Origin of the sequence: Dorea longicatena (assembly GCF_025150085.1) — a bacterium.
In the GTDB taxonomy this organism is placed as follows: domain Bacteria; phylum Bacillota; class Clostridia; order Lachnospirales; family Lachnospiraceae; genus Dorea_A; species Dorea_A longicatena.
Map to the genome: position 1 here is coordinate 1,987,742 of NZ_CP102280.1, position 57,671 is coordinate 2,045,412.

Annotated in this window: 51 protein-coding genes and 3 rRNA genes (2 of these 54 running past the window's edge); 3 read left to right on the forward strand and 51 right to left on the reverse strand. The window is 42.7% G+C overall.

All coding sequences use genetic code 11. The features are described 5' to 3' along the window. The 7 genes from NQ508_RS09485 to NQ508_RS14440 form a co-directional block, all read right to left on the reverse strand. Positions 1 to 599: the 5' portion of a Gfo/Idh/MocA family protein gene (locus NQ508_RS09485; protein ID WP_006429000.1), read on the reverse strand. Its footprint begins 376 nt before the window's first position; only the first 599 of its 975 coding nucleotides appear in the window; it begins with the start codon at positions 597 to 599; its stop codon lies off the left edge, out of view. Then, positions 586 to 1,155, reverse strand: coding sequence for an alpha/beta family hydrolase (locus tag NQ508_RS09490; protein WP_006429001.1), 570 nt, complete (start codon positions 1,153 to 1,155; stop codon positions 586 to 588). The genes NQ508_RS09485 and NQ508_RS09490 overlap by 14 nt, the downstream gene beginning before the upstream one ends. A 124-nt stretch (positions 1,156 to 1,279) precedes the next feature. Then, the gene (locus NQ508_RS09495) at positions 1,280 to 1,612 is read right to left on the reverse strand and encodes a 4Fe-4S cluster-binding domain-containing protein (RefSeq protein ID WP_044920791.1); all 333 of its coding nucleotides are present in this window, start codon (positions 1,610 to 1,612) and stop codon (positions 1,280 to 1,282) included. Between the two features lie 61 nt (positions 1,613 to 1,673). Beyond that, positions 1,674 to 2,132 (reverse strand): glycine radical domain-containing protein, encoded by a 459-nt coding sequence (locus tag NQ508_RS09500; protein WP_242654823.1) that lies wholly within the window; start codon positions 2,130 to 2,132, stop codon positions 1,674 to 1,676. After that, positions 2,048 to 2,317 carry a pyruvate formate lyase family protein gene (locus NQ508_RS09505; RefSeq protein ID WP_022415321.1) on the reverse strand — a complete coding sequence of 90 codons (270 nt, stop codon included), beginning with the start codon at positions 2,315 to 2,317 and terminating at the stop codon, positions 2,048 to 2,050. The genes NQ508_RS09500 and NQ508_RS09505 overlap by 85 nt, the downstream gene beginning before the upstream one ends. Positions 2,318 to 2,363: 46 nt before the next feature. After that, on the reverse strand, positions 2,364 to 2,510 hold the full coding sequence (locus NQ508_RS09510; RefSeq protein ID WP_259829111.1) for a helix-turn-helix transcriptional regulator: 147 nt from the start codon (positions 2,508 to 2,510) through the stop codon (positions 2,364 to 2,366). Further along, complete coding sequence (locus tag NQ508_RS14440; protein ID WP_006429008.1) at positions 2,511 to 2,630, reverse strand: helix-turn-helix transcriptional regulator; 120 nt, start codon at positions 2,628 to 2,630, stop codon at positions 2,511 to 2,513. A gap of 313 nt (positions 2,631 to 2,943) precedes the next feature. Between NQ508_RS14440 and NQ508_RS09515 the strand changes: the two genes are divergently transcribed. Beyond that, on the forward strand, positions 2,944 to 4,230 hold the full coding sequence (locus NQ508_RS09515) for an aspartate aminotransferase type Ic (protein WP_044920798.1): 1,287 nt from the start codon (positions 2,944 to 2,946) through the stop codon (positions 4,228 to 4,230). A 121-nt stretch (positions 4,231 to 4,351) separates the two neighbouring features. Here NQ508_RS09515 and NQ508_RS09520 read toward each other — a convergent pair whose 3' ends face one another. The 4 genes from NQ508_RS09520 to NQ508_RS09535 form a co-directional block, all read right to left on the reverse strand. Then, positions 4,352 to 5,089: a peptidylprolyl isomerase gene (locus NQ508_RS09520; protein WP_006429012.1), complete on the reverse strand. Its 738-nt coding sequence runs from the start codon at positions 5,087 to 5,089 to the stop codon at positions 4,352 to 4,354. Between the two features lie 215 nt (positions 5,090 to 5,304). Continuing rightward, positions 5,305 to 8,197, reverse strand: a 23S ribosomal RNA gene (locus NQ508_RS09525). A gap of 340 nt (positions 8,198 to 8,537) precedes the next feature. Next, a 5S ribosomal RNA gene (rrf, locus tag NQ508_RS09530) occupies positions 8,538 to 8,655 on the reverse strand. A 70-nt stretch (positions 8,656 to 8,725) separates the two neighbouring features. Continuing rightward, positions 8,726 to 10,257, reverse strand: a 16S ribosomal RNA gene (locus tag NQ508_RS09535). The 16S, 23S and 5S rRNA genes sit together here, the layout of an rRNA operon. Positions 10,258 to 10,939: 682 nt before the next feature. Between NQ508_RS09535 and NQ508_RS09540 the strand changes: the two genes are divergently transcribed. Further along, positions 10,940 to 12,121 carry an MFS transporter gene (locus NQ508_RS09540; RefSeq protein ID WP_006427987.1) on the forward strand — a complete coding sequence of 394 codons (1,182 nt, stop codon included), beginning with the start codon at positions 10,940 to 10,942 and terminating at the stop codon, positions 12,119 to 12,121. Positions 12,122 to 12,242: 121 nt separating this feature from the next. On the opposite strand, the gene radA is transcribed toward NQ508_RS09540, so the two are convergent. The 32 genes from radA to dapF form a co-directional block, all read right to left on the reverse strand. Then, positions 12,243 to 13,610: a DNA repair protein RadA gene (radA, locus tag NQ508_RS09545; protein ID WP_006427988.1), complete on the reverse strand. Its 1,368-nt coding sequence runs from the start codon at positions 13,608 to 13,610 to the stop codon at positions 12,243 to 12,245. Next, positions 13,610 to 14,023, reverse strand: a complete 414-nt coding sequence (locus tag NQ508_RS09550) for a hypothetical protein (protein ID WP_006427989.1) — start codon at positions 14,021 to 14,023, stop codon at positions 13,610 to 13,612. Before NQ508_RS09550 ends, radA begins: the two co-directional genes overlap by 1 nt. 56 nt (positions 14,024 to 14,079) lie before the next feature. Continuing rightward, positions 14,080 to 16,515, reverse strand: a complete 2,436-nt coding sequence (locus NQ508_RS09555) for an ATP-dependent Clp protease ATP-binding subunit (RefSeq protein ID WP_006427990.1) — start codon at positions 16,513 to 16,515, stop codon at positions 14,080 to 14,082. 20 nt (positions 16,516 to 16,535) lie between these two features. Further along, on the reverse strand, positions 16,536 to 16,907 hold the full coding sequence (locus NQ508_RS09560) for a GntR family transcriptional regulator (RefSeq protein ID WP_006427991.1): 372 nt from the start codon (positions 16,905 to 16,907) through the stop codon (positions 16,536 to 16,538). A gap of 148 nt (positions 16,908 to 17,055) precedes the next feature. Then, entirely contained in the window at positions 17,056 to 18,330 is a 1,275-nt protein-coding gene (purD, locus tag NQ508_RS09565; protein ID WP_006427992.1) for a phosphoribosylamine--glycine ligase, read from the reverse strand. Positions 18,331 to 18,354: 24 nt separating this feature from the next. Continuing rightward, entirely contained in the window at positions 18,355 to 18,981 is a 627-nt protein-coding gene (gene purN, locus NQ508_RS09570; RefSeq protein ID WP_006427993.1) for a phosphoribosylglycinamide formyltransferase, read from the reverse strand. Beyond that, positions 18,975 to 20,000, reverse strand: a complete 1,026-nt coding sequence (gene purM, locus NQ508_RS09575) for a phosphoribosylformylglycinamidine cyclo-ligase (protein ID WP_006427994.1) — start codon at positions 19,998 to 20,000, stop codon at positions 18,975 to 18,977. Before purM ends, purN begins: the two co-directional genes overlap by 7 nt. Before the next feature lie 48 nt (positions 20,001 to 20,048). Beyond that, positions 20,049 to 20,561 carry a 5-(carboxyamino)imidazole ribonucleotide mutase gene (purE, locus tag NQ508_RS09580; protein WP_044920249.1) on the reverse strand — a complete coding sequence of 171 codons (513 nt, stop codon included), beginning with the start codon at positions 20,559 to 20,561 and terminating at the stop codon, positions 20,049 to 20,051. A gap of 42 nt (positions 20,562 to 20,603) precedes the next feature. Further along, positions 20,604 to 22,646: an aminopeptidase gene (locus NQ508_RS09585; protein ID WP_006427996.1), complete on the reverse strand. Its 2,043-nt coding sequence runs from the start codon at positions 22,644 to 22,646 to the stop codon at positions 20,604 to 20,606. Continuing rightward, positions 22,647 to 23,039, reverse strand: a complete 393-nt coding sequence (locus NQ508_RS09590) for a DUF6142 family protein (protein WP_006427997.1) — start codon at positions 23,037 to 23,039, stop codon at positions 22,647 to 22,649. Next, positions 23,008 to 23,487 carry a VanZ family protein gene (locus NQ508_RS09595; RefSeq protein WP_022416275.1) on the reverse strand — a complete coding sequence of 160 codons (480 nt, stop codon included), beginning with the start codon at positions 23,485 to 23,487 and terminating at the stop codon, positions 23,008 to 23,010. Before NQ508_RS09595 ends, NQ508_RS09590 begins: the two co-directional genes overlap by 32 nt. Positions 23,488 to 23,517: 30 nt before the next feature. Further along, positions 23,518 to 23,670, reverse strand: coding sequence for a hypothetical protein (locus tag NQ508_RS09600; RefSeq protein ID WP_006427999.1), 153 nt, complete (start codon positions 23,668 to 23,670; stop codon positions 23,518 to 23,520). A 20-nt stretch (positions 23,671 to 23,690) separates the two neighbouring features. Next, entirely contained in the window at positions 23,691 to 24,371 is a 681-nt protein-coding gene (gene pyrE / locus NQ508_RS09605) for an orotate phosphoribosyltransferase (RefSeq protein ID WP_044920250.1), read from the reverse strand. 185 nt (positions 24,372 to 24,556) lie between these two features. Next, entirely contained in the window at positions 24,557 to 26,740 is a 2,184-nt protein-coding gene (locus tag NQ508_RS09610) for a YhgE/Pip family protein (protein ID WP_006428001.1), read from the reverse strand. Then, on the reverse strand, positions 26,737 to 29,289 hold the full coding sequence (locus tag NQ508_RS09615; RefSeq protein ID WP_044920252.1) for a YhgE/Pip domain-containing protein: 2,553 nt from the start codon (positions 29,287 to 29,289) through the stop codon (positions 26,737 to 26,739). The genes NQ508_RS09610 and NQ508_RS09615 overlap by 4 nt, the downstream gene beginning before the upstream one ends. Before the next feature lie 180 nt (positions 29,290 to 29,469). After that, positions 29,470 to 30,372 (reverse strand): dihydroorotate dehydrogenase, encoded by a 903-nt coding sequence (locus tag NQ508_RS09620; RefSeq protein WP_006428003.1) that lies wholly within the window; start codon positions 30,370 to 30,372, stop codon positions 29,470 to 29,472. Then, on the reverse strand, positions 30,372 to 31,154 hold the full coding sequence (locus NQ508_RS09625) for a dihydroorotate dehydrogenase electron transfer subunit (RefSeq protein WP_006428004.1): 783 nt from the start codon (positions 31,152 to 31,154) through the stop codon (positions 30,372 to 30,374). The genes NQ508_RS09620 and NQ508_RS09625 overlap by 1 nt, the downstream gene beginning before the upstream one ends. Positions 31,155 to 31,228: 74 nt before the next feature. Further along, positions 31,229 to 32,155, reverse strand: a complete 927-nt coding sequence (pyrF, locus tag NQ508_RS09630; protein WP_044920254.1) for an orotidine-5'-phosphate decarboxylase — start codon at positions 32,153 to 32,155, stop codon at positions 31,229 to 31,231. Between the two features lie 136 nt (positions 32,156 to 32,291). Continuing rightward, positions 32,292 to 33,467 (reverse strand): S41 family peptidase, encoded by a 1,176-nt coding sequence (locus tag NQ508_RS09635; RefSeq protein ID WP_006428006.1) that lies wholly within the window; start codon positions 33,465 to 33,467, stop codon positions 32,292 to 32,294. 33 nt (positions 33,468 to 33,500) lie between these two features. Then, positions 33,501 to 34,667 (reverse strand): murein hydrolase activator EnvC family protein, encoded by a 1,167-nt coding sequence (locus NQ508_RS09640; RefSeq protein ID WP_006428007.1) that lies wholly within the window; start codon positions 34,665 to 34,667, stop codon positions 33,501 to 33,503. 27 nt (positions 34,668 to 34,694) lie between these two features. After that, positions 34,695 to 35,603, reverse strand: a complete 909-nt coding sequence (gene ftsX, locus NQ508_RS09645; protein WP_006428008.1) for a permease-like cell division protein FtsX — start codon at positions 35,601 to 35,603, stop codon at positions 34,695 to 34,697. After that, positions 35,593 to 36,279: a cell division ATP-binding protein FtsE gene (gene ftsE / locus NQ508_RS09650; RefSeq protein WP_006428009.1), complete on the reverse strand. Its 687-nt coding sequence runs from the start codon at positions 36,277 to 36,279 to the stop codon at positions 35,593 to 35,595. Before ftsE ends, ftsX begins: the two co-directional genes overlap by 11 nt. Before the next feature lie 16 nt (positions 36,280 to 36,295). Then, complete coding sequence (locus NQ508_RS09655) at positions 36,296 to 37,384, reverse strand: PucR family transcriptional regulator (protein WP_006428010.1); 1,089 nt, start codon at positions 37,382 to 37,384, stop codon at positions 36,296 to 36,298. 213 nt (positions 37,385 to 37,597) lie between these two features. Then, positions 37,598 to 38,272 carry a WecB/TagA/CpsF family glycosyltransferase gene (locus tag NQ508_RS09660; RefSeq protein WP_006428011.1) on the reverse strand — a complete coding sequence of 225 codons (675 nt, stop codon included), beginning with the start codon at positions 38,270 to 38,272 and terminating at the stop codon, positions 37,598 to 37,600. Positions 38,273 to 38,357: 85 nt separating this feature from the next. Further along, on the reverse strand, positions 38,358 to 38,576 hold the full coding sequence (locus tag NQ508_RS09665; protein ID WP_006428012.1) for a small, acid-soluble spore protein, alpha/beta type: 219 nt from the start codon (positions 38,574 to 38,576) through the stop codon (positions 38,358 to 38,360). Positions 38,577 to 39,061: 485 nt separating this feature from the next. Further along, a complete protein-coding gene (locus NQ508_RS09670; protein WP_044920287.1) occupies positions 39,062 to 39,259 on the reverse strand; it encodes a PspC domain-containing protein in 198 nt (65 codons plus the stop codon). Positions 39,260 to 39,334: 75 nt separating this feature from the next. Continuing rightward, positions 39,335 to 40,294, reverse strand: a complete 960-nt coding sequence (locus NQ508_RS09675) for a DUF4097 family beta strand repeat-containing protein (protein ID WP_006428108.1) — start codon at positions 40,292 to 40,294, stop codon at positions 39,335 to 39,337. Between the two features lie 3 nt (positions 40,295 to 40,297). Further along, positions 40,298 to 41,086, reverse strand: coding sequence for a DUF1700 domain-containing protein (locus tag NQ508_RS09680; RefSeq protein WP_006428107.1), 789 nt, complete (start codon positions 41,084 to 41,086; stop codon positions 40,298 to 40,300). Then, on the reverse strand, positions 41,083 to 41,406 hold the full coding sequence (locus tag NQ508_RS09685; protein ID WP_006428106.1) for a PadR family transcriptional regulator: 324 nt from the start codon (positions 41,404 to 41,406) through the stop codon (positions 41,083 to 41,085). The genes NQ508_RS09680 and NQ508_RS09685 overlap by 4 nt, the downstream gene beginning before the upstream one ends. A 240-nt stretch (positions 41,407 to 41,646) precedes the next feature. Continuing rightward, complete coding sequence (gene addA, locus NQ508_RS09690; protein WP_006428105.1) at positions 41,647 to 45,312, reverse strand: helicase-exonuclease AddAB subunit AddA; 3,666 nt, start codon at positions 45,310 to 45,312, stop codon at positions 41,647 to 41,649. Between the two features lie 2 nt (positions 45,313 to 45,314). Further along, positions 45,315 to 48,653 carry a PD-(D/E)XK nuclease family protein gene (locus NQ508_RS09695; protein ID WP_006428104.1) on the reverse strand — a complete coding sequence of 1,113 codons (3,339 nt, stop codon included), beginning with the start codon at positions 48,651 to 48,653 and terminating at the stop codon, positions 45,315 to 45,317. Between the two features lie 60 nt (positions 48,654 to 48,713). Further along, positions 48,714 to 49,571: a diaminopimelate epimerase gene (gene dapF / locus NQ508_RS09700; RefSeq protein WP_006428103.1), complete on the reverse strand. Its 858-nt coding sequence runs from the start codon at positions 49,569 to 49,571 to the stop codon at positions 48,714 to 48,716. Positions 49,572 to 49,764: 193 nt separating this feature from the next. Between dapF and NQ508_RS09705 the strand changes: the two genes are divergently transcribed. Then, positions 49,765 to 50,604, forward strand: a complete 840-nt coding sequence (locus NQ508_RS09705) for an AraC family transcriptional regulator (RefSeq protein WP_006428102.1) — start codon at positions 49,765 to 49,767, stop codon at positions 50,602 to 50,604. On the opposite strand, the gene hflX is transcribed toward NQ508_RS09705, so the two are convergent. The 8 genes from hflX to NQ508_RS09745 all read right to left on the reverse strand — a co-directional run. Next, the gene (hflX, locus tag NQ508_RS09710) at positions 50,556 to 51,824 is read right to left on the reverse strand and encodes a GTPase HflX (RefSeq protein WP_006428101.1); all 1,269 of its coding nucleotides are present in this window, start codon (positions 51,822 to 51,824) and stop codon (positions 50,556 to 50,558) included. The two genes, NQ508_RS09705 and hflX, sit on opposite strands and share 49 nt — an antisense overlap. 31 nt (positions 51,825 to 51,855) lie before the next feature. After that, positions 51,856 to 52,377 carry a tetratricopeptide repeat protein gene (locus tag NQ508_RS09715; RefSeq protein WP_006428100.1) on the reverse strand — a complete coding sequence of 174 codons (522 nt, stop codon included), beginning with the start codon at positions 52,375 to 52,377 and terminating at the stop codon, positions 51,856 to 51,858. A gap of 22 nt (positions 52,378 to 52,399) precedes the next feature. Continuing rightward, positions 52,400 to 53,068, reverse strand: coding sequence for a uracil-DNA glycosylase (locus NQ508_RS09720; RefSeq protein WP_006428099.1), 669 nt, complete (start codon positions 53,066 to 53,068; stop codon positions 52,400 to 52,402). 39 nt (positions 53,069 to 53,107) lie between these two features. Further along, positions 53,108 to 53,869, reverse strand: coding sequence for an imidazole glycerol phosphate synthase subunit HisF (hisF, locus tag NQ508_RS09725; RefSeq protein WP_006428098.1), 762 nt, complete (start codon positions 53,867 to 53,869; stop codon positions 53,108 to 53,110). A gap of 13 nt (positions 53,870 to 53,882) precedes the next feature. Beyond that, positions 53,883 to 54,488, reverse strand: a complete 606-nt coding sequence (gene hisH / locus NQ508_RS09730) for an imidazole glycerol phosphate synthase subunit HisH (RefSeq protein ID WP_006428097.1) — start codon at positions 54,486 to 54,488, stop codon at positions 53,883 to 53,885. Between the two features lie 88 nt (positions 54,489 to 54,576). Continuing rightward, on the reverse strand, positions 54,577 to 56,082 hold the full coding sequence (locus NQ508_RS09735; RefSeq protein ID WP_006428096.1) for a sensor histidine kinase: 1,506 nt from the start codon (positions 56,080 to 56,082) through the stop codon (positions 54,577 to 54,579). Further along, a complete protein-coding gene (locus NQ508_RS09740) occupies positions 56,079 to 56,762 on the reverse strand; it encodes a response regulator transcription factor (RefSeq protein ID WP_006428095.1) in 684 nt (227 codons plus the stop codon). The genes NQ508_RS09735 and NQ508_RS09740 overlap by 4 nt, the downstream gene beginning before the upstream one ends. 206 nt (positions 56,763 to 56,968) lie before the next feature. Then, on the reverse strand, positions 56,969 to 57,671 hold the final stretch of the coding sequence (locus tag NQ508_RS09745) for a penicillin-binding Tp47 domain C-containing protein (RefSeq protein WP_049940526.1). The gene runs 3,125 nt beyond the window's last position; only the last 703 of its 3,828 coding nucleotides appear in the window; its start codon lies off the right edge, out of view — the gene reads right to left on this strand; its stop codon occupies positions 56,969 to 56,971.

The following is a 57,671-nucleotide window of genomic DNA, read 5'->3' on the forward strand; positions in this document are numbered from 1 at the left end:
ACCTGAGACAGTAACTGATCCGGCTTGGAATCCATAAACCAACGAATGAATGAAAGCGCATATACCCCGATGTCCAGCATTGCACCACCGGCAAGATTACGGTTAAAGAAGCGGTTATTCATATCATATTCTTTGAAGCTTCCAAAATTCATCGTGATAAGATTTACTTTTCCCAATACACCGGTCTCCAGAAGTTCTTTTAATTTTTTATAGATTGGCATATGATAAATTGTCATTGCTTCTCCGATGATGACATGTTTCTCTTCTGCCAGTGCTGCCATCTCATTCAATTCGTCACTGTTAAGTGTGATCGACTTTTCTACCAGAATATGTTTGCCATTCTCAATTGCCTGTCTCATGAATTTCTTATGTGTATTATGAGGAGTTGTGATATAGATAACATCTACTTCCGGATCTGTAAACATCTCATTGTAATCTGTATATACTTTACCGATGCCATACTTTTCACCAAATGCAACTGCTTTTTCATAGGTTCTGTTACCGACGGCATATATATTCTTTCCATTCTTCTTTAATGCGACGGCCATCTCATTTGCGATAACTCCTGTACCAAGTACTGCCCAGTTAATATCTTTCATATTTTGATTCCTCCATATATCTGCTTGTTTTTTCCATTACATCTTTCAAGATATCCAGATTGTCTCTGACACTTTTGGTCTCCAGTGAATGATTTGCACCTTCGTATATGTGTATCTTTACATTCTGTTTTTCCGAAAGATCTGCTACTTTCTTTACATCACTCCACGGATCACTGTTTCCGATAAAAGCAACTGCCGCTTCATGTCCAAATGCATAGGTCTCTTTTAATGGTGTATACAAAATATGCCGACATGGTATCCGTTGTGCCTTAGCATATGCTGAAGCAATGATTGTTCCGATGCTTTTCGAAATAAATAAAATCTGTTCGTACTGGTCAAACGCAATTTCTTTCAGACTGTTCTCCGCCTGTATATACAAAGAGTCAAATGCCTGCCGCATCTTCTCTTCATTCCCTCTTAGGTTCTTTCCATCATATGTGTAATTCAATGTTACAATCTTCTCATACCCATATTCCTGCACCAGTTTTCTGGAATAATACAATAATGGTTTATCACAATGATAACCTATTCCCGGAAAAAATACTGCCAGTTTCATTCATTCTTTCCTCCTTATTGTCGTCTGAAAATATCATAACATATATTCTCAAATCTGGTGAATATAAAATAAAGAGAAGGAATAGAATTTCTTCCCTTCTCTTTATTTTTACTCTTTCCAGTATTTATTCACCTTTTACTTTTACTGCAGCTTCCGGATCTTCCGCTCTGATAACTTCCGCCATTTTCTTTAGCATTTCCATATCCGGTATTTCCACATCTTTCAGCACTTCGCCTGAATGAAAGAAAAATATTTCATCTTTGCAGATTTCTTTTACGACTTCTTCCACTGTCATATCTTTTCCGTATCTTTTTTCTATCTCCATCCTCTGTGACTCCGGCGTAGAACACCATTTACAACGAAGTGGACATCCTTTAAGAAAAACTACGGTACGAAGTCCTTCTCTGTCATGAATGGAAGTCTTCTCTATCCGGAGCACTCTTCCTGTCTTTGACACTGTTTTCTCCTATCCGACACTGCAGCCGTATAACGATTCCTGTTCCGTCCGGGCAATGATCTCATCCTGTACATCCTTTCCAAGTTCCGTAAAATATGCCATATACCCTGCCACACGGATGAGGCATGATACCATTTTCACTGTTTAATATCTCCGGTTCAATCTTCATATTCAGGAAGGTTCCCTGCACGAATCTGTCATGCGGCAGATGTGATACAGATTTTAATACTGCACCCGGACCTTCGGTATCTGTTCCTCCATTCGGACTCACTCCATCCGCTAACGGCTTCCATGCATGTCTTCCGGATGGTAACGCTCCTACCTCCAGACCGACTGGTGTGTTACCAGATACCGGTAATATTCCCGGTGTCATCGTTCCAAATTTGCTTCTATAGCTTTCTATTTCATTCGCAATAAACGCAAACATTTCTCCTGCTATCTCATTCGTTGCTTCATTATCATTCCCGAACACCCCACGATCAATTCCTGATCCCAGATCTTTACCGTTTTCTCTCTGCATTGTCTGCGGAACGCCTTTGCTTTTCTGATACAAAGCGGCTCTCCGGCTGTTTCTTTAAAGCTTTCTGTCATAATTTTCGCATTTTCCAGATCCATCTCCGGTCTTGTATTCACTACCCTGTCTTTGATGAGCCGGATACGTTCCATGTATCTTTGTTCACTTTTTTCTTTCTTATCATCTTTCATAGTTTCTCGCTTTTTCTTGTGCAAAACAAAATGGATTATGAAAATCTTAACATTTTCCATATTCTCCAGGTGTAATTCCTTCGTATTTCCGGAAACACTGGATAAAATAGCTGGAATCACTGAATCCGGCCGCATATGCTACTTCTGTCACTGACATCTCCGTCCCCATCAGAAGCTCCTTACTCTTCTCTATTCAGTATTCCATCAGATACTGATTCGGTGTTGTACGTACCATATTCTGAAAGCATCTGCAACATTCACCTACACTGACCGATGCCGCTTCTGCAATATCCTTCAGGTGAATCTCTTCCATTTTTTATCTGTCTTATCTCTTAATCTATTCTATATATTTTGTCTATGCTATGCATTATGCTCCGGCTTTCCAGGCTTATTGTAGCATATCTTTTCTTCTTTCTGTATATACTACTTATATGCTTTCCCACTTGTCTGCTTTATCACAGTATATTTTTTGCATAAAATTTCCACAAGAATTTCATTTTATATGTCGTAAATTGCATATTTTTCCATAATTTCTCATTAATTTGCAAGAGCCCATTGACGAAACGTCAAATTCTGTTAAAATATTATAATATCGAGTGGTATATATGAAGATGGAGGATGGTATAGTGGTAGCATATGAAGAATTATCCAAAGAAGAATTATTGCAACTGAAGAGTGAACTGGAAGCTCAATTCGATGAAGTGAAAGCTAAGAATCTGAAGCTGGACATGTCCAGAGGTAAACCGTCTACAGAACAGCTGAACCTTTCCATGGATATGATGGATGTATTAAAAAGCGACTCTGATCTGGTATGTGAAGAAGGCGTCGACTGCCGTAACTACGGTGTTCTGGATGGTATTGCAGAAGCAAAACAGTTGCTTGCAGATATGATGGAAGTACCGAAAGACAATATCGTTATCTTCGGTAACTCCAGCCTGAACGTTATGTATGATACAATCGCACGCAGTATGACTCATGGTGTTATGGGAAGTACTCCATGGGCAAAGCTTGATAAAATAAAATTCTTATGTCCGGTTCCTGGATATGACAGACATTTTGCAATTACAGAATATTTTGGAATTGAAATGATCAATGTTCCAATGACACCAACCGGCCCGGATATGGATATGGTTGAAGAACTGGTAAGTACAGATCCTGCAATCAAAGGTATCTGGTGTGTTCCTAAATATTCGAATCCGCAAGGTATTACTTATTCGGATGAAACCGTTCATCGTTTTGCAAAACTGAATCCTGCAGCAGAAGATTTCCGTATCTTCTGGGATAATGCCTACGGTATTCATCATTTATATGAAGATAAACAAGACTATCTGATTGAGATCTTAATGGAATGCAAGAAAGAAGGACATCCTGATATGGTTTATAAGTTCTCTTCTACTTCCAAGATCAGTTTCCCTGGTTCCGGTATTGCTGCAATTGCTGCATCTGATGCCAACCTTGCAGATATCAGAAAGCAGATGCGTATTCAGACGATCGGCCACGACAAACTGAACCAGTTAAGACATGCAAGATATTTTGGAAATATTCACGGAATGGTTCAGCATATGAAGAAACATGCAGACATCCTTCGTCCAAAATTCGACATTGTCTTAAAGACACTGGATAAAGAACTCGGCGGACTTGGAATCGGTTCATGGCTGGCTCCGCGTGGCGGATATTTCATCTCTTTTGATTCTATGGATGGATGTGCAAAAGCAATCGTTGCAAAAGCTAAAGAAGCCGGACTTATCATGACTGGTGCAGGTGCAACTTTCCCTTACGGAAAAGATCCAAAAGACAGTAATATCCGTATTGCACCGTCTTATCCAACCGTAGAAGAACTTAAGGTAGCCACCAAAATCTTCGTTTTAAGCGTAAAACTTGTAAGTATTGATAAATTACTGCAAAGCAAATAAAAATAAGCTCAAATCGCCATCTAAGACGCAGCAGGGGCATGATCATTACAGATCATGCCCCATTTTTATATCTCTATATACATTTATTACGTCTTATCTTTATCGAACCGACTGATTACTATTACTCCATATATTTCTTCTTCAGTTCATCAACTTTAGCTCTGTAAGCTTCTTCCTGTTTTTTCTGAGACAGTTCTGCACGGATCTGGTCTTTTACTTCTTCCAGACTTGATTCTCCTGCTTCTTTCTTGTCCTCAACTTTGATCAGGTGATATCCAAACTGTGTCTTTACCGGACCTACAACATGTCCAACCTCTGCAGCAAATGCGGCATCTTCGAACTCTTTTACCATCTGTCCTCTTCCGAATTCTCCAAGGTCTCCCCCGTTTGCTCCCGACGGACATGTAGAAGATTCTTTTGCTACATCCTCAAATACCTTTTCTCCGCTTGTGATTGCATTCAGAAGCTCTGTACATTTCTCTTCATTATCTACTAAGATATGTTTTGCATGTACAGATGCACCCTTCGAATATTTCGATTTATTTGCTTCATAATATTCTTTGATTTCATCATCTGTTACGTTTACTGTTGCAAAAAGCTTTCTCATAGCCATCTGTGCAAGGATATCTTTTCTTGCATTTTCCATAACATTCTTGAATTCTTCTGTCTCGTCAATTTTCTCTTCTTCGCCGTATTTTGCAAATGCGTATACTGCGATCAGCTGTTCTTCACACTGCTTACGAAAATCCGGATGAGCCGCATATGCCTGCTGTTCTCTTGGAAGGCTGTGGATGAATGCCTCTACTTCTGCTTCTGTGATCTGATGTCCACCAACTGTGGCGATTATTTTCTGTTCCATAATGTACTCCTTTTCTATTCAACAATGGTTCAATTGTATCATCTATACTTCCTTTGGTCAAAAGATATTTGGTATTTTATATATTTTTTATTCTTTATACCTTTCATGCATTAAACAAAAAAACAACCAACATACCGTTGATTGCTTCTTATTTTTCATATACCTTCAAAACTGCATACAAGAAATATTTTCTTTCATCCTACCTATCACCTTGCTTGGTCATGCCCTCGACCGATTAGTATCAGTCAGCTCCATACATTACTGTACTTCCACCTCTGACCTATCTACCTCGTCGTCTTCAAGGGGTCTTACTACTTACGTAGGGATATCTCATCTTGAGGGGGGCTTCACGCTTAGATGCCTTCAGCGTTTATCCCGTCCCGGCTTGGCTACTCTGCCATGCACTTGGTATGCAACAGATACACCAGCGGCCAGTCCATCCCGGTCCTCTCGTACTAAGGACAGCTCCTCTCAAATATCCTACGCCCACGCCGGATAGGGACCGAACTGTCTCACGACGTTCTGAACCCAGCTCGCGTACCGCTTTAATGGGCGAACAGCCCAACCCTTGGGACCTACTTCAGCCCCAGGATGCGATGAGCCGACATCGAGGTGCCAAACCACTCCGTCGATGTGAACTCTTGGGAGTGATAAGCCTGTTATCCCCAGGGTAGCTTTTATCCGTTGAGCGATGGCAATCCCACTTTATACCACCGGATCACTAAGTCCTACTTTCGTACCTGCTCCACCCGTCGGTGTCGCAGTCAAGCTCCCTTCTGCCTTTGCACTCTTCGAATGGTTTCCGTCCATTCTGAGGGAACCTTTGAGCGCCTCCGATACCCTTTCGGAGGCGACCGCCCCAGTCAAACTCCCCACCTGACATTGTCCCCCGACCAGTTCATGGTCGCTGGTTAGAAATCCAATACTGCAAGGGTGGTATCCCAACAGCGGCTCCGTGACAACTGGCGTTATCACTTCCTAGCCTCCCACCTATCCTGTACATGCAATACCGAATCCCAGTATCAAGCTGGAGTAAAGCTCCATGGGGTCTTTCCGTCCTGGCGCAGGTAACCAGCATCTTCACTGGTATTTCAATTTCACCGGGTGCATTGTTGAGACAGTGCCCAAATCATTACGCCTTTCGTGCGGGTCGGAACTTACCCGACAAGGAATTTCGCTACCTTAGGACCGTTATAGTTACGGCCGCCGTTTACTGGGGCTTAAATTCAAAGCTTCGCGTTACCGCTAACCTCTCCTCTTAACCTTCCAGCACCGGGCAGGCGTCAGCCCATATACTTCACCTTACGGTTTTGCATAGACCTGTGTTTTTGCTAAACAGTTGCTTGGGCCAATTCTCTGCGGCCAGCTCTCGCTGGCACTCCTTCTCCCGAAGTTACGGAGTCATTTTGCCGAGTTCCTTAACAATGCTTCTCCCGTCGGCCTTAGGATTCTCTCCTCATCCACCTGTGTCGGTTTACGGTACGGGCTTAAGTAAAACAATAGCGGCTTTTCTTGACGCATGGCTCACACACTTCCCTACTCTTAATTCGGTCCGCATCACGTCTTCGGATTGTACAGCGGATTTGCCTACTGTACTCCTACCCCGCTTGCACCGGCTTTTCCATTTCCGGCTTGTGCTCTCCACACGTGTCCCCACAGTTCTGTTTACTTAAGGTACAGGAATTTCAACCTGTTGTCCATCGGTTACGTCTTTCGACCTGGCCTTAGGCCCCGACTTACCCAGAGCAGATCAGCTTTACTCTGGAAACCTTAGATATTCGGCCGGAAGGATTCTCACCTTCCTCTCGCTACTCATTCCGGCATTCTCTCTTCTATACAGTCCACAGCTCCTTATCGGTACTGCTTCGTCCCGTATACAATGCTCCTCTACCAATGTACTAGGTACATTCCTGAGCTTCGGCAGTGTGTTTCAGCCCCGGACATTTTCGGCGCAGGACCTCTCGACTAGTGAGCTATTACGCACTCTTTGAATGTATGGCTGCTTCTAAGCCAACATCCTAGTTGTCTTTGAAATCCCACATCCTTTTCCACTTAACACACATTTTGGGGCCTTAGCTGCAGGTCTGGGCTCTTTCCCTTTTGACTGTCCAACTTATCTCGTACAGTCTGACTCCCATACAACATCTACACGGCATTCGGAGTTTGATATTCTTCGGTAAGCTTTGACGCCCCCTAGGAAATTCAGTGCTCTACCTCCGCAAGACTTATATGAGGCTAGCCCTAAAGCTATTTCGAGGAGAACCAGCTATCTCCGGGTTCGATTGGAATTTCTCCCCTATCCACACCTCATCCCCACCCTTTTCAACGGATGTGGGTTCGGTCCTCCATTGCCTTTTACGGCAACTTCAACCTGGACATGGATAGATCACCCGGTTTCGGGTCTGCTCCGACTGACTCATTCGCCCTATTAAGACTTGGTTTCCCTTCGGCTCCACACCTTTGGTGCTTAACCTCGCCAGCCAGCGCAACTCGCCGGACCGTTCTACAAAAAGTACGCGGTTCCACATATAAAGTGGTTCCACAGCTTGTAAACATATGGTTTCAGGTTCTGTTTCACTCCCCTCCCGGGGTCCTTTTCACCGTTCCTTCACAGTACTATGCGCTATCGGTCACTAAGGAGTATTTAGCCTTACGGGGTGGTCCCCGCATGTTCAGTCAAGGTTCCACGTGTCTCGACCTACTCTGGATACCGCCATGTCAACTCATCTTTCGCTTACGGGGCTTTCACCCTCTCTGGCCGGCTTTCCCAAAACCGTTCTGCTAAATTTGTTGAATCAATTATGCGGTCCGAACCCCGGGATGCACGCACCCCGGTTTGGGCTCTTCCGTTTTCGCTCGCCGCTACTCACAGAATCACATGTTGTTTTCTCTTCCTCCGGCTACTTAGATGTTTCAGTTCACCGGGTTCCCCTCCTAACGTTATGTATTGGCGTTAGGATACTTGAGGTTTGCTCAAGTGGGTTTCCCCATTCAGAGATCTCCGGATCAAAGGATATTTGCTCCTCCCCGAAGCTTTTCGCAGCTTATCACGTCTTTCATCGGCTCTTAGTGCCAAGGCATCCACCATACGCTCTTTCTAGCATGACCAACTTGCTTTCATTCACGGGAATGAATGATCGCTACACCGATATAGCGTTATCGGCGTTGGCTTAAGGTCAATTTTATTTAAGTCTGTTTTCTTCAGACAGTAATTATTACTCTGTTTATAACAATTACCTCGGATGTCTTGATTAAGATATTTAAAAATCTTATCATTTCTATTTCTTATATGCAATTTTCAAGGTACATGGTGATGTATCACTCTTTCAAGCTTTACATCTATTCATTTTGACTGAAGTTTATCAGCCATCAGAACCTTAAACAATGTTTAAAACTCTGATCACTGGTAAAAACCAGTTTTATCTTATGTACTATTTCTCTTTTTTAGATTTGGCGGCCACCTACTCTCCCGCACCGTCTCCAGTGAAGTACCATCGGCCGCTTAGGTCTTAACCATCGTGTTCGGTATGGGAACGGGTGTTTCCCCTAAGCGCATCGCCACCAAAAATCATTATTAAGCTTTTGACAGCCTTAATAACTAAACAATAGATAACAACCCTTACTTTTATTCCTTAGAAAGGAGGTGATCCAGCCGCACCTTCCGATACGGCTACCTTGTTACGACTTCACCCCAGTTATCGGTCCCACCTTCGGCAGCTCCCTCCTTACGGTTGGGTCACTGACTTCGGGCGTTACTGACTCCCATGGTGTGACGGGCGGTGTGTACAAGACCCGGGAACGTATTCACCGCAGCATTCTGATCTGCGATTACTAGCGATTCCAGCTTCATGTAGTCGAGTTGCAGACTACAATCCGAACTGAGACGTTATTTTTGAGATTTGCTTACCCTCGCGAGTTCGCTTCTCTTTGTTTACGCCATTGTAGCACGTGTGTAGCCCTGGTCATAAGGGGCATGATGATTTGACGTCATCCCCACCTTCCTCCAGGTTATCCCTGGCAGTCTCTCCAGAGTGCCCAGCTTAACCTGCTGGCTACTGAAGATAGGGGTTGCGCTCGTTGCGGGACTTAACCCAACATCTCACGACACGAGCTGACGACAACCATGCACCACCTGTCACCGATGTTCCGAAGAAAAACTTCCATTACGAAGCGGTCATCGGGATGTCAAGATCAGGTAAGGTTCTTCGCGTTGCTTCGAATTAAACCACATGCTCCACCGCTTGTGCGGGTCCCCGTCAATTCCTTTGAGTTTCATTCTTGCGAACGTACTCCCCAGGTGGACTGCTTATTGCGTTAGCTGCGGCACCGAATGGCTTTGCCACCCGACACCTAGCAGTCATCGTTTACGGCGTGGACTACCAGGGTATCTAATCCTGTTTGCTCCCCACGCTTTCGAGCCTCAACGTCAGTCATCGTCCAGCAAGCCGCCTTCGCCACTGGTGTTCCTCCTAATATCTACGCATTTCACCGCTACACTAGGAATTCCACTTGCCTCTCCGACACTCTAGCTCAGCAGTTCCAAATGCAGTCCCGGGGTTGAGCCCCGGGCTTTCACATCTGGCTTGCCGTGCCGTCTACGCTCCCTTTACACCCAGTAAATCCGGATAACGCTTGCCCCCTACGTATTACCGCGGCTGCTGGCACGTAGTTAGCCGGGGCTTCTTAGTCAGGTACCGTCATTTTCTTCCCTGCTGATAGAAGTTTACATACCGAAATACTTCATCCTTCACGCGGCGTCGCTGCATCAGAGTTTCCTCCATTGTGCAATATTCCCCACTGCTGCCTCCCGTAGGAGTCTGGGCCGTGTCTCAGTCCCAATGTGGCCGGTCACCCTCTCAGGTCGGCTACTGATCGTCGGCTTGGTAGGCCGTTACCCCACCAACTACCTAATCAGACGCGGGTCCATCTCATACCACCGGAGTTTTTACCACTGTACCATGCGGTACCGTGGTCTTATGCGGTATTAGCAGTCATTTCTAACTGTTATCCCCCTGTATGAGGCAGGTTACCCACGCGTTACTCACCCGTCCGCCGCTCAGTCACAAAGGAAATCATCCGAAGAATCTTTCCAAAGCGCTTCGCTCGACTTGCATGTGTTAAGCACGCCGCCAGCGTTCATCCTGAGCCAGGATCAAACTCTCGTTAAAAATCTTTAATTCCGATTTGACTCGGACTTAAAATCAAGTTCGTTCCAGTTCAAGAAAACTACTAGCTTTCTTATCCCCTTTACTGTTTTAAGGTTCGACATTAAATGTCTGTTCTGAATAATTCTCTTTAGAATTTTCAGGGTTGTTGTCTATTGTTTAATTATCAAGGTTCTTTGTCTTTGCTGTTTGAAACAGCTTATTTAGATTATCATATTCATTGACGTTTGTCAAGAACTTTTTTAATCTTTTTTCGACCAGCTTTTCAGCTGTTCGACCGCTATCCTTTCGTCAAACATTCGTTTGTCTCAAGCGACAGCTTATTAAGAATATCATAATCAGTTGTGTTTGTCAACTGTTATTTTATTCTTTTTTTCAGGAGCAATTCCTGAAGATTTCTGATTACCATTCAGCATTACCTGCTGTTTTCCAATCAGTTAGCGCCGTCTTCTGCTTCGACTCTGTTACCTCACGGCCTTGTCTAACGCGACAGCTAGATTAATATACCACAAGGGGGTTTGAATTGTCAAGATTGTTTTTATATTTTCTGCAATTTAGATAATTCAGATAATTTACTTCTTTTTTCATATTTTCTTCTATATAAATTGCCCATCTCCATTTCTTGACACCGATCCTCTTTCCTTTTATGATTGTTCTTATATAAAATAAAAGGAGTTATTATTACATGTTTCACTTATTACTTTCCGTAATCTACTTGGCATTCATCAGCCTTGGTCTTCCGGACGCACTTTTAGGATCTGCATGGCCTTCTATGTATCCGGCCTTTCATGTACCTGTTTCTTATGCCGGAATCATTTCCATGATCATAGCAGCCGGTACAGTTATATCCAGTCTGCAAAGTGACAGACTTACCAAAAAACTTGGCACCGGTAAGATTACTGCCATCAGTGTAGCTACCACTGCTGTTGCTTTATTCGGATTCTCTGTCAGTCATTCTTTTATCGCATTGTGTCTGTGGGCAGTTCCTTACGGGTTGGGCGGTGGAAGTGTCGATGCAGCACTTAACAATTATGTTGCTCTTCATTACGAAAGCCGACATATGAGCTGGCTGCACTGTATGTGGGGTGTCGGTGCTTCTATCGGACCTTATATTATGGGATACGCCTTGTCTAATAAACAGGGATGGTCTATGGGATACCGTTATATTTCGATTTTCCAGATAGGACTTACTGCTATTTTGATCATCAGCCTTCCTCTTTGGAAACAATTTCATAAGAAAGAACATATCGGACAATCTGCTTCCGGCTCTGGCAATACTTTACCTGTCCTGACATTAAAGCAGATTTTTCAGATTCCAGGAGCCAGGGAAATTCTCTTTGCTTTCTTCTGTTACTCTGCAGTTGAGCAGACATCCTCTCTCTGGGCCAGCAGTTACCTCGTACTGCACCTTGGATATTCTTCCGAGAAAGCGGCCGGATTTGCCAGTCTCTTCTTTATTGGAATTACTGTGGGCAGAGGCATCAGCGGCTTCATTACGTTTAAATTAAATGATTCGCAGATGATCCATCTTGGTGAAGGTATTATACTGCTCGGTGTCCTTGCCATGCTTCTGCCACTCGGGAAAACAGTCGCTTTAGCCGGACTTATCCTCATCGGATTGGGATGTGCACCGATTTATCCATCCATTATCCACTCAACTCCCGCACATTTCGGAGCAGATAAGTCTCAGGCGATCATCGGAGTTCAGATGGCTTTCGCTTATATCGGCACCTGCCTGATGCCCCCACTTTTTGGTATCATTGCAAGATCCATAAGCATTACACTCTTTCCGGCTTATCTTGGACTCTTTTTATGCATTATGTTCTTCATGTATGAAACAGTTATCCGAAAAACACATACCGTATAATTTCCTCTCAACACAGAAAATCTGCTATTGCCAGCTTCTTCCGTACGCATGGCAATAAAAAAAGAACCGGCAGGGACACTAAAAAGCCACACAGCTTCATTCCCTCCGGTTCTAACCATACTTAAATATAATTCATCGCCTGATTCACACTATTGACCCCGATCACTTCTATTCCATCCACTTTTCCAATGGACTTCAATGCAACCGCTGGTACAATACAAGTCTTAAATCCAAGCTTTTTTGCTTCTGCAACTCTCTGCTCCGGCATGGTCACAGCCCTTACTTCCCCGCTCAATCCTACTTCCCCGAATACGATCGTATCTTCTGCGATCGGTTTATTCTTATAGCTGGAAGCAATGGCCATTACAATCCCAAGATCGGCCGCCGGTTCATTCATACGGATTCCACCGGCAATATTGACATAAGCATCATAATTGGATAACGGCAGACCCATCCTCTTTTCCAGAACTGCCATCAGCAGATTGACACGGTTATAATCCAGTCCCGCCGCAGTTCTTCTCGGCATTCCAAAATTACTCCGACAGATCAATGCCTGAATCTCCATCAGCATTGGTCTTGTACCTTCCATCGCACATGCCACCACAGATCCGGACGCATTCTCCGGCTTGCCGCTCAGCATGAATTCCGAAGGATTCTCCACTTCGCACAGTCCTTCTCTCCGCATCTCAAACACACCGATCTCATTTGTAGAACCAAAACGGTTCTTTACTCCACGTAAGATCCGGTATGATGCGTGTCTGTCACCCTCAAAATAAAGCACAGTATCCACCATATGCTCCAACACTCTCGGTCCCGCAACCGTTCCTTCCTTCGTCACATGTCCTACGATAAAAGTGGATATATTCAGTCCTTTTGCGAGCTGCATCAATACATTCGTGGATTCGCGCACCTGAGATACACTTCCCGGCGCAGACGATACCTCTTCGTTATACATCGTCTGAATCGAATCAATCACAACCACATCCGGTGTCTCTTTCTCAATCACACTTTGAATTGCTGCAAGATTCGTCTCACATAATAAAAAGAGGCTGTCTGCAAATTCTCCCATACGATTTGCACGCAGCTTGATCTGCTTCAGTGATTCCTCACCGGAAATGTAGAGCACCTTCTTCTGCTTGTCCGCCAGTTTCTGGCACACCTGAAGCAATAATGTGGACTTTCCGATTCCGGGATCCCCGCCTACTAATACGAGGGAACCTTGTACGATTCCCCCGCCTAATACTCTGTCTAATTCTTTTATTCCAGTTTTTGTTCGTTCTTCATCTGTCGTCGATACACTGGACAATGTCACAACCTGGCTCTTTGGCTTCGCCACGCTGCTTCCTCTGGATACACCACTTACCGGAGTACTCACCTTTTCCTCTACAAATGTATTCCATTCTTTACACATCGGGCACTGTCCGAGCCACTTGCTCTCCTCATGTCCACAATTCTGACAGAAATATATACTCTTCTTTGCTTTTGCCATTATTTTCTTACGACTTTGATCTCAATCTCTTTTCCAGCCTCTGCTTCTGCACTTACGCTGAGTTTTCCACTTAAGTTCGTTGTCATATCTCCGATATTCACATCATCCATGTATACAACGTATTCTGCATCTGCTTCCATTCCAAGTGTAAACTGAAAATCTGTCTCTCCACATACTTTAAACGAAACTACGTTCTCTGTTGCTTTGAAATTCTCTACTGCAGTTCCCGGTACGGATTCGTATACAAACATGCCGTTCTTTTCTAATTTTGTAATCTCTTTGAACGTCTTAACTTTGTAGATGTCCCCCTGAAAATCAAATCCGTCTAACTTAGTCTTGCTGTCTAATGTATAATCTCCAAAACTAAGTGTACCGTCTGTTTCAGCTCTTAAAAGCTCTTTCACTGCTGCCATTTTTTCGTCCTCCTAAGGTTCTTCTTTCGTTCATTCTATTATATAATAAAATATTTTTAATTTGTAGTCTTTGCCGTAAATTTAATTTCTTTTTTAGACATTCCGGCAACGACATCCATGTCTCTTCCGATTTCTCCGCTTAAGATTGCTTCAGCGAGTTTATCCTCTAACTGGTTCTGTACGGCACGTCGGAGTGGTCTTGCCCCGTACTTCTTATCCATGCCGGTCTCTACGATATGCTTCTTCACAGAATCACGGATTGTAAGATGGATTCCCAGCTGTTCTTTTGCGCGTTTAACCAGTTCTTTGCACATCAGACCGACAATCTTCTGCATCTGTTCTGTCGTTAGCGGATGGAACACAAGGATCTCATCAATACGGTTCAAAAATTCCGGACGGAAGATGAATTTGATCTCATTCATTACGTTATTCTTCATCCGTTTGTAATCTCCCGCCGCATCTTCTTTTGTATTGAATCCGAGTTTCTTCGGATCAATGATAGACTGCGCTCCTGCATTCGAAGTCATGATGATCACTGTATTGGAGAAATCTACTTTTCTTCCCTGTGAATCTGTGATATGCCCGTCATCTAACACCTGAAGAAGAATATTGAATACATCCGGATGTGCTTTTTCGATCTCGTCAAATAACACAACCGAATATGGATGTCTTCTCACCTGCTCACTGAGCTGGCCGCCGTCATCGTGTCCGACATATCCCGGAGGCGAACCGATCATCTTGGCCACACTGTGTTTCTCCATATATTCCGACATATCAACACGGATCATGGAATTCTCATCTCCAAAGAGTGCTTCCGCAAGTGCTTTGGAAAGTTCTGTCTTACCGACTCCGGTTGGTCCTAAGAACAGGAACGAACCGATCGGACGCTTCGGATCTTTCAAGCCGACTCTTCCACGCTTGATAGATTTGGCAACCGCTGTTACTGCTTCATCCTGACCAATCACACGCTTATGCAATGTCTGTTCCAGTTTATTTAACTTCGCACTTTCCGACTCTGCCAGACGGCTCACCGGAATTTTGGTCCACTGTGATACGACCTCTGCAATGTCTTCTTCTGTCACTTCCAGATGTTTTACATCATTTCTCTTATGGAAACGTTTCTTAATCTGTTCTAATTTTTCTTCTGCTTCATTCAGTTCTTTGTGAAGCATGGAGGCCTCTGTCATATTGCCACTCTTGATCGCATCTTCCAGTTCTTTCGCCAGTTCTGTCTGTGTCTTTTCCAGTTTGTATACATTTTCCGGTACTTTAAATCCACGCAGGCTCACTTTTGAGCACGCTTCATCCACCACATCAATTGCTTTATCCGGAAGGAAACGGTCATTGATATAACGGCTGGAGTAATTCACTGCTGCCTCCAGTGCTTCTTCCTGTATCTTTACTTTGTGATGTTTTTCATATCTGGAGCATAAGCCTTTTAAGATTTCAAGACACTGCTCTTTATCCGGCTCTTCCACCGTGATCGGCTGGAATCTTCTTTCCAGTGCTGCATCTTTTTCGATGTATTTGCGATACTCTACGATCGTCGTTGCACCGATCAGCTGCAGTTCTCCTCTTGCAAGGGACGGTTTCAGAATATTAGACGCATCCATTGCTCCTTCTGCGCCGCCTGCACCGATGATCGTATGGACTTCATCCAGGAACAAAATGATATTACCTGCTGCCTTTACCTCCTGGATCAGACGCTTCATACGCTCTTCAAACTCTCCACGGTATTTTGATCCCGCGATCATGCTCGCCAGATCCATCGTATAAATACGTTTTCCACGAATTCCTTCCGGCACGATACCTTCTGCAATCTGCGTTGCAAGTCCCTCGATCACTGCCGTCTTACCGACACCCGGCTCTCCGACCAGACACGGATTGTTCTTGGTCCGTCTGCTTAAGACCTGCATCAGACGTCCGATCTCCTCTTCTCTTCCAATAACAGGATCAAGCTTTCCTCCTTCCGCCTCTGCTGTCAGATCCGTACCATACTGATCCAGTACCCCGTTCTTTCTTCCTCCTTCCGGTCCGTATTCTTCCTGATAAGCCTTCGGGTCAATGCCAACAGTCTCAAATATTTCCTGATATATCTTCTGAAGATTGACTCCAAGTGTCGTTAAAATCTTTGTCGCTACACAGTCTATATCACGGATAAGTGCTATCAGCATATGCTCTGTTCCAATCTCTTCTGAATGGAATTGTTCCGCTTCTACTTTACTGTCTTCCAGAATGTATTCCAGTCTCGGACTGAATTCCGGTCTCTTTCTGCCCGTCATCTCTCCTGACGGAGATATCAGTTCAGACATTACTTTCTGTATATTCTCCTCATCTACTCCGTTCGCACCCAGAACCTGCGCCGCAACACCGGTGTATACTTTTCTGAGTCCCAGAAGCAGATGCTCTGTTCCCACATAAGGATGTGCCATCTCTTTCGTACTTTTTTCTGCGATCTTCAGCACTTCCTTCGCTTGTCTTGTATAATCCATGCCTGTCTGTTCCTTTCTGTCTATCTTCTATATTCGTCAAATATCTCATCTACCAATGCATGCACATCTTCTCTGCTGATATTCTTGCAGCATCCCTTTGCAAGTAATATCGCAAGCTTTTCCCGGAGTTTTAGCATGGCCTGTGCCTTATCCGCATCAATGGCGACCACTGCTCCCCTTCTTCTGTCCAGCTGAATAAATCCTTCCTGCCTCAGGATCGAATATGCTTTGTTCACTGTGTGCATATTGATTCCTACTGTATCTGCCAGCTGTCTGACGGACGGCAGGGTATCTCCCTCACGGATTGCGTCTGTTGCGATCCCCATGATGATCTGATTCTGCAACTGTACATAGATTGCTTCATTGCTGTTAAAATCAATTTCTATCAACATCTTATCACCTGTTACCTGTCATTTTCTTTTGTTATAGAGATACTATAACACAACTAAAAAGAGCTTACAACCTAAATCGTAAGCTCTTTCTTTCATTCTTTTTGCATTAAATTCCACTGCAATTCACAGTTTCCATATTTTTTGCTGTTTACGCCTCGTCAATTGCTTTTCCAATATCATGACGCATATATTTATTATCGAATTTCACCCATTCCGTAGCCGTATATGCATTGGCTCTTGCTTCTTTCAAGTCTTTTCCCTTTGCTGTCACGCCAAGTACACGTCCGCCATTGGTCACGATCTGGTCTCCGTCGAACTTCGTTCCTGCATGGAAGCAGTAATAGCCTTCATGTTTCCCAAATTCATCCAGTCCGCTGATTGGAAGTCCTTTGTCATATTTCACCGGATATCCGTCACTTGCCAGAACGACACATACTGCCGCATTGTCTTCAAACTGCAGGTCGATCTGATCCAGAGTACCGTCTATACAAGCTTCTACTACATCAATGATATCATTCTTCATTCTAGGAAGAACAACCTGTGCCTCTGGATCTCCGAATCTGGCATTGTATTCCAGAACCTTTGGTCCGTCTGCTGTCAACATCAGTCCGAAGAAAATAACACCTTTGAAAGGTCTTCCTTCTGCTTTCATAGCATCTACTGTAGGCTGATATACATATTTCTTACAGAACTCGTCTACTTCCTCTGTATAGAACGGGCTTGGGGAAAATGTTCCCATTCCGCCTGTATTCAGACCGGTATCTCCGTCTCCTGCGCGCTTGTGATCCTGTGCGGAAGTCATGGTCTTAATCGTATTACCATCTACAAATGATAATACAGATACTTCCCTTCCTGTCATGAATTCTTCAATAACCATCTCATTACCGGCTGTACCGAATTTCTTATCCAGCATGATCGTCTTCACGCCTTCTTCTGCCTCTTCCAGATCCTTACAGATCAGCACACCTTTTCCAAGTGCCAGACCGTCTGCTTTTAATACGATCGGGAATTTGGCTTCTGTCTTCAGATATTCGATTGCCTTGGCAGGATCTGTGAAATTCTCATACGCTGCAGTCGGAATGTTGTATTTCTTCATAAGATCCTTGGAAAATGCTTTTGATCCCTCAAGGATGGCTGCATTCTTTCTAGGTCCGAAGGTGCGGATGCCTGCTGCTTCCAGTTCGTCTACCAAACCGCCAACCAGTGGATCATCCATTCCTACGATTACGAGATCAATCTCTTTTTCTTTTGCAAATGCTACGATCTTGTCAAATTCCATGGCTCCGATCGGTGCGCATTCTGCAAATTCCGCAATTCCCGCATTGCCCGGAGTGCAGTAAATCTTGTCTACCTTATCGCTTTTTGCAACGCTGTATGCGATTGCATGTTCTCTTCCGCCACTTCCAACGATTAATACTTTCATCTTATTACACTGCTCCTTTATCCTCTATGACTCGATCGTCACATGATGTCCTTCTACTTTTACTTTGCCGTTTGCAATCAGATCAATGGCTCTTGGCAAGATCTTCCACTCTGCCTGCTCCATCACACGTCTCTGCAGAACTTCCGGAGTGTCTCCCTGTTCTACTTCAACTGCTTTCTGTAAAATGATCGGGCCTGTATCGGTCCCTTCATCCACAAAATGCACTGTGGCTCCTACCACTTTCACGCCGCGTTCCAGTGCTTTTTCATGCACCTTCAGCCCATAGAACCCGGTTCCGCAGAATGCCGGAATCAGGGATGGATGGATATTGATCATACGGTTTCTGTATTTTGCGATCATTTCTGCAGGAATCACTACAAGGAATCCGGCCAGTACGATCAAATCCGGCTGCAGAGCATCTACAGCCTTCATAAATTCCTGATTGAAAATCTCACGGCTTTCATAATCTTTTGGAGAAATGCACTGATTCGGAATGCCGTGTTTCTCGGCACGCTCCAGTGCATATGCATTTTTATTATTACTGATCACACCGGCAATCTTCGTGTTCGTGATCACGCCGGAATCTACCGCATCTATGATTGCCTGCAGATTCGTTCCGCCGCCGGATACCAGAACTACGACATTTAGCATAATGTCACTCCTTTTTCTCCGTCTTCGATATGACCGATCACATACGGAGTATCACCTGTCGCTTTGATTGCTTCCATTGTCTTATCCACATCAGCAGGATCAACGGCAACGATCATACCGATACCCATGTTATAAGTATTGTACATTGCATACTCGTCAACGTTACCCTCTTTTGCAAGCTTTGTGAAAATTGGAGGAATCGGGTAGCTGTCTTTTTCTACAACAGCCCTTACTCCGTCTTTTAACATTCTCGGAATGTTCTCATAGAATCCGCCGCCTGTGATATGGCTGCAGGCTTTCACTTTCACGCCTGCGTTCTTTACGCTCTTTAATGCTTTGACATAGATTCTTGTCGGCGCAAGCAGTGCCTCTCCAAGTGTCGTTCCAAGGTCATCATAATATGTATCTAGGGATTCTTTTGTCATCTCGAATACTTTACGTACCAGAGAAAATCCGTTGCTGTGGACACCTGTAGATGCCATACCGACCAGTACATCTCCAGCTTTTAAGTCTTCTCCTGTGATCATGTCCTTCTTGTCGCACACACCAACTGCGAATCCTGCAAGGTCGTATTCGTCTTCCGGCATAAGTCCAGGGTGTTCTGCCGTCTCACCACCGATCAGTGCTGCTTCTGACTGGAGACAACCTTCTGCCACACCTTTTACGATCGATGCGATCTTCTCCGGATAGTTCTTGCCACATGCAATGTAATCTAAGAAGAATAATGGCTCTCCACCTGCACATGCGATATCATTTACACACATAGCTACTGCATCAATTCCGATGGTATCATGCTTATCCATGATCATGGCAAGTTTTACCTTTGTTCCGCATCCGTCTGTTCCGGATAACAGTACCGGCTCTTCCATCTCTTTGATCTTCGCAAGAGAGAATGCTCCTGAGAATCCGCCGAGTCCGCCCAGAACTTCCGGACGCATGGTCTTCTTTACATGCTCTTTCATAAGTTCTACTGACTTGTAACCTGCTTCAATATCCACACCAGCTTTTTTGTAATCCATAACCCGATCTCCTTTGTACTCGTTGTTTATTTTGTACTCTTATATCTATTATTTTGATGCCAGATATGCCTCATATCCGATAGAATCAAGCTTTGCTGCTTTGGCTTTGACTGCCTCTTTCTGCTCTGCTGTATAAGCTTTTAATTTATTCAGAAGTTCTTCATCTGAAGCTGCAAGAATCTTTGCTGCAAGAATTGCTGCATTCTTTGCTCCGTCGATCGCAACGGTTGCAACCGGAACCCCCGGCGGCATCTGCATGATTGAGAACACTGCATCCATTCCATCCAGATTCTTTCCTGAAAGAGGTACACCAATAACCGGAAGGGCAAATAATGCTGCACACATTCCCGGAAGGGCTGCTGCCATTCCTGCACCGGCGATCATAACCTTGATTCCACGGTCTTCTGCTCCTCTGGTCCATTCAATCAGTTCATCTGGTTCACGATGTGCTGAGATGATCGTCATCTCATACTCGATTTCTAACTCTTCCAGCATTACTGCAGCCTTACTCATAACCTTAAGATCTGAGTCACTGCCCATAATAATTCCTACTTTTGGCATAATTTTCATCCTTTCTTATAAGTTTGACAAATAAATCATACCCTATTTATTAGAATTTTTCAATGGTTCATTTAAAATCTCTGTGCCAGGAAGTACAAATTTTCCATTTTCCAGTAATGTGATCTCTTTTTTATCCTTTGTAATAACTGTAATACTGCCCAGTTCTTCATACGGGATCGTAATATCTGTATGGCAATGGAAATATGCTTTTGACACATCTTCTTTTCTGCGGATCGATACCGAATTGTCTCTGGCAATGATCTCTTTTCCGTTCGGGTTATAGACTTTGATATCCTCACACCAGCTGTAACAGGTATCTCCCACTGCAAAATGTGGTCCCATTTTCTCCGCGATCAGGATCGGCATCTTATCTTCGATTTCGTACTTCTTCGCAGTTACATATGCGGTTGTATTCGTTCCGATTGCAAACTCACCGAGCGGCAGTGTCGGATGCTTGTACAGCACGTTATCATGAATATATGCTTTATTCTCCAGTTCACGTTCAAAATTCGCACAGTTGTATTCTGATACCATACCGTTCGAGAATGTGATTTCCAGATCACGGTACTGCAGTTCATTCAGATAGACTTTGCTAACATGCAGGACTCCGTTCGTTCCTTCCAGTACCGGTGAGGTAAATACTTCCCCGACCGGAATATTTACGTCTGCCACGCAGTTCTCAAAAATTGTCTCTTTTTTCGGATCATTCAGTGGATGAAGCTGTACATTCAGGTCCGTACGGTTGCCATTTGTCCCGAGAATGTGTACGTATTCTCCCTGATCCAGGGCATCGATCAACGTCTGCTGTACTTTCTCATATAATTTGGCATCCAGCGTATTGATACGTATGATCTCGTCGAAGATTTCTTCGTACTTCTCTCCGATCTCCGGTACCGGATAGGCAATGATCGTAAAGCTTCTTTCTTCTCCCTTGATATACTGGTTCACCATCTGGCTCTGGCGGCTGTCATACTGAAGGATCATCTCTTCCTGACTCTTTGAAAGCTTTGCGACTGTCTCTTTTGCTTCCGGTTCAAACGGCTCTTCTCCGAACATATCGATGCATGCCGGTCCTGCGAATCCGGCGGCTTCTTTCTTATGATGCTCGTAAGTCGTTTGCATCACTTCCAGTTTACGCTCCAGATATTTCTTATCCATGAAGAGTGCCTGGTCATCTTTGTGATCATATTCATACTGCTTGTTCGCCACTGCTCCATAATATCCGATCTTAATATGCTGTCTCTTTGTCAGCACACTGACTGCCGCACGGTAGATGACCGGTTTTAAGCCCATTTTTTCGAAATTCTCGATTGCTTTTTTCACCACGCGCTCGAATCCAAGAATGTAACGGATGTTTACCACTGATTTCTTCGAAAGATCTTTTCCCGTATTCACGAATCCGATGCGGTATCCTTCTGTATAGACATCTGCCATCTTCCGGATCGTCTCTTCCGGAAGACTGTTCAGATGCTCTGCCGTCTTCCATTCATTTTCACTGATGTACTCTCCAAACTGATACAGATATCTGAGATCTGTAAGATCACTGTTCATGATCAGATCTGTTGCAAATGACTCCTCCGGCAAAACCTGCTCCCGGATGCGGTCCGCAAGGAATACATCACAGTAATCACTGGCATACCAGTAGAACGTATCCCGGACAGCCTTCGGATCCGGTTCTTCTTCGAACTGGTTGTATACCTCGATCAACAATTCATACAGGATTGCCAGATATTCTGTCTTTCCTTCAAAAACATAAACGACTGCCCCACGAAGTTCCGCATATAACATTCCCAGAATCTGTCCCGATTCTTTTCCTAGCATCTTACACGCATAATCCGGATTCGCATAACTTTTCTCATACTGCCCCGGCAAAACATCCTGATACAGCCGTCTGTTCCATTTTCTTAATTCATCTAATTCAAGCTTCTGGTATCTGCCATCCAGAAGTTCTGTTCTCAGTTCGTCCAGCATAAGCACGAACTCTGCCATCTTCTTAAAATAGTCTTTGTAAGGCTCCCCAACCGTATCTTCTGTCTGCATCAGACGGATACGGTCAAGTGCCAGCTCATATCTTTCTTCTATCATCTACATAAGCCCCCTGACAAATAATGCAACCATAGCAACAAGGAATACCGCATTTACTGTGATTCCCACCTTGCAGGTCGTATAGATCTTTTCGCGTTCTCTGAATCCCTTGATGCCAAGCCAGATTCCGATCACTGCCATCGCACAGGTTCCGAGTCCGAAAAATCCCATTAATATATTTACATTTCCTTTATTCATAAACGAAAAGAGGATCATGACGATCACCAGGAAGGCAATCACTACTGCATAAGTACAGGAATAGACACCCCTTTTGGAGTGTCTGACTGCTTTCTGTCCATATTTCGTTTTAATCATTTTTTTACGCTTTTTCTTGCGTGCTTTCGCTGCCGCTTTGATTCTGTCATCTTCTGTTCTTAGTTTTTTTCCCAGCATGTCTTCTCCTTATTGCCGCACATATTACAAATAGTATATATCCACAGATTCCTCCGATCGTATTCAGTAACAGGTCATCTACATCAAAGCTTCCGACTTTTGTGATAAACTGGAACACTTCCACACAAAGGCTCAGTCCAAAACTGTAAAATGCTGTACCGAAAAAGCTTCTTTGCCTGCTTCCCATCGGAAGGAAAAATCCAAATGGAACAAATATGAGTACATTTCCAAATAAATTAGTGAACATTGCAAAGAATCCCACCTGCTCACGGTACTGCCAGAATCTTTTGATTTCTTTAAACAATACCAGATTGTAGTGATATTCCCGCATCTCCCCCGTACGTCCATACCAGTCAGAGAACAGAAGGAAATATATAATAAATATTACATATAATATAAATAATATCTTTCCCAGTATCCGGATTCTTTTTCGCTTCTTTGAATCCAATGTCCTACAACCTCCCGTATCTCTTCGGTATTAAAAAAGTATTCCTTTTTTCTCTTTCAGTAAACGGGCACCGCTGATAATAGAGATCACACCTGCTGCGATTCCTACTACTGTAACAACAATACCCACTGCAATTCCTGCAGCACCGGCTAATCCCATTGCTTTATATGCTTTTTCATTCATACTCGTGTTCTCCCCCGTTCCTATTTTGCTCCGTACTGTTCATAATATGCGTCGATTGCTGCTTTTAATGTATCATCGATCACAACTTTTCCATTGCATTCTTTGTTATACAGGCATTCTACAACTTCTTCCATCGTTACGATTGCTGCTGTATCGAATCCGTACAGATCTTTGATCTCATCTAACGCACACTTCTCGCCGCCTTTTCCGACTTCCATACGGTTCAGAGATACCATCAGACCTACGATTGTTACATCTGCTGCGCCTTTTACTTTCGGAACAGTCTCTTCCATGGATTTACCTGATGTTGTCACATCTTCGATCATGATCACACGATCTCCATCTTTTAATTTGCTTCCAAGAAAGCTTCCCTTATCTGCACCGTGGTCTTTCTCTTCTTTACGATCAGAACAGTAACGTACTTCTTTTCCATACAGATCACTGTAAGCGATCGCTGTTACAACTCCAAGCGGAATTCCCTTATAGGCCGGTCCGAATAATACATCAAAGTCATCTCCGTATGTATCATGGATTGCTTTTGCATAATACTGACCTAACTTCTTAAGCTGTGATCCTGTTACGTAGGCTCCGGCATTCATAAAAAACGGGGATTTTCTTCCACTCTTTAATGTAAATTCTCCAAATTTGAGCACGTCGCTCTCTACCATAAATTCAATAAACTCCTGCTTATAACTTTCCATTTTGATTACCTCCATATATTTCAGACGCTGTGTGTCTTATTATTGCATCATAATTCCATTTAATTTTATCATAAGAAAATCACTTTTTCAATTCACGCATACAGAAAAACTGTCACTGCCGGTATTTCTTATATACCAAAGTATGCAAGAGAAGTTGCCAGTGGCAACTTCTCTGTACTTTCGCTTTACATGATCTTCGTCTCTTCCAGTTTTTCTGCAAATGCCTCATTCATCTGGATCACCGGTTTACGAAGGAGCAATCCAAGGATCAGGGACAGGATCAAAAAGATTCCAAGCTTTCCAAGTTCTGTCCAGTAGATCATACCATACATACCGCCAATTGTCTCCCTAAGCGCCACCATGCTGTGAACGAATGGCAGTAACGGATATACGGCTTTGAAGAAGGCCGGTGCGACTTCAATTGGGAAGGTTCCTCCGGAACCTGCCACTTGCATAACCAGAAGTACAACGCTGACCGCTTTTCCGATATCTCCGAATGATACTGTCAGTGTATAGATGATATTCACATATACAATGCTCGAGAACCATCCTGCCAGCATGAAGAGGAACGGATGCTTACACTGAATTCCCAGGTATAACAGATCCCCCAGACAGATCAGGGTACTCTGCAGGAGACCTACGATCAGGAAGAGGAGATATCGTCCCAGGTATTCCTGATGCGGTTTTACTTTCTTAAGACCTTCGGTGCATTTTGACGAAACGCCTGTCTTTAACATGGCAACCAGCACAATTCCACCGATCCAGATCGACAGTGTGGAATAGAACGGTGCCATCGAAGAACCATAATTTTCAATCTTATAGGCCTGATTTGTCTTCAGGCTTACCGGTGCTGCCAGGAACTCTCCGATCACATTAGAATCCCCGGAGATCAGTTCTTCTAATTGTGAGAAATCACCGCTTTGCTGCATTTCTCCGATTTTTCCTGTCGTATTGCTGATTTTTTCTGCTGCTGTATTGAGCAGATTGCAAGAATGATTCAGCGCTGTGTTAATCTGCGTCAGATCAGCCGACGCTGAAGTTGACAAATCATATACCCCGTCTACACCTTCATCCAGGCGATCCATCAAAAGGTTCAGATTACTGCTTGTGTCTCCCATCGAATCTCCCAGTTCATCCAGACTGCTCTTTACATTCTTCTCAAAGTCTGTCTTGATTCCGGCAAGGCTGTCTGCACTTGATTTCACCAGTTTATCTAATTCTGCTTTATCCGTTACTGCTGTATCTGCCGCTCCCTGAAGCGAAGATGCTGTGGACTTAAGCTTATCCCGAAGCTCTGTCTGTGTCGCAATCGTCTCTCCCAGTTTTCCGGAAATACTTCCCTTTAATGCATTCAACTGCGCATTATTTCCAACGTTTATTTCATCTATTGCCGATTTCAGCGAAGTATAGGAATCAATCACTTTCTGAACTCTGGATGCCAGGGTATTCAATGTTCCCGCCACATCGTCCGCGCTCTGAGAGTTTGATGAAAATGCTGAATCAATAATTTCCGACATCTGATCATAGAATTCTTTTCCGGAATTAATTGCCGCATTTACTCCGTCTGTCGCACCGCTGACTGTCTCATCAATTCCACTGAACGATTTTTTCACCTTTTTCAGTGAATCTGTCGTGTTCTTGGAATGCTCCTGTGTTTCCTTCAGGAAACTTCCTGTTGTATCCAGAAGCTGCTGTGCAGAAGTTGTCATTCCCGAAAAAGAGCTTAATGTAGACGATGCCGCACTCAAATCCGAGCCGATCTGATTTAAATTATCCGCAAGATTTTGTGCGATTGCTGCCACTCCGTCCTGATCCGCTACATTCGTAACTGCCTTAAACGCAGTGATCACAGTATCGCTGATCGTCTCTACAAATACCTCATTAACCTGTCTCTGGATCGCACTTGCTCCTTTATCCGTTACTTTTGGTGCGATTGCATTTTCCTTGGCATTCGAATAGTATGTGATACTTGGTTTCTGGATATTTTCAGAAAAAATACTCATCATATTTGAGCTGAAGTCCTTCGGTATCACAATTGCTGCATAATATTTTCCGGACTTTACACCGTCTATGGCTTTTTTTCTTCCGGTAAAAACCCAGTCAAGCTGCGAATTGCTTCGAAGCGATGTCAGTACCTGATCTCCCATATTGATCTGTAACGGAATCAGGCTTCCCTCATATCCTTCATCAACACTTGCAACTGCAACCTTCAGATTACCGGTATTGCCATACGGATCCCAGCTTGCTGCTATATTGAACCACGCATAAAGGCAGGGTACAACTGTAATTCCCATGATAACAATCATTGCGATTACATTATTTTTAATACGCTTTATATCTCTTCGGAAGATTTCCCATATATTTTTCATTCGCCTCTTTCCTCCTTTATCTCATGGATCAGATCTTCTGTTGTCATACCTGTCATAGCAAGCTGTCTTTGCATCTTGTCATGCAGATATTCTACAACGATCAGATATACTGCAAGTCCGATCAGCGATACGATCCACAATATCAGGAAGACCAGTTTTGACTCCAGACTGAACATCAGTATCAGGAAAACCAGTGGTATGATGATCATTCCAAGGAATCCCCATCGGATCATCTTTGGATAACGTTTTTCGAATTTTTCGGATTTCACAAGAAATTCTTGTTTCCATTCATCATCTTCCATAAGTGTCTTCATCATCATTGTCAGTTCCGGACGTTTCCGTTCGGCCGACTCCGTCTCCCCAAGCATTAACTCTGTCTCAGACAGACGTTTATCGAACAAGTGATTCAGGTTCATAAACAACGGACGTAATACCAGACCGATGAAAAGAGAGATTGGGAAAAATATCGCAAGAATCCCCAGATACTTCCAGATATTTGCTCCATACATTCCTGCAATACATTCACGCATGGCACTGATTCCATATGTGAATGGAAGAAGCGGATGCAGTCTCTGGAAAAATGCCGGTGTCATCTCGATCGGATACGTTCCTGCCGATCCAGGAATCTGCAGGATAACAAGTACAACTCCCAGTGCCTTTCCAATGTGTTTAAAGGTCAATGCCAGTGCGTAGATCAGATTAACATAAACAAACGAACAGAATACACCCACACATACAAACGCTACCGGATGTACACACTGTACTTTCAATAATAAAATATCACCGACACATACGATCAGTCCCTGTACAAGACCTACTGCAACAAATAACAGCCTTCTTCCAAAGTAGGCCTGTCCGGCTGTAAACTTCCGTACCTTTTCATCTTTATCAACTTCCTGTTTCAGAATTGATACCAGAATCAGTCCTCCTACCCAAAGTGCAAGATTTGTGTAAAATGGTGTCATTCCCGAGCCATAATTTTCTACATCATATAACACATTTGATTTGATGCTCACCGGAGAGGACATAAAATCTGCAATTGAATCCGCATCAAGTCCTTCCAGTGAAGTCAGTTTCTGATACATCTCTGAACTCTGTAATGCATTTAAATCCGTCTGAACAGATGCCAGTGCCTCATCAACCTGTGTTAACACATCTCCTGTCTGTCCCAATGCAGACGCACTGCTTTTCAGGCTGTCATTTAACTGATTTAAAATCGTCTTTAATTGTTCTACTGTCGGCTCAACTCCGGTTAAAGCCGCAGAAAGATTTCCGCTCAGTGAAGCCAGACTGTCCAGTGACTGATTCAGCTGTGGCAGAATCTTCTGATCCAGATTGGTACGGTAATTTTGCAGACTGTCTTTACTTTCTTTCGCAAGTTTTTCCAGTGAAGTACGTGTATTCTTTGCTGTTGTCACTGCGTTTTGAATCCCTTGATTCCCTGTTTTCAGTGAAGATACCAGCTCCTGTAACGATGCATTCTGGTTCTCCAATTCTGTAATTTTCTGTCCGATCACAGCAGATATCTGTTGTCCCAGTTCTGTATGCCCCTGAATCTTATCATTCAATTCTTTCAGCTGTTCCAGAAGTTCCTGATTTTTATCCAGCAGAGACGAAGCCGTTGAAAGGCTGCTGTCTACTGCTGTCAGTGCCTGTCCGGCTTTCGTCTCAAACACGCCCAGTTTTGCCGATGCCGAGACATACGTGTCATTTAAAAGTGTCTCTCCGTTCGATAACCCATTGGAGAATTCTGTTGAAAACTGTCCAACCGCTGTTCTGGTATCTGCAAGCACATTTCCACTGTCTTCGATTGCTTTGGCTCCTGACTCTGCAGTAACCGTAACCTGATCCAGCATACTTACCGCACTCGCCATGATCTCATCTGACTTATCCACTGTCTTCTGGAAGTTTTCCAATACCTCATTATATTCGTCCAGATTCTTTCTGGTATCTGCGATAGCTTTGATCAGACTTGAATTTTCTTCACTTACTTTTCCGGATAATTCTCCGGCCTCTTTACTCAATAATTCAGAAATGCTCTCTGCAGCTACGGATGTGAATGTATCATTGATTTCCTGCTGAATCGTGCTCGCACCTGTATCCGTGATCTTTGGTGCTATTGCATTTTTCTTTTCATTAATATAATAATCCAGCTTCGGCTGTTTGATATCTCCTGATAAAATACTCAGAAGTGATTCACTGAAATTATCCGGTATCACGATCGCTGCGTAATATTTTCCGGATCTCACTCCCTTTTTCGCTTCTTTTGCATCTACAAACTTCCAGCCAAGCTGGTCATTTTTCTTCAGATTGTCTACAATATTTTGTCCTGCGTCCAGTGACATCTGCTCACTGTCGGCACCTTTATCCTCATTGGCAATCGCAACCTGGATTCCCTTGGTATTTCCATACGGATCCATATTGGCAGCGATGTTGAACCATGCATAAAGAGACGGCAGCACACTGATTCCAACCAGGATCAGTACTGCTGCACGGTTACGGAACAACCGGCCAAGATCTCTTTTGAAAATCTGAAATGATTTCTTCATCCACCAATCCTCCTTTGTTATTGTCATATAGACATTAGTATAACAAAAACACTTCTGAAAATCTACCCAAAAACTGACGAACGGTCATATTTTTATTGTGCTATTTGCACTTCTGAGATGAAGCGCAAAAATGCATCAGTACAGGTCAATTCCCTATATTGATGCATTTTTATCATTTATTTATTTTACAATGCCAACCATATCTTTCACGGATTCAAATCCATTTTTCTTCATATATGCTTCGATTCCGTCAATAATCTCGATCGTTGCATTCGGATTATAGAAATTCGCAGTTCCTACAGATACTGCAGACGCTCCCGCAAGGATCATCTCAATGGCATCTTCCGGTGTCGCAATACCGCCCATTCCAATAATCGGAATGTTCACTGCCTGTGCCGTCTGATATACCATACGGACTGCAATCGGATGTACAACTGGTCCCGACACACCGCCGGTCTTATTTGCTACCGCAAATGTTCTGCGGTTGATATCAATCTTCATACCCGTCAGTGTATTGATCAATGACAGGGCATCTGCTCCGCCGGCTTCTGCTGCCTTCGCAATCTCCGTAATATCCGTAACATTTGGCGTCAGTTTCATGATGATCGGCTGCTTTGCAATCTTTTTGATCTGAGCCGTCAGCTCCTCTACATGCTTTGCATCCTGCCCAAACGCCAGAAAGCCTGCATTAACATTCGGGCACGAAATATTGATCTCCATCATATCAATCGGCTCATCAGCCAGTCTTTCCACCACTGCCAGATATTCTTCCGGTGCATGACCACAGACATTGACGATGATCTTCGTATCATATTTCTTCAGAAATGGAATATCTCTTTTGCAGAACAGATCGATTCCCGGATTCTGGAGTCCGATCGCATTCATCATTCCTCCGTAAACTTCAGCTACACGTGGTGTCGGATTACCCGGCCACGGGACATTTGCCACGCCCTTGGTCGTTACCGCTCCAAGACGGTTCAGATCCACAAACTCACTGAATTCTTCTCCCGAACCAAATGTACCGGAAGCCACTGTAACCGGATTCTTCCATTCTACGCCGGCAATATTTACTTTCATGTCCATTATAAATCCACCTCCGTAGATAAGAATACTGGTCCGTCTTTACAGATTCTCTTATTGTTCACATTACTGTGTGCATCTTTTTCTTTTGTCTTGCAGACACATGCCAGACAGGCTCCGATACCGCATGCCATTCTCTCTTCCAGGGAAATATAGCATTCTATTTTCTTCTCTTCTGCATAGGCCTTGATCGCACGCAGCATTGGTGTAGGTCCGCATGCAAATATAATATCGGCATCCAGACTCTGCTCACGGATAGCATCCATGACATTTCCTTTTGTTCCCACGCTTCCATCCTCTGTGGAAATATATAAGGTTCCGTTCTGTTCAAACTCCTCTTTCAGGAACGTATGCGCATCTCTATAGCCGACAACAATCTGCTTTTCTTCACACTGCATCTGCTTTGCAAGTTCCAGAATCGGCGGAACACCAATCCCGCCGCCCATCAGGAATACTTTCTTTTCTTCTGCCTTTTCATATGGAAATCCATTTCCCAAAGGTCCGATCACTGGTACAAAATCTCCGGCCTTTAATTCTGAAAACTGTTTTGTTCCGGTCTTTTCTCCTGTCACACGATATACCAGTCTTAATCTTTTTGCTTCTTTATCAATTTCACAGATACTGATCGGGCGTGGAAGTAATTTGCTTGCATCTGTCGTGTATACAGACACAAACTGTCCCGGTCTGGCAGTCAGCGCTGTTTCTGTCTCAATCCACAGACTATAGATTCCATCTGCCAGCATCTCCTGTGACAGAACTTTCGCCTGTTCTTTTTTTCTCTCCATCTTCCTTTATCTCCTGTCAAGATTACTCTGTCTTACTTTTTTCGTTATCAGTCTTTTTTTCGTCTGTTCAGACATTATCTGTTCTCAAGTGCTCCCTTGATGTCTGCGATCATCGTCTCAACTGCTGCTCTGGATGCATCACCAAAATTCTCAGCTCCAAATTTTGCATACTGCTCCTGCTTATATGCCGCAATGATTCCTCTGGAAGAGTTTACGATTGCTCCAAGGCCATCTTCATTGAAGAAATGTACCAGGTCTTTTCCTTTTCCTCCCTGTGCACCGTAACCAGGAACCAGAATGTAAGCTTTTGGCATCACTTTTCTTAATACTTTTCCCATCTCCGGATAAGTTGCTCCGACTACTGCTCCGACATAGCTGTACTCATCGCCCATGACTTCAGATCCCCATGCGGCAACTTTTTCTCCAACCAGTTCATATAACGGACGGCCGTTGATCTTCTGATCCTGGAATTCACCGCTTGACGGATTTGATGTCTTAACAAGTACGAAGATTCCCTTCTTTTCTTCTTTACATACGTCCAGGAATGGATTCACTCCGTCTGAACCAAGGTATGGATTCACTGTTACAAAGTCTTCATCAAATGGTGCGTATGTCTTGCTGCCTACTTTCACCTTACCAATATGACCCACAGCATAAGCTGCTGATGTAGAACCAATGTCTCCTCTTTTAATATCACCGATGACAACCAGTCCTTTTTCCTTACAGTAATCTACCGTTTTCTTGAATGCTGCAAGTCCCGGAAGACCAAACTGTTCATACATTGCGATCTGTGGTTTTACAGCCGGAATCAGATCATAAGTCTTGTCCACGATTTCTTTATTGAACTGCCAGATTGCTTCTGCTGCTCCTTCCAGTGTCTCACCATATTCTGCGAACGCTTTTTTCTGTACCTGCTCCGGAATATAGTTCAACATCGGATCTAATCCTACTACAATCGGTGCTCCTGTCTTCTTTATATTGGCTACTAACTGATTAATCAATGTTTTTTCCTCCTACCTTATATACATAATCTAAATTTCATATTGTTTATATTTTACCATAAGGCATAATAAAAGGGAATGCCAAACTGCATTCCCTTCAAAACTCTTATTTTGCTGTGTCACCATCCACAAACGATTACTTCATCTGTGCTTTTACTTCCTCCACAGCTTTATCAAGCTGATTGTCTGCATCCGGATTTTCTTCATTATTTTCGTATTCGACCTTTACATCCGGTGTAATTCCTTTTCCGTTGATGCTTCTTCCCTTTGGAGTGAAATATTCTGCAATCGTAAGTTTTACGGCTGTTCCGTCATCCAGATCAAAAATCTGCTGTACGACACCCTTTCCATATGTCTGGGTTCCGACAATCTTACCGATTCCGTAATCCTGGATTGCCCCGGAGTAAATCTCTGATGCACTGGCACTGTTGCCATTTACCAGAACTGCCAGCGGTTTTGTAAACTGATGTTCTTCGTCAGATTTCATCTCTGTCTTTTTGCCATTTTTATCTTCCGTATACACGATCAGGCCCTTTGGCAGCATCAGATCCAGCATATCACATACTGTACTGAGCGAACCTCCAGGATTATTACGCAGATCCACAACCAGCCCTGTCATTCCCTGTTTTTCAAGATCATCCAATGCTTCTTTGTACTGATCATACGTCACAGTATCAAATTCAGACACTCTGATGTAACCAATCTTATCATCCATCATCTTATACTCAATTGTCTGTGCCTGTACGGTATCTCTTGTTGCAGTCACAGTTACTTCTTTGGCATCTTCACCTCTTAATACGGTGAGTTCTACCGTTGTTCCTTTTTCACCCTTTACCTTACTTACAACTTTAGAGAGATCTTTTCCTGTGACTTCTTTTCCTTCAACCTTATAAAGGATATCATTCGCCTTAAGTCCTGCTTTCTCAGCCGGAGAATCCTTATATATCTGGACCAGAGTGATCACTCCTGTCTCTGTATTCTGAGACATCACAGCACCGATTCCGGAATATTCACCACCAGTTGATTCGTATAATTCTTTTGTTTCTTTTTTGTTATAATATACCGAATACGGATCATTCAGGCCATTGATATAACCTTTATAGACCCCATCTTCCAGATTCTTTTCTTTTACATCCCCCATATAATGCTTCTCGATCAGGTTCTGCAGTTCTGATATCTTATCTTCTGTTTTTGATGTGATATCACTGTTTCCATTATTCACTTTTAATCCACAGGACACGAGTCCTGCCACTAATAACATAGCAAGGGCGCCACAAAGCGCCCCTTTCAAAAAACTTTTTCTGTTTTTCATTTATCTTGCCTCATACTATGATCTGTTCGTTTCTTACAGATAGTTTGCCGGATTTACCGGTGTTCCATTCAACATTACCTGAAAATGCAGATGTGGTCCGGTTGAATTTCCTGTAGTTCCAACCGCTGCAACATTCTGACCTCTGCTGACTTTCTGTCCCGCACTCACATAAATCGCATTGCAATGCATATAATATGTAAGCAATCCGTTTCCATGACTGATTACTAACAGGTTTCCCGCATTTCCGGCATATCCGGCTGAAATAACTGTTCCTGCCGCAGCCGCATAGATTGGCGTTCCTGTTGCTGCTGCAAAGTCAATCCCTTTATGATTCGTACTTGCACCTGCAATCGGCTGTGTTCTGTAACCAAATCCACTCGAAATATATCCACCCGGACAAGGATGTGTAAATGTTCCATTTCCCGACACCACCGATGCCCCGGCGGAACCGGCCGAAGACCCCGATGAGCTTGTATTCTTTTTGGCTGCTGCCTGAGCCTTCTTCGCAGCTGCCGCTGCCGCTGCTGCTTCTTTCTGTTTACGTTCGGCTTCGGCAGCTGCCGCTTCCAGCTGTGCAAGCTTATTCTTTGTATCTCCCAGTTCGCTGGTCAAACTCTGAATCTCACTTTGCTTATTCTTTATCAGTTCATTTACGCTGTCCTGCTTTGTGATCAGATCATCCTGCATCGTCTGCAGTTCTTTATATTCTTTCTTGAGTTCTGCTTCCTGATTCTCGACATTGGTTACAACCTTCTGAAATTCTACCAGCATGTTTCTGTCGTATCCTGATATTCTGCTGATATATTCAGCATTATTCAACAATTCTCCAATTGACTTTGAAGAGCAAAGGATTTCTACAAATCCTGTATTTCCATTTTCATACATATAACGGATTCTCTTCTTCATACTTTCATACTGTTCATTCTCATCCGCTTTTGCAAGAATCAATTCTTCTTCTTTATTTGTGATTTCATCTTCTTTTGCAGAAATCTTTTTCTTAGTTTCTTCCATCTCACCCGTCAGCTTTTTCAGCTGATCTGCCAGAGATGTTTTCTCATTTTCAGCAGCTTTCTTCTTGCTTTCCAGTTCTTCTGCTTTTTTCTTTGTATCATCAATTTCTGTTGCATATGTCTGCACAAACATTCCGCTTACAAGCGTAAGCACCAGCAGAAGGCTTATCATCTTCTTTCTTTTTATCATATGACGCTCCTTTCCGAGCCAGAACTTTTATACCTTCAGATGTTTGCGGATTGTAAAGAAACTTCCCACAAAACCGATTCCAACACCCAAAGCAATTCCGATTGGAAGTAATGTTCTGTAAACAGTTGCTACCGGAAGGAAATCTACAATATTATTCAGAAGGCTGAATTTTGTCATAATGTATGTAATTGCCTTATCATACATAAAATAAAGCAATACGAGCGGGATTACAGCTCCGACAGCTCCGATGATCAGACCCTCTATTACAAACGGCGCACGGACAAATCCGTCTTTTGCTCCGATATATTTCATAATTGCAATTTCTTCACGTCTTACCGTAATACCCATAGTGACCGTATTACTGATCAGGAAAATTGACACTGCCAGAAGAATTGCAATAATTGCTACCGATACATATCCCACCAACTTGTTCACACTGGTAAGAGTCTTGGCTACTACGTCTGATTTATTAACTTTACGCACCCCATCCAGCGACTTTGCATAAGACACTACATCTTTCTGCTTTGATACGTCTGAAAGATATACTTCGTAGTTATCTGAATTGGCAAGCGGGTTATCACTCTTAAATCCTTCTGCCAGATCACTTGATTCTCCAAAATACTGATCTTTAAACTTATTCCATGCTGCATCCGCACTTACATAATTTACTTTCAGTACTCCATCTTCTTTCTTCAGCTGGGCACCAATTGTATCTTTTTGTTCTTTTGTAGTATCTTCATTAAAAAATACTGTAATAGCAACACCTTCTTCTGCTTTTTCTACAATATAACTAAAGTTAACTACAATGGAATAGAACAATCCGAACAGGAAAATGCATGCCGCCATCGTTGCGATCGAAGCAACGGAAAACATCTTATTTCTGCGGATGTTCTTAACCCCTTGTTTCATCGAATATCCTATTGTACTAATTCTCATGCTTATACCCACCTTTTTTCTCGTCGCTTACGATGACACCCTTTTTCATCGTAACAACTCGCTTCTGCATTTCATTTACGATCTCCTGGTTATGCGTAACGACAAGAACTGTAGTTCCTCTGTCATTCGCTTCTTCCAATAACTTCATGATTTCCCATGAGTTTGTCGGATCCAGGTTACCCGTAGGCTCATCTGCCAGAAGAATAGCAGGTTCATTCACGATCGCTCTTGCAATCGCAACCCTCTGCTGTTCACCACCGGATAATTCCTTCGGAAATGCTTTGTATTTCTGGGCAAGCCCTACCAGTGACAGTGCCGCCGGTACTTTTTTCTTGATAATTCTTGTAGGTGTCTCTGTAACTCTCTGCGCAAACGCAATATTTTCATAAATATTTCTGTCTTTCAACAAACGGAAATCCTGAAATACAACGCCGATATTTCTTCTGTACATCGCAACTTTGCGATGTTTCATACGGCTTAAATTATTGCCATTTACAATAATCGTTCCCGAAGTAGGTTCCAGTTCTTTCATGATAAGCTTGATCAAAGTAGACTTACCAGAGCCGCTGTCTCCTACAATAAACACAAATTCACCCTGTTCAATCTTCAGATTGATTCCATTCAGGGCTGCAACCCCTTTTGAGTACTCTTTCGTTACTTCTCTTAGTTCAATCATATGTTCCTCCTGATTATTAATACTCCAGTGACTCCATATACTTCATATATTTCACAACCATAAGTGCGATTTTGAATGTAATGGCGTCTTCGAACACACGGAGATCCAGACCGGTACTCTTTTGTAATTTGTCCAGTCTGTATACCAGTGTATTACGGTGTATATATAATTGTCTGGATGTTTCTGATACGTTCAGATTATTCTCAAAGAATTTATTGATTGTTGTCAATGTCTCCTCATCGAAATCATCCGGTGATTTCCCCTCAAAAATCTCACGTATGAACATCTTACACAGCGGAATCGGAAGCTGATAGATCAGACGTCCAATTCCCAAAGCACTATATGCGATAACACTTCGCTCACTAAAGAAAATCTTGCCGACATCAAGTGCCAGCTTGGCTTCTTTATATGATTTTGATACTTCTTTGATATCATTTACAACCGTTCCGTATGCGATCAGAACATCTTCTTCTCCGTCTTCTTTCAGGAGTGTATACATATTCTCCGCAATCTTCTCCAGTTCTGTATGTCCATCATTTGGCTCCAATTCTTTTACCACGATGATATTTTTCTCATCAACGGCCGTCACAAAATCTCTGGTACGATTACCAAGAAGGTTTCTTACATTATCCAGCGCATTCGTATCTTTTTCGTGCTTTGTTTCAATAATAAAGATAACACGTCTTACTTCTGTGTCAATATGTAATTTCTTAGCACGGTTGTAAATATCTACCAGCAACAGATTATCTAACAGCAGGTTTTTGATAAAATTATCTTTGTCAAATCTTTCTTTATATGCTACAAGAAGATTCTGAATCTGGAAGGCCGCAATCTTACCTACCATGTAAACATCATCACTTCCTCCATTGGCAAGAAGAATATACTCTAACTGATGTTCATCAAAAATCTTAAAAAACTGATATCCCTGTACGACCTGACTGTCTGCCGGGGATTCTACAAAGGAGATAACCTCCTCTACATAGTTCTCCTGTTCTGAAAATGTGCTTGCAAGAGATTTACCGTCTGTGTCCATCACGCAAAAGTCAATTCGTGTAATCCCTTTCAATCCTTCAATTGTGTTTTGAAGTATTTGATTAGATATCATATTCCATCTCCTCCACTCTTTTCAATATACATTTTCCACAACAAATCTTATCTACAAATTTCCAAAATGTATACTGTCAAATCTTATCTTAATATATATGACCAAAAAAATAAAGAGGAAATCACACTTTTTTGGTAATTTCCTCAGTTTTTTTACAATTTATTCACATTTATCCCATAGACATAGTGACGAAACATATTTCTTATGTTTTTCTTAGGATTTTGTTTTTAGCTTATTTTTTTCCATTTCACGCTTAAATATATGATTCAACAGAAATTTTGCCAGCTTCCCATGACCAAGTCCCTGCCTGTGATCCGAGAACATTCTATTCCCGACGCCGACCCATACTCTTGCATCCAAGAGATTCCTGTTTTTCGCTATAAAATCTTCCTGTAACGGTACTGACAATGCCGAAAGAATACAATCCACTTCACTTCCGTTAATCGCATTGACCAACATGTCGTCTGCCCTTCCCTCCGCTGATACTTTTGCAAGACCTACCAGCTGAATCCCACTGTAGGTTCTCTGCATATAGCGAAATGCTTCCTGTCCATCTTCCTCCGATTCGACCAGAAGATACATTCTCTTATGATTCTTATGCAAATAACGCATAAACATCTTCAGATATAATTTTATATCGATTTCCTTTGGCAGCCTCGCTTCTTCTGCTGCTTCAAGAATCAGCTTTTCCCCCGGCAGCACAAGATCAAATTCATTCATCCTGGCCTTAAGTTCCGAAAGATCATTCATCTGCATAAGACCGTCTACCGATACCACATCTATCACGCTTACAGGTTCTGACTCCAGAAAAGCTATCGTTTCTTTCATAGCTTCTTTTGCTGTACAGCTGTCTATATTCACATCTAAAACATTAATCTTTTCGTTCATATCCTCACCTGCTAACTCTTTTCCCAGTTTTTCGATTATAGCAAATGGATATTCCCTTTTCAACCTTTATTACACAATCTTCACACTAATTAACATTCGTAATACTTTTGTCATTTTTTTCATTTTCCCGTTTCTTTTTCGTGATCAACCCTCCGATTCGACCGGTTTCCTTGGATGTAAGTGATTTCCATCCATCCTGCATCACCCGGTCCAGAAGGCCTAATTCCTCCGCAATCTCATATTTTACTTTTTCATCTGGAGTAAGGTCCTCCAGGTGGATTGGGGTTTTCTTTTTTGATGACATAGTGGGTGCATTCCTTTCGTTTTCTTATAAGTATGCCCACTTTTTTCTATTTAATGCATCATGGCGGCTGTCACCGACCGGAATAATTAAACAGAGGAACCGTAACCTTTGTGATACCGGAAGTGTACGAAAAAGCCGGAAAATCAATGGTTTCACCACAACTTTCCGACTACACAACGGTTACAATCCATCTATTGAATTCATTATCATTGGCCAATCACGACATGAGAAAGACTTGGTATTGTGTTTGATGCGTATTTTGGCGCGATGTGTAGAAGTTCTTAGGCAGTTTGACTTCCCGTTAAAGGGACGGAGCGAACTGTTTGAACCCCGTAGGGGTGAGTTTTGAGCGGAGACCCTTTCGTTCTTAGGGAAGGCGGACTGCCTTAGAACTTCTGCATCGTGACATCCAGCAACAAACATAATACCAAGTCTTTCTCATGGACCGGGATAAGCCACGATGATGAACTAAATAGAAATACCCCTTAATTTTCCTCCGGATCATCCGGTATAATAATCGCCGCAACAATATAAGCCAGTACCCCCGATCCGGCTCCCATTGAGATCAGTACAAATGCCAGTCTCACAAGTGTCGGATCAATGTTGAAATATTTTGCGATTCCACCACATACTCCACATATCATTCTGTCTTTTCTTGATCGGTATAATCTTTTTCCTTCCATTGTTCTGTCCTCCATATTTTTATTATATACTCTGCCTGCTTTATTATCTTTGTGATCATCTACATCTGTCTGTATTTACAGCTGTTCCATAAATGCTACATTGATAGATCCGATACCACAGTCAATATCCATTTTCTTGTCTGCGCCATTATCAATGCTTTTTTCTCTCCCAAATCCTGAAAAGCTGTCATCTCCGCATCGAATTTCTCCGATACCACAGTCCAGGTCATAATTATAATCTTTTTGCTTTCCTTTTATCTTCAGGTTTATCTCTCCTACTCCGCAGTCTGCTTCGATTTTCTTCTTTGCATCGCCTGTTGCAGTTATGGAACCAGCCCCACATTTAAATTCTGCTTTTTCAGCTGCAAATTCCAGGATGTTAACCTCACCTGCTCCGGCATTTACCTCAAGATCTTTTGCAAGAATCTGCTCTGCCCTTAATTCACCAGCCTTCAGATCCAGCTCTGCCTTTTCCAGTTCCATATCTTTCGGAAGCGTCACAGTAATGGTTCCTTTTCCTATATTCTTGATTCTTTTAATCTTTTTATTCGATGTAAGATATAAGGTTCCATTTTTGGCAAACGCACAAAAGCCAAGCTTTTCATGTGTGTCTTTGCTTTCTACTGTAATCTCATCTGTATCTGACTGTGTCTTCAGATGGATTCTTCCTTCGCGCACCGTACTTTTTATCTCATGGATATTCTGATATGTTGCTTTTCCGTTTCCTTCTATAACACCGGTTGCATCTTTCATGTTCGCTTTCTCCTGTGCTTGTACTGTTTCTTCCTGTTTCTGTTCGTCCTGATCATCGTCTGTATCAGTCTCATTATCTTCCTCCTGATCATCATCTATATCGTCATCATCATCCGGATCACCATATGTCTTATCTTCGGATACCCAGCTGATCCCATGTGGAAATTGATGTGCTATATCTGTCAGGGTCGTTCCCATTCCCCAGGATACCGAACAACATATGATTCCAATCAGAAACATAGAACCACACACGATCCAGAATATTTTCCAACGTTTCTTCATCTCTTATGCCACCGCCTTTCTGTGAAATGGTTTTCTTAAAATATATACAATTCCTCTGACGATTCCCGGAAATACGATAATACAGAGTCTTACTCCAACTACGGTACCGATTACACCGATCGCGATCACCATCAGTCCTGCTCCAAGAACCGCAAGTCCCACACCCGGATTGGCGAACAGGCTTCCTATTCCTGCAGCAAAAAGCACAACACCGACCATCACCACTGCCGCAAAGCCGATTACAATCGCTGCAAACAAACAGAACACTGCTATTACAATTCCTGCAATTAATGCCAGAATCCCTGCTCCAAGCGGTATCACAATCGGAAATCCGATCACTACAATTGCTATGATCATGGCCAATTTTAGCCATTTGTTTGTCCACGGCTTTTTCTCCTGGCTTTCATAATCATAGGTTCCGTTATCCTGATATATCTTATTATCCTTTTCTTCTCCGTATGTATCTTCCTGATAATACTGGTATGTGTTTTCCCGGTCATGCTGTTCCCTGGCTCCAGAGTATGCTGCATTTTCTCCGGTTACTTTGCCGATTGCTTCTTCGGTTGTTTTTTCCGTTCCACCTTCTTTGCCGTCTTCTGTGTCTTCCCGGTCCGCTTTGATCTTCATCGCTACTTTTTCCGGACTTTCCAGTTCTTCTATTACATTCTGCTCATTCTCAGACCCTGCATCATCGAAGTAATCATTATAATATTTCAATGCATCGATTCTGTCCTCTTCTGGGATATCCTGAAGAAGTCTGGACAGCGTCTCCATAAATTCTACTCTGTTCATTCTAGTCTACCTCCCTCAAACAATTCGCTGATCTTTCCGGAATATTCTTTCCATTCTTTCTGATACATGGCAAGCTGCGTTCTTCCACTTTCCGTCACTTTATAATAACGTCTGTTTCTTCCGTCAAACTGCCGGTCATAGACTTCCAGATAATCCCCTTTCTGCAGCCTCCGAAGCACCGGATATAATGTAGATTCTGATACATCGATCGCTTTTCTTACATCCTGCGTAATCTTATATCCATAAGTTCCTTCATCTTCCCGCGATACTACCGCCAGCACAATTGCATCCAGAAGAGCTGCGCCTGTATTAAAAACCATGCTCTCACTCCCTTTCGCATTATTATCTAATATTATTTCGTTACGTATATTATATGTTGTATAATATAGTATGTCAACACATATTGTTTACATTACAAAAATGTAAGGTTAAATCTGCAGAATCTGTCACCGATAGCTTTTCTCGAACGTATGATGATAAAAAAAGCACACCTGGTCATCGCAAAATCTTTCAAATAACTGAAATAATTTTTTACGATACACAGATGTGCCTTTTTCTATTTATTTAATATAAATCCCCTCTTTTAGTGTAAAGGAATATATAATCTTTTCTTTTACTTTCTTTCCGGTCATTTGTTCCAACGCTTTTGCATAATAGCGCAGCTGCTCCTGATACCTTTCTGCCAGTTCTTCCTTCCTTCTTACCTTGTCGGTCTTATAATCCAGCACGACAAGTCCGTCCGGTTCTTCAAAATAGGCATCGATAATTCCCTGTACCAGTATCAGTTCCCCGTCTTCTTCCTCCGGATACAGCTCTCTGGCATCTATTCCCAGTACAAATGGCTGCTCTCTCCAAAGTCTTTGTTTACCGTCCGCTTCCCGCAGCCGCCTTCCTATACCTGACTTTGCAAACTGCAGGATATCTTCCCAGCAGATACATCTTGCGGCATCTTCTTCTATCCGTCCTCTTCTTACCTGATCATCCAGCCAGTCCATAAAATATTTCTTCCAGTTTTCTTTTTCCCCAGCCGTATCTTCTGTAAATTCAGGCATCCCTTTCATATCCAGAAGTTCCATAACTCTGTGATAAGCCGTACCTCTTGCAGCTCCGGCCAGAACCTCATCTTCCTGCAAAAATTGCGGAATCATCGGCACAACTTCCGGTTCTTCCTGCAGAAGTTCTCCTTCTTCTTCTCGTTCTTCTTCGCCGCCATCCAGACCAATCTCATATGCCCGCTTTTTCAGCTCGGTAACTGTAAATTTCAGCTTTCTCATACTGCTTTTTTCGTACGGATAGATGAATTCAAACTGTTCTTTCATCATATCATGAAGCTTTGGCTCGTAAATCTCATTCACATCCCAGTTTTCAAGAACAGCTCTGGAAATCCCGCTTTTTTCTTCCTCTTCTATGCTTTCTTTTACCACATCTTCTACATGCAAGATCTGAAGTTTTAATGGTTCTCCTTCTGTACGCAGAACTGCCGGTAATATGAAGTCCCAGTACGTCACCGCATGGCTCAGCTGCAAGAATGATAATTCTTTTCTCTTATTTCCCTGAAATACCCGCCCGTCTGATATCTTATCTTCGGGATTTGAAAGTGTTCCTGTAATGATTAGTTTTTCTTTTGCACGCGTAAGTGCAACGTACAATACACGAAGTTCTTCTCCAAGACTTTCCAGAGCTTCTTCTTTCTGGATCACCTTTTTGATAATGCTTGGTATCTTAGTCCTGTATTCCAGATTAACTGCATCCAGTCCAACACCCATTCCGGCATGAAGAGCCACAGCACTCCTTGCATCCTGCATATTAAATCGTTTTCCCATTCCGGCCACGATCACAACAGGGAATTCCAGACCTTTGCTTTTATGAATCGTCATTACCCGTACCGTGTCTGCATGCTCATCTTCTATACTTGCTTCTCCGTAATCTACATCGTATTTCTGAAGCTGTTCAATATATCTTACAAAATGAAACAATCCTTTGTAGCTCGTTGACTCGTACGCTCTGGCTTTTTCAATCAACATATCCAGATTTGCTTTCCTCTGTGCACCTCCCGGCATGGATGCAACATAATCTCCATATCCGGTTGTTTCCAATATCTTCCAGAGCAATTCATGCATCGGTGTATACGGTACAATCTTTCTAAAGTCATCCATCTGATCCAGACATTTTTGAAGTTTCAGTTGTATATCCGCATTCTCTCCTTGTTCTCTGTACTTCGTCACACTCTCAAAGAATGCCGTATCCGGATATGCACACCGTATTTCTGCCAGTTCTTCCTGAGATAGTCCGGCAAATGCTGAACTTAAGACAGCAGTAAGTGGAATATCCTGCCTTCTGTTATCCAAGACCCTCAAATAATCCATGAGCACCCCAATTTCCTGAGTCTGAAAATATCCCTCGCTTGTTCCTGCATAAGTCGGTATTCCTTCCCGGTTCAACACTTCGGTAAATACATCGGCAAATCCTTTGATACTTCTCGTCAGGATTACAATATCCGAGTAACGCACATTCCGAAGTTCCCCTGTCTCTTTATCTGTAACTTTCTGTGAACGCAGAAGTTCCCGGATACGCATTGCGATCATTCTTGCCTCCAGTTCCCTCTCGGAAGGAATTTTCTCCTCAAAGTCTTCCTCTTTTGACAATATTTCCAGGTCACTGTCCATCACAAGAATCTCTGTCTTAACATTGTCATTTTCTGGATATTCAGCTCCCGGATAAAGAGCTGCCTGATCATCATAGACGATTCCGCCCAGTTTTTCAGTCATGATCTGTCTGAATATAGCATTGGCACTTTCAAGTACTTCTTTCCGGCTTCGAAAATTCTTGTGCAGATCAATTCTCTGCGTCTTACTTTCTTCTATATTATATGTGCGGAATTTTTCCAGAAATAATTCCGGTCTGGACAGACGGAATCTGTAAATACTCTGTTTTACATCCCCCACCATAAATATATTGTATCTTCCGCTTCTGCAGCCAGATACACTGGTAAGAATTGCTTCCTGGATCAGGTTACTGTCCTGATACTCATCAATCATGATTTCTTCAAACTGCTTCTGATATTCTTCCGCTATTTTGGACGGAACAAAACCATTTTCCGTCTTCTGTGTCAGAATCCTCAGTGCGTACTGTTCCATATCAGAAAAGTCGATCATATTCTGGGCACGCTTCTGCTCTTCGAATCTCTCTGCAAAAAGCCGCACCAGATCCGCCAGTTCTTCCATTGCCGGAGTACATACCCGAAGATCTTCCACCAGTTCTTCCGGACTTTCATAGAAATACTGGGCGCTCATATTTTTCACAATCCCTTTGACCATTTCCCTGATCTTTTTGACCAGGTCAATCTTTTCTTCTGATACTGTTTTATCCTTGTTTGCTGCGATCCTCGCCCATTTTACATTCGAAAATGCTTCCGCAAGGCTTTTATAAGACGCCCTGTTACACAATTCTTCAATGACCTGCAGATCTTTTTCTAGTGTTGCTTCATATACGGCAGGCCCTTCCGGACTTAATGCCACATTTTCCGCATAGATAAGCAGTTCTTTTGCATCTTCCAGATTCTTTCTGATATCTGTCATCACTTTCTTCATGATGCTGCTTCCTTCCAGTGCCTTTACATCCGGGATTTCATAGGCTTTTACACAGGAATCCAGCCATGCTTCACTGTCCGGATAACTTCTGGAAAACTCATAAATTTTAAGTATCAGATCCTCAATTTTTTTATCATTCCGGCCGGTACTGTACGCTGCGGTAAAGTCAAGAAAACGCTTACTGCCTTCCTGATATTTTTCCTCCAGCATATCTTCCAGTACATCATGTCTTAGGAGCTTTAATTCGCCTTCTTCACCAATTCTGAATCCCGGATCAATATCAATCGCATGAAAATGATCACGGATCACGGAAAGGCAGAAACTGTGTATCGTTGTGATCTGCGCATTATGGATCAGAGTAGCCTGCTGCTTCAGATGTTCATTATCCGGATATTCCATCAGTTTCTTTTCGATTGCCAGCCGGATTCTTTCTTTCATTTCCGATGCTGCTGCCTCCGTAAAAGTAACGATCAGAAGTCGGTCCACATCCATCGGAGGGTCATCTTTTGTCAACATTGTGATGATTCGTTCTACCAGAACTGCCGTTTTCCCGGAACCTGCTGCCGCTGATACCAGAATATTGCGATTCCGTAATCGGATTACTTTCTCCTGTTCTTCCGTCCACTTCACACCCATGGCTATTCTCCTCCTTTCTGCTCCATCCGCATTGCTTCCATTGCTTCTTCTTTTCCCGTTGTTCCTATATCACGATATTCATATCCCGGGATTTTCACGTCGAAGCCGCACACCTGCCGGTATGGACAATAATCACAGCCGCTTTCCTGTCCTCTCTTATATGGAAGTGCTCCTACATCTCCATTTAATATCTTTGTTCTTGCATCTTTCATCTTTTTCCGGGCATGTACCATCATTGCCTGGAAATCCTCTCCCGCAACTACTTTAGAGTATCCGGACACACTGCCGTTCTTATTATATTTCACCGGGACTGCCATAGATTCTCCCGTTGTATCCCGGTCCAGATGCTTAAGGATCTCTGCCTTTAACGGTATGATCCCGTCTGGTTTCAGCTGCTTTAAGACTGCCTGTTCTGCTTCTTCTTTATCTTTCGTCTTATCTACAATCGGATTCTGGATCCGATAATAAAATACGCCCGCAGGAACAACTTCTTTCTCCGGGTGGCGTTTCTTCTGAAATTCTATTGCCGCATCCATATAGATCATAAGCTGAAGCTGCAGGCCGTGATACAATGCTATGATATCAAACGCCTTGCTTCCAGTCTTATAATCCATCACCTTAACATATACCTGTTCTTCGGTTTCACACACATCTACTCTGTCGATCTTTCCTCCAAAGAAACGAAGCTCATATGCCTCCGGCACAAAATCTCCTGCCTTAAGCTGATTCGTAAGTGCCCATACTGTGCGTTCCAGCATCTGTTTCATCCTGACGATCAGTTGTTCATTTCTCGCCGAACTGTATAACACTGAGTTACCATAGTCTGTGATCGCTGCCTCCACACATTCATCGATCAGTTCTTTCCTCTGTTCTTCTGTCAGGATCGTCCAACCGCCTGCTTCAGATGCTTTTTTTGAAAATAATTCCAGGGCACTGTGACATACATTTCCAAGATCCACTGCTTTAAACTCATATACCGACCGTTCTTTCAGACGTAATCCATATGCAAGGAAATGTGCACATGCACAACTTGCATACCGTTCCATTCGGGTAATACTTCCTTCGAAATTTTCACCGTAAAGCTGCTTTGCAACGCTTTCCGACAATGGATCCTCCGGACGTCTGTAGTACCATGCCGTTAAAAGTTCGTCTACTTTTTCTTTCCACTTTGGATCTTTCTGATACCAGGTATAAAGCTCCTGCCATGTGACATCCAGATTTTTCTCCTGAAGACCACGAATCAGATATTTTACCCCTGTTTTTTCCGTCAGTTCTTTTTGCACCAGTTCCTTCTCATCCTCGTCCCGTACCTTCACATCCGGATACAGACGCAATAATTCCTGAATCAGATAGGAAGGTCTTAATGCCTTCCCGTCCGCGGACACCTTGCTGTAATATACCTTAAGCTTTTCCGATGGTTTCGTCAGATTCATATACAGATAGAACTTCTGGACATAAGCTTTTTCTTTACCTCCCGCAGACAACGCATGATCAGCCTGACGGAATTTTTCTCTGTCGCGTTCAGACAGAAGTCCCGTTCTTAAAAGCGCCCCCGGCAGGAAACAGTCATTGGCTCCCACAAAAAAGAGTGCTCTTATATCTTTCAGTCTGGTCCTTTGCATATCTCCGGCTACCACCTGATCTACACTTGGCGGAATAACGCCGACCCTTGCTTCTTCAAGACCTGCATCCAGAAGTTTACAATACTCACTTAAGCCCACCGGTTCCTCTCCGAGAAGTGCCACAAACTTATCAAACAACTCTATGATGATCCGATAAATCTGAGAATATTCCTTTGCCAGAGCCAGTTCCCCTGCCTCGTGAAATTCTTCTTCTGTTTTCTTAAGTCTTTCCTGAATATTCTCCTGAACCATAAATTCATATACTGCCAAGGTAATATCTTTTACGGTTTTCCTCTTTTGTTTTAAAACAAACATCAGATTATCCACTTTTTCTACCATTTGTACTCGGTAATGATTCAGCCTCTCCAGTTCCTCTTCTTCCATCCCTTTCATACGACGGATCCATCGGTTCTGCCAGTCCTTATAGCCCCGGATTCCGAGTCCGATCACATAATTTTCCAGTTCATCGACCTCTTCATAACTAAATCCTGCAAGATTCGTCCGCAGGAAACGGAATACACTTTCATAAGAGAAATTCTTCTCTGCCATATTCAGAAGACTTCTCAGGTATTCTACAAATGAATTCAGCAGAATACTTCTCTTATGATCCATAAATACAGGAATTCCATATGTTTCAAATGCCTGTTCCAGATAGTCTCCATATACATTCATATCACTGACTATGACACCAATCTCACGATAACGGTATCTTTCTTTTCTTATCAGTTTCCTGATCTCTTCTGCTACAGCCATTGCTTCTTCTCCCGGATTTCGCGCCACATGAATTCCAAGATTTTTCACTTCTTTTTCATATGTTCCTGCTCCATATCTGAAAATATTCCGCTCCAGAAATGCCAGCTCTTTATTTTTCTCAAAACGCTTTACCGGATATCCATACAGGCAGACCGGTTCCTCTACCGCAATGTGTTCTTCCCTCGCCAGACTGATTAATGTTGTCACCATCTGCTTGCTCAGTCCAAACAGCTGATATGGATGTCTGTAAGAATATGGATTCTCTCTTTCATCCATGATAACCGTTATCCATACACCCTTACAATATTTCATAAGCTCTAGAATCAGCCTGTTCTGCACCGGTGTAAAGCCTGTAAATCCATCCAGTACCACTGTGCTGTTCTTTAAAAGCTCTGATTCTCTAACTTCTCGGCTCAGCACATCTAACAACTCTTCCTTTGTGATATAACGTTCTCTTAAATAATCCTGAAAACCATCATATAAAAGCCGGATGTCTTTTAATTTATAATATAACCTGGATTCTTCATCCAGCGAATCTATCATATCATCCAGTTCTTCTTCCCCGATATCATATTGTGTAAATTCCGAAATCACGGATTTGACCTCAGAGATATACCCCAGTTTCTTAATATTTCCCTTTAGGACAGTCAGTTTATCCTCATAATTCCCTGCGATCTTTCGCAGGATCAGATTCTTTCCCTCATCATCCAGTACCGGTATTTTCTTTACTCCGGTCTCTTCAAACACACGGTATGCAAGACGTGCAAAGCTCAATACATCAATATTCATGATTCCGTGTCTCGGATGCATACGAACCAGATCTTTCTGTGTCTGCATTGTAAACTGCTCCGGTACAAGCACTATGAAATTCTCCTGTGGATTTTTTTCAGATTCTTCTATGACATGCTGATATAAATACGTTGATTTTCCTGAGCCCGACGGCCCAAATACAAATTTTAAAGGCATAAGGTTTCCTCCTTATGCCCTAGTATAACACGAATATATGTTTGTTGTATACATATTAGTCTACAATGCGCGAAGTCTTTCTGCAAATTCATTGCTTAATGTTACCTTTGCAATATAGAAGACATCACCTGTCATATATACATTCCAGTCATCTTCTACTTCTACCTGAAGTTCTCCTCCAGGCATATGAACGATCACTTTACTGTTAGTCAGCCCCAGTTTGTATGCAACTCCTGCCGCTGCACAGGCACCTGTTCCGGATGCTCTTGTATAACCTGCACCTCGTTCAAAGATCTCGATTGCGATATTTTCCTTATCGATCACCTGCATAATCTGTGTATTGATCCTGTTCGGGAAATATCTTGCGATCTCAGAATAATCACCGATCTTACATACCAGTGGTTTTGAGATCTCCCGCATCGGAATGACACAATGAGGATTACCGATCGATACGCAGGTAACCGGATACAACGTTCTTCCAAATACCATATCCTCATTGATCACTTCTCGTCTTTCTCCAATAACAGGAATCTCATCACTCCAGAAAGATAATTTCCCCATCGATACACGCAGACGGCTTCCGTCCTCATTTAAAAATGTAACTTCGACCGGACCGTTTCCTGTATATAATTTAAAATTCTTTTTCTGTACATAACTTGCATCTTTCAGATATTTTGCAAAAATGCGGACACCATTTCCACTGGTCTCAGATTCACTTCCGTCCGGATTCCATACTTTTACGTGCATACCGTCTTCTTTCAGAATCGGGCCTTCAAGTACTCCGTCTGCTCCCAGTCCCTCATTACGGTCACAGAGCATTTTTACATTTGCCTCATCCAGTTTTAATTCGTTATGATTCGGATCAAATACCAGATAATCATTGCCAAGTCCATGATAACGTTCTACTACTACCTTCATCTTTTTTCCTCCTGATCTTTGTTCCCAGCTTTTTTATATTGATCGCTTTTATATTTTCTGTTCTATATATCTTTATCATAACAGGCATTATTTCCATATTCTACGTAAATAATGCTGTATTTCTTGCAAATAATGCCATTTTCATATAAACTTTCTATAGACAGTCCAATATATATCCAGGGAGGTACCGATAATGGAACAATATGAGAAAAAAGGATACCTGAACAGCGAATTCCGTCTCTTTCATCTGACAGATCAGGAGACAAAAGAAGTAGACTACCACTATCATGACTTTGATAAGATCACCATCTTCATCCGTGGCAAAGTAAATTACATGATCGAGGGCCGTTCTTACGATCTGAAACCTTATGACATTGTACTTGTAAAACAAGGCGATATCCACAGACTGACCGTTGACAATTCCTGCCCATATGAAAGAATCATTGTCTATATCTCACCTAATTTTATGAATGCTTATCAGACAGATAATTATGATCTGAGTTATTGTTTTCAAAAGGCTGCAAAAGAACATTCCAATGTTCTGCGTATCCCATCTTTCGAAAAAAGCTCTCTGTTTCGTTCTATCTCTCAGTTGGAGCATTCGTTTACGGATGGCGGCTATGCTTCCGAGCTTTACAGACAGGTTATGTTTCTGGAATTTATGATACATCTGAACCGGGCCGTAAGAAAGAACCGGCTCGAATATATCGATACTGATAATTGTAATGAAAAGGTGCTCGCCATCCTTGATTATGTAGGCGAACACCTCTGTGAAAATCTGTCAATCGATCTGATCGCAGATCAATTCTATATCAGTAAATATTATATGATGAGATTATTCAAGCAGGAGACCGGTTATACTCTGGGACAATACATCTCCCAGAAACGGCTCCTGCTTGCGAAAGAACTTTTATCTACCGGTGCGCCTGGCACACAGGTTTGTTATGATTGTGGTTTTAAAGATTACTCTACCTTCTCCAGAGCTTATAAACAATTGTTCGGTGTTACGCCTTCGGGCCGTACCTGTCCGTAAAGTTCTGCCGGAACAAAAGCCCTTACAAAGATACCATCTTCCCGGTATTCTTCTTCCTGCAGTTCCCCGTACTTTCGGATCAGCTGAATCTTTCCTGCCTCTTTATATGGATAAAGTGCCTCAATCTCTACTTTCTGCTCCCTTAATACTGCTTCTACAGATTGAAGGAATTCGGTAATTCCTTCTCCTGTCCTGGCTGAGATTTTCACATAATAGTCTGCATGAAGATCTCTCGGCACCCAGATATCCTCCATACGGTCGATCTTATTAAATACTGTGATAACCGGTTTGTCTTTCACACCCAGATTCTGAAGTGTTTCATACACCGTATGCATCTGCTCATCCATCTGCGGATTAGAAGCATCTACTACATGCAGGATAATATCTGCATATCTGGCTTCTTCCAGTGTACTTCTAAATGCCTCGATCAGATGATGCGGAAGTTTTCTGATAAATCCTACCGTATCTGTCATCAGGATTTCCTGACCACTTGGCAGCTTCAGATCTCTGGTTGTTGGATCCAGGGTTGCGAATAATTTATCCTCTGCAAAAATCCCTGCACCGGTCAGCGTATTCAGAAGTGTTGATTTTCCCGCATTCGTATAACCAACAATCGCGGCCACCGGAATATGACTGCGGCTTCTCTGCTCTCTTGTTACTTCTCTGTGCTTCTTTACATCTTTTAATTCACGGTTAAGCTGTGCGATCCTGCTCTTGATCAGACGCCTGTCCATCTCAAGTTTCTTTTCTCCCGGGCCTCTGGTTCCGATTCCTCCTCCAAGCCTCGACATAGCCTTACCAAAGCCCGCCAATCTGGTCTGCTGGTACTTTAACTGCGCCAGTTCTACCTGAATCTTGCCTTCACTTGTAGATGCTCTTGCCGCAAAGATATCCAGAATGATCAATGTTCTGTCCATTACTTTTACATCCAGTTCATCCTGCAGATTCTTCATCTGTGCCGGAGAAAGTTCATCATCACATACGATTCCTGTCGCCCTAAGCTCCCAGATCATACTTTTCAGTTCTTCAATCTTTCCTTTTCCGACATAGGTTCCCGGATGTTGCTGTTCTCTGTTCTGAATGACCATTCCTACGGTCTCGGCTCCTGCCGTGGACACCAGATCTTTTAATTCTTCCAGAGATTCTTTTGTATCATCCTGATCTGAAAGTGATACACCGACCAGTATTACTTTTTCTGTTTCATTTTTTATTTCTATCATACTGTTTCCATTTTCTATAGATTCATTCCATTTATCTTGTTTTCAGAAACTCGGCCTCTTTTTTTGCCGATTTGTCATTCGGATAATTTTCCAGATACTCTTCCAGTTTTACCTTTGCACTTTCCCAGTCTTCCATCTGTTCATATGCAACAATAATATTGTACTGCATCTCTTTTTTCATCTTTTTACCGGAATCTTCCTGTGCCAGGCCAAGATTATAATAATTTAATGCCTCTTTCGCTTCTCCGAGTTTCAGATCACAGTTTCCAATCATATTATAGATGGTTCCCGTCTTTTCGGCATCATTTTCCAGTGCTTTCTTAAAAGCTTTTCTTGCACCTTTGTAATCCTTCTTTTCCCATTTGGCAATTCCAATGCCACGATAGGCATCCCCGACATTTTTCTTCTTATCTACTGCCTGTTCAAACTGTTCGATTGCCTGATCATATTTTCCGTCTTCTAAGTATTCTACCCCTTTTTGGGATGGATTGCCGCAGGCTGTCAATAATACACCTGTGCAAACGACCATAAGTAATGCCTTAATTTTCTTCATACTTTCCTTATATTCTCCTCATCTACTCAATCTGCCAGTCAATTGGCTCTACTCCGTGAGCTCTCAGATAATCATTGGTCTGACTGAATGGCTTACTTCCGAAAAATCCACGATATGCGGATAACGGACTCGGATGCGGAGCTTTCAGGATCAGGTGTTTGGGATTCGTAAGCATCCTTGCCTTTCTCTGAGCCGGTGCTCCCCATAAGATGAAAACGATCGGACGATCCTGACTGTTTAATGCCATGATAGCTGCATCTGTAAATTCTTCCCATCCAATATCTTTATGCGAATTGGCCTGATGCGCCCTTACTGTTAATACCGTATTTAACATCAGGACTCCCTGCTCAGCCCACTTGGTCAGGCAGCCGTGATTGGGGATCGTACATCCCAGATCATCATGCAATTCTTTATAGATATTCACCAGTGACGGCGGAATATCTACTCCTTTCTTCACAGAAAAGCAAAGTCCGTGTGCCTGTCCTACATTATGATATGGATCCTGTCCCAGTATAACCGCTTTTACATTATGTAAAGGTGTCAGATGAAATGCATTAAAAATATCATCTGCAGGCGGAAATATCTGTCTTGTCCTGTATTCTTCGTTGACTGTTTCAAATAATTTTTTATAATATGGCTTTTTAAACTCTCCTTTTAGAGCATCCAGCCAGTCATTATTAATTGCTGCCATGTTTTACACTATCCTTTTTCCTCTTATCTTTGTTCATTCTTACAGACGAACGGATACACCTTTTCCTCTTAAATATTCTTTTACTTCTCTGATCTCCAGTTCCTTATAGTGGAATAATGATGCTGCCAGAGCCGCATCTGCTTTTCCTTCCGTCAGTGCATCGTAAAAATGTTCCAGACTGCCGGCACCTCCGGATGCGATCACCGGAATATTCACTTCCTCGGCAATTGCTTTCGTAAGTTCCAGATCATATCCGGCTTTTGTTCCGTCACAATCCATACTTGTCAAAAGGATCTCACCTGCTCCAAGCTTCTCCACTTTCGAAGCCCATTCCACCGCATCAATTCCTACATCGATCCGTCCGCCATTCTTATAAATATTCCAGCCACTTCCATCTTCCCGCTTCTTTGCATCAATTGCAACAACTACACACTGGCTGCCGAACTTTTCTGCTGCTTCTGATATCAGATTCGGTGTATTAATTGCAGATGAATTAATTGAAATCTTATCCGCACCTTCTCTTAAGAGTGCCTTAAAATCATCTACTGTACGGATTCCTCCGCCAACTGTAAATGGGATGAATACGTTTTCTGCCACCTTGCGTACCATATCTACCACTGTACCTCTGGCATCCGATGATGCTGTAATATCAAGAAATACAAGCTCATCTGCACCTGCTTTATCATACGCTTTTGCAATCTCAACCGGATCTCCGGCATCTCTTAACGATACAAAATTTACTCCCTTTACAACTCTTCCGTTATTTACATCCAGACATGGAATGATTCTTTTTGTATGCATAATGATGTCCTCCCTATAATTCCACAAAGTTCTTTAATATCTGAATTCCGATATCACTGCTTTTTTCCGGATGGAACTGGCATGCGAATACATTCCCCTGTTCTACCGAAGCATGGATATGTGTACTGTATTCTGTCGTAGCAGTTACAATTCCCTCATCTGCTGCTTTCAAATAATAAGAATGAACAAAATATACATAGGAATCTTCCGGAATCCCTTTGAATAATCTTCCGTTATTCTGGAACTTCAAAGAGTTCCATCCCATATGTGGAATCTTAAGGCCTTCCTTATCCGGGATTCTTAGTATCTCACCTTTCAGAATTCCAAGTCCTTCCACGCCCGGCGTCTCATCACTTCGTTCAAATAATAACTGTAAACCAAGACAGATTCCCAAGAAAGGAGTTCCCTTTGCCGTCACATCCCTGATCACCTCATCAAGCCCATACTGTCTGAGTTTACTCATCGCATCTCCAAATGCTCCGACTCCCGGAAGGATCACTTTATCTGCATTCATGATCGTCTCTCTGTCTCTTGTGATTATTACTTCCTGTCCCAGAAGCTGCATGGCTTTCTCCACACTCTTTATATTTCCTGCATCGTAATCAATAATTGCAATCATCTTGTTATCCTGCCTTTCATATGTGGTATATCAGGGATATTGTCCCGGACATTCACTTTATATTATTTGTCAAGTGAACTGTTATGGTTTATTGTACATCAAGTTCAAACCAGAATTCAACTCCATTGTCATAATTCTTTACACCATACTCCTGGTTGAATGATTTCATAATTGCTTTTACGATTGAAAGGCCGATTCCGTTACCTCCATATTCTCTTGTATGGGCCTTATCTACTTTATAGAATTTATCCCAGATATGAGGTGCATCTGCTTCCGGGATCGGATTACCGGTATTAAATACCGATACTCTGACTTTGCCGTCTTTTTGCACCATCTTCACTTCGATCACCATATCGCCGCTGACATGATGGCATGCATTACTTACATAATTTCTTACAACCTGCTCTACTTTAAACTCATCTGCCCACGCATAGATGTCCTCTTCTGTGTGCAACATAATCTTGGCACCTGCCTGATCCGCCATGATCTCCATACTCTGCAGAACGCCTTTGACCAGTGCCGTCAGATTAAATCGTTCAAACACGATATCTTCATCACCGAATTCCAGCTGGTTCAATGTCAGCAGATTCTTGACCATCTGATTCATCTTGGACGCCTCATCCATAATAACATCACAGTAGAATTCCCGACTCTCCGCATCTTCATTGACTCCTTCTTTTAATCCTTCGGCATAGCCCTGGATCAGAGCGATCGGTGTCTTTAACTCATGAGATACGTTTCCTAGGAATTCGTTTCTCATCTTTTCCAGCTTATCTTTCTGTTCGATGTCTTTCTGCAGACTGTTGTTAGCTTTCTTAAGTTCAGAGATCGTGCTCTCCAATTTCTCTGACATCCGGTTAAAGTTCTCTCCCAGTTCTCCGATCTCATTGCTTCCGCCGCTGGTGTATTTCGCATCAAAATCAAGATCTGCCATCCGGTCGGATAATCTCGCAAGCTCCCGGATCGGATCTGTGATTCTTTTTGAGAAATACCAGATCAGAAGAATGGATACAACGATCAGAACACTTCCTATATATAATAGGAAACGATTGGATATCGACGCACTTTCACGCATACTTTCTACCGGACTTCGAAGCAGGAACTGACTGCCGTCGTCCAGACTTCCCCACATATCAACATAATAACTCTGATTCCACGGATCCCATGACTGGTTGATCTGATAGACATCCGTAGAATCCAGTGTCCGGCTTTCTTTTTGTGCCTGATTCAGAAAATATCCCATCATCTGATTCTTCAACATATTCTTGTCATGCACATTCGTATGCACATCATTATCCTTTTCAATTACCAGATAAGAAATATTATTCTTTTCAGCGAAATGAATGAGTGAATTATTCTTCTTTGTGCTGTCCCATTTATCTTCATTTGATACGTCATTTAATTTCTCATAAAGTTCTATGAAACGGGATTCCTTCTTACTTATATAATACGGCTCCAGAAATTTTCCGTTGATGAACATCAATGTCACGACCAGACAGATCAACAATCCTACAAAGGATGTGATCATCTGCGTCTTAATCGAATGATGTACACTTTTTATCTTCTGTTTCTTATCTTTACTTATGATCTTCATGCTTCATCAACCTCAAATTTATATCCCATGCCCCAGATTGTCTTAATGTAATTTCCCTTTTCTCCGAGTTTGCTTCTTAATTTCTTTACGTGTGTATCAATGGTTCTTGCATCTCCGAAATAATCATAATCCCATACATTATTCAAGATCTTCTCTCTCGATAATGCAATGCCCTGATTCTCTACAAAGTATGACAGCAGTTCGAATTCCTTGAAGCTTAATTCAATCTCTTTACCATCAATCTTCACCTGATGTGCGGCTTTATCGATTACAATTCCTCCTGCATCGATCTCGTCACCACCGCCTAATACATTGGCTCTTCTTAATATTGCATTGACTCTGGCTACCAGGATCTTCGGACTGAATGGCTTGGAAATATATTCGTCAACCCCCAGAGCAAATCCCTGTAATTCATCTCGTTCCTCTGACCTTGCAGTTAACATGATGATCGGCACTTTTGATGACTGGCGTACTTCACGGCATACCTGCCATCCATCCATTCTTGGCATCATCACATCCAGAATGATCAGTGCAATATCTTTTTCATCATAAAATACTTCCATTGCTTCCATCCCGTCGCCGGCTTCCAATACCTGATATCCTTCTCTTCCCAGGAAATCCTTCACCAGTTTTCTCATTCTGCTTTCATCATCTACTACTAATATTTTGATCTTATCCATAAGACCCGGCCCTCCTCTTAAATTTATATTTTCATGATATATTTTTCTTTGATCTTAATTATTATAGCAGAGAACTATGTAGCCTTTGTGAAGTTTCCGGTATATAGAATAAAAAAAGTACCCACAGTGTCATATTACTTATGTTACCATGGGTACTTTTTCTTAAGTTACTCTAATCTGTAATTTGTTGTTTTATACAACTCATACTATTCTTCATCTTCTCTTTTCTTTCTCTTAAGTGAGAATCCTCCGATTCCGGCTCCGAGAGATGTTACTGCAAGTCCTAACCACGCAAACATGCTTGATGGATCTCCGGTCTTCGCAGCTTTTCCACTCTTCGTATTCGATGTGGATCCTGTCTTACCGGATTTGCCTGATGTACCGGTTGTTCCATTTGTATCGTTAACTTTCTGTCCTGCATCCTTTTTCACAAGTGCACTGATTGCTTTATTCAGCTTCTCAGTTGCTTTATCAACTGTATCCTGATCTTTCTTTTCTTTCAGTGCTGTGTCAGCCTCAGCCAGTGCTGACTGAAGTGCTTTCCAGCTGTCTGCTGTATAATCTGATTCGTTTAAAGCACCTGCTGCTTTCATTGCTTTTTCAAGTGCATCTGTTGATACTTCTTTCGTCGGCTCATCCGGTGTCGCTGCTTCCAGTGCGTCGATTGCTTTGTTCAGGCTGTCTGCTGCTTTATCAACTGTATCCTGGCTCTCTTTTGCTTCCAGTGCAGATTTCGCTTTTGTCAGCTCTGACTGAAGTGCTTTCCAGCTGTCTTTTGTATAATCTGATTCGTTTAATCCTTCTGCCTTTTCAATTGCTGCTGCAAGTTTCGTTATATCTACTTCAGATGGCGCCGGAGTTTCTCCCGGAACTTTGTATGTAAATGTAAGAGGTGTTGTATAACCAGTT

Excerpts from the sequence above, each read along its gene's own strand:
- NQ508_RS09490 (WP_006429001.1), bottom strand. The coding sequence starts at position 1,155 with ATGAAACTGGCAGTATTTTTTCCGGGAATAGGTTATCATTGTGATAAA.
- NQ508_RS09500 (WP_242654823.1), bottom strand. The coding sequence starts at position 2,132 with ATGCAGAGAGAAAACGGTAAAGATCTGGGATCAGGAATTGATCGTGGG.
- NQ508_RS09505 (WP_022415321.1), bottom strand. The coding sequence starts at position 2,317 with ATGAAAGATGATAAGAAAGAAAAAAGTGAACAAAGATACATGGAACGT.
- NQ508_RS14440 (WP_006429008.1), bottom strand. The coding sequence starts at position 2,630 with ATGGAAGAGATTCACCTGAAGGATATTGCAGAAGCGGCATCGGTCAGT.
- NQ508_RS09520 (WP_006429012.1), bottom strand. The coding sequence starts at position 5,089 with ATGGAACAGAAAATAATCGCCACAGTTGGTGGACATCAGATCACAGAA.
- NQ508_RS09540 (WP_006427987.1), top strand. The coding sequence starts at position 10,940 with ATGTTTCACTTATTACTTTCCGTAATCTACTTGGCATTCATCAGCCTT.
- radA (WP_006427988.1), bottom strand. The coding sequence starts at position 13,610 with ATGGCAAAAGCAAAGAAGAGTATATATTTCTGTCAGAATTGTGGACAT.
- NQ508_RS09550 (WP_006427989.1), bottom strand. The coding sequence starts at position 14,023 with ATGGCAGCAGTGAAAGAGCTTTTAAGAGCTGAAACAGACGGTACACTT.
- NQ508_RS09555 (WP_006427990.1), bottom strand. The coding sequence starts at position 16,515 with ATGGATTATACAAGACAAGCGAAGGAAGTGCTGAAGATCGCAGAAAAA.
- NQ508_RS09560 (WP_006427991.1), bottom strand. The coding sequence starts at position 16,907 with ATGTTGATAGAAATTGATTTTAACAGCAATGAAGCAATCTATGTACAG.
- purD (WP_006427992.1), bottom strand. The coding sequence starts at position 18,330 with ATGAAAGTATTAATCGTTGGAAGTGGCGGAAGAGAACATGCAATCGCA.
- purN (WP_006427993.1), bottom strand. The coding sequence starts at position 18,981 with ATGCTAAATGTCGTAGTTCTGGTATCCGGCGGCGGAACGAATCTGCAG.
- purM (WP_006427994.1), bottom strand. The coding sequence starts at position 20,000 with ATGGATTACAAAAAAGCTGGTGTGGATATTGAAGCAGGTTACAAGTCA.
- purE (WP_044920249.1), bottom strand. The coding sequence starts at position 20,561 with ATGCCAAAAGTAGGAATTATTATGGGCAGTGACTCAGATCTTAAGGTT.
- NQ508_RS09585 (WP_006427996.1), bottom strand. The coding sequence starts at position 22,646 with ATGATAGAAGAAAGATATGAGCTGGCACTTGACCGTATCCGTCTGATG.
- NQ508_RS09590 (WP_006427997.1), bottom strand. The coding sequence starts at position 23,039 with ATGCTGGGAAAAAAACTAAGAACAGAAGATGACAGAATCAAAGCGGCA.
- NQ508_RS09600 (WP_006427999.1), bottom strand. The coding sequence starts at position 23,670 with ATGAATGAAAAAGCATATAAAGCAATGGGATTAGCCGGTGCTGCAGGA.
- pyrE (WP_044920250.1), bottom strand. The coding sequence starts at position 24,371 with ATGGAAAGTTATAAGCAGGAGTTTATTGAATTTATGGTAGAGAGCGAC.
- NQ508_RS09610 (WP_006428001.1), bottom strand. The coding sequence starts at position 26,740 with ATGAAAAATATATGGGAAATCTTCCGAAGAGATATAAAGCGTATTAAA.
- NQ508_RS09615 (WP_044920252.1), bottom strand. The coding sequence starts at position 29,289 with ATGAAGAAATCATTTCAGATTTTCAAAAGAGATCTTGGCCGGTTGTTC.
- NQ508_RS09620 (WP_006428003.1), bottom strand. The coding sequence starts at position 30,372 with ATGGACATGAAAGTAAATATTGCCGGCGTAGAATGGAAGAATCCGGTT.
- NQ508_RS09625 (WP_006428004.1), bottom strand. The coding sequence starts at position 31,154 with ATGGAGAGAAAAAAAGAACAGGCGAAAGTTCTGTCACAGGAGATGCTG.
- NQ508_RS09635 (WP_006428006.1), bottom strand. The coding sequence starts at position 33,467 with ATGAAAAACAGAAAAAGTTTTTTGAAAGGGGCGCTTTGTGGCGCCCTT.
- NQ508_RS09640 (WP_006428007.1), bottom strand. The coding sequence starts at position 34,667 with ATGATAAAAAGAAAGAAGATGATAAGCCTTCTGCTGGTGCTTACGCTT.
- ftsX (WP_006428008.1), bottom strand. The coding sequence starts at position 35,603 with ATGAGAATTAGTACAATAGGATATTCGATGAAACAAGGGGTTAAGAAC.
- ftsE (WP_006428009.1), bottom strand. The coding sequence starts at position 36,279 with ATGATTGAACTAAGAGAAGTAACGAAAGAGTACTCAAAAGGGGTTGCA.
- NQ508_RS09655 (WP_006428010.1), bottom strand. The coding sequence starts at position 37,384 with ATGATATCTAATCAAATACTTCAAAACACAATTGAAGGATTGAAAGGG.
- NQ508_RS09660 (WP_006428011.1), bottom strand. The coding sequence starts at position 38,272 with ATGAACGAAAAGATTAATGTTTTAGATGTGAATATAGACAGCTGTACA.
- NQ508_RS09665 (WP_006428012.1), bottom strand. The coding sequence starts at position 38,576 with ATGTCATCAAAAAAGAAAACCCCAATCCACCTGGAGGACCTTACTCCA.
- NQ508_RS09670 (WP_044920287.1), bottom strand. The coding sequence starts at position 39,259 with ATGGAAGGAAAAAGATTATACCGATCAAGAAAAGACAGAATGATATGT.
- NQ508_RS09675 (WP_006428108.1), bottom strand. The coding sequence starts at position 40,294 with ATGAAGAAACGTTGGAAAATATTCTGGATCGTGTGTGGTTCTATGTTT.
- NQ508_RS09680 (WP_006428107.1), bottom strand. The coding sequence starts at position 41,086 with ATGAACAGAGTAGAATTTATGGAGACGCTGTCCAGACTTCTTCAGGAT.
- NQ508_RS09685 (WP_006428106.1), bottom strand. The coding sequence starts at position 41,406 with ATGGTTTTTAATACAGGCGCAGCTCTTCTGGATGCAATTGTGCTGGCG.
- addA (WP_006428105.1), bottom strand. The coding sequence starts at position 45,312 with ATGGGTGTGAAGTGGACGGAAGAACAGGAGAAAGTAATCCGATTACGG.
- NQ508_RS09695 (WP_006428104.1), bottom strand. The coding sequence starts at position 48,653 with ATGCCTTTAAAATTTGTATTTGGGCCGTCGGGCTCAGGAAAATCAACG.
- dapF (WP_006428103.1), bottom strand. The coding sequence starts at position 49,571 with ATGAAGGTAGTAGTAGAACGTTATCATGGACTTGGCAATGATTATCTG.
- NQ508_RS09705 (WP_006428102.1), top strand. The coding sequence starts at position 49,765 with ATGGAACAATATGAGAAAAAAGGATACCTGAACAGCGAATTCCGTCTC.
- hflX (WP_006428101.1), bottom strand. The coding sequence starts at position 51,824 with ATGATAGAAATAAAAAATGAAACAGAAAAAGTAATACTGGTCGGTGTA.
- NQ508_RS09715 (WP_006428100.1), bottom strand. The coding sequence starts at position 52,377 with ATGAAGAAAATTAAGGCATTACTTATGGTCGTTTGCACAGGTGTATTA.
- NQ508_RS09720 (WP_006428099.1), bottom strand. The coding sequence starts at position 53,068 with ATGGCAGCAATTAATAATGACTGGCTGGATGCTCTAAAAGGAGAGTTT.
- hisF (WP_006428098.1), bottom strand. The coding sequence starts at position 53,869 with ATGCATACAAAAAGAATCATTCCATGTCTGGATGTAAATAACGGAAGA.
- hisH (WP_006428097.1), bottom strand. The coding sequence starts at position 54,488 with ATGATTGCAATTATTGATTACGATGCAGGAAATATAAAGAGTGTGGAG.
- NQ508_RS09735 (WP_006428096.1), bottom strand. The coding sequence starts at position 56,082 with ATGAAGATCATAAGTAAAGATAAGAAACAGAAGATAAAAAGTGTACAT.
- NQ508_RS09740 (WP_006428095.1), bottom strand. The coding sequence starts at position 56,762 with ATGGATAAGATCAAAATATTAGTAGTAGATGATGAAAGCAGAATGAGA.